This is a genomic window from Streptomyces sp. NPDC030991 (assembly GCF_055571235.1).
Window position 1 is genome coordinate 1 of the sequence record NZ_JBVIFR010000002.1, and the last position, 57,671, is coordinate 57,671.

The following is a 57,671-nucleotide window of genomic DNA, read 5'->3' on the forward strand; positions in this document are numbered from 1 at the left end:
ACAAACGCGACTACATCTTCAACGGCACCCTCACCGTCGCAGCGATCGCCATCTGGCTCCGCGACACCGTCCAAGAGCCATCAGAAACGACCTAGTAGCCCCAGTAGAGCGACGACCTTTGCATGCCGCCCCAACTCGCCCCCCATTGCCGGAACCTTCTCAATGAAGGCCGGCCCGCCCTGCGCATGAGGTGAGAGGTGGGTGCGTGGCGCCATGCAAGAGGGAAAGTCACGCACCCACGGCGGCGGAGCACCACGCAAACGCGAGGATGCCCATGAGCGGGGTGGCGCCACTACAGCGCCTCTCTTGCGGTGCTAGAGCAAGCCGCGCGACGATGCTGCCATGACGATCAATGACGCCTGGTACGGGATCGAGGAGTGGCTACGGAGTCAGGCTCCCGCAACATACGCGTCACTTCCCGAGCCAGCCAGCCACGATGACCTGGCCGCCATCGAGCGACAGTTGGGCATGCCTTGCCCGGACGGGCTTCGAGAGTCGCTCCTGCGACATGATGGGTCAGGAGAGCTGATCCTGCCCATTTTCTACCGATTCGCCACCGCTCGGCAGATCGAGCACGAGTACCGGCAGATGGTGGCAGCCGATGAACGCCGCACACGGCAGCTGAGAGAACAGCACCAGGAACGCCCCCATCAGTTCCCCAACCCCTTGCCGGGTGAACATCTGGTCTGGAACCCGAAGTGGATTCCTGTCTGTTATGACGAGAGCGGCAACCTCTTGTTCATCAGCCAGGTCGAGGATGAGACCCTTGGCAAGATCGGCATGTTCGACGTCGACTCCGGCGGATCCTTCGATGACAACCCGGCATTCCTGACGCTGACTCATCTCATGCAAGCAACCGGCAACGCTCTGCGAGCCGCCCGCTTTGATATGTGGGGCCAGTGGTACCCCTGCACAGACAATGACGGCTTCCTGGAGTGGCAGGAGGCAGACGAGACCTAACCGAGCGTTTGGTGTTGTTTCGCGGCGATAGATTGCGATTTGGCGACCTAGCCTCATTGGGGCAGGTGGGTGCAGCGAGCGAGCAGGCGGTGACGTGCGGCAGAGGACTGTTTCGTCCCGGTGCCTCCTGCCTCCTCCCAACTCGACCCGTCCGCGCATCCTTTACCCACTGGCCAGGCCGCTCGCCGCGCGGTACATCCAAAACATGACCCCGCACACCGGGTATCCCAGCGACCTGTCCGACGACCGCTGGCAGCTGATCGATCCGCTGATGCCGGCCGATCCGGTCCGTGGACGATGATGGGCCACCAACCACCGCCGGATCCTGGAAGCTATCGCGTGGAAGTACCGCACCTGCTCACCCTGGGGCGATCTGCCAGAAGAGCTGGGGCCCTTTCAGACCGCGCACAAGCGCCTGATCAGGTGGGCCGTGGACGGCACATGGGAACGGGTCCTCGCGGCGGTACTTGCAGTGGCGGATGCCGATGACGACGTGGGCTGGACGGTCTCGGTGGACTCCACCGTCTGCCGGGCTCACCAGCATTCGGCCGGAGCCAGGAAAAGGGGGCGCCCGGCCGGTCCGAGCCTGAGGACCACGCGCTCGGACGTTCCCGCGGCGGCTTGAGCACGAAGGTCCACTTGGCCAGCGACAAACGGGCGCGGCCTCTGTCTATCCACGTCACTGCAGGCCAGGCCGGTGATGCGCCAGCCTTCGAGGCGGTCATGGCCGGAATCCGGGTCCCGCGAAGAGGACTCGGTAGGCCAAGAACCCGTCCTGCGGTCGTGCTTGCGGATCGCGCCTACTCTTCCCGCGCGATCCGTGGACACCTCCGTCGGCGTGGCATCCGTGGCGTGGAGCCGCGGCATATTGTCGCCTTCACGTTCACCGACCGGGCGGCCGGAGAGTTGAAGCAGCGCATCGTCTCTCGCGTCCGAGAGGAACTGGGAGATGTCCGTGGATTGGCCGAGCTTTTCGTTGGCACCATGCACGGCTACGCCTTGAGCATGCTGCAGTCCCAGGTGCCGGAAACGTTCAAATGCACTGTCCTCAGCATCGTCGACACGAGGGAGGTGGAGGCGCTGGTCGACCGACACCTGCACGCTCCGTTCGCACCGGAGCCACTCAAGGAACAGCTGCGCAACGCGGCCATCCGCTCCGTCCACCGCTACCTCCGCGAGAACGGCTCTCGACTGGCCCTCACCGAGCACTCCGAGCAACCGGTGGAGGTGCACCTCACGCCGGGGGTGACGGTCAGCGGACGCATCGACCTGATCCGCCGGATCGACACCGGTGAGCAGTCCATCGTGGACTTCAAGTCCAAGGAGCGCGCCCAGGCTGACACTGTCACCCGCGATCATCTACACATCTACGTTGCGGGGTACGAGGAGCTGAGCGCCAAGCGCGCCGACCTCGTCGAGGTCCTGAACCTCGACGAGGGTAGCCGCAGTAGCCGCGAGGAGGTCAACGACACCCTGCTGAAGGAGATCGCCGGCAAGGTCGCCAAGGCCGGAGACCAACTCCGTCACAACGACATGCCCCGCAAGACCTCGTGGTGCAGCTCCTGCGCAGCCTGCGACTTCGCCGCCATCTGCCGGGACCGGCCCAACGCTCACTAGCACTTCTCGACTACATCGGCCCGTTGGGCCGCGGTGTTGTGCGATACCAGCACCACGGCCCAACCTGCACACCTCCGACACGACCTGCGAGGGCGTCTGGAACCCGAACAGGGAGAGGCGTTCTGGAGGTGATCACTTGTCCACCGTGTAGGCGACCTCTTCCCCGGCGGAGATGTGCGGGTCGAGATGCCTACTCCGCCCACGCCGGAGGAGCGTTGGCCGGGTGCCAACATCGAGGCGCACCCGCACATGGAGTGACCGCGTGGACCGCCCCCTGACCTCCGATGACGAGCCGCTACTGAGCGAGCCCGCTGGGGAGAATCTGGGGAGAATTGAGCCCCCTGGGGAGCGTCCGGGGAGAATCGGTTACACAGGGCCACACGAGCGTGAAAGATGCAGAAAGACACATCGGTGCAGGTCAGACCGCCTGAGTGATTCAAAAGCCCTGGTCAGCTGCCTGCGGTAGACGACTTCATGCCGAAGGTGCCCTGGAGGGTCGGCCGGGTGGTGAACAAGAGAGCTCCTAGCGGGTGGCGGTGGGAGAGTGCGGCATCGTACGAGAGGTCGCCGCGGCGGCGTCGGGGGCGGTGCCGTCGTCGGCGACGAGGTGGCAGGAGACCTCGCGGCCGCCTTCCAGGGTGCGCAGCGCGGGCACGTCCGTGCGGCAGCGGTCGACGGCGAGCGGGCAGCGCGTGTGGAAGCGGCAGCCGGGCGGCGGCGCCAGCGGGCTCGGCAGCTCGCCGCTGAGGACGATGCGTTCGCGGGTGCGCTGCGTCACGGGGTCGGGGACGGGCGCGGCCGACAGCAGGGCCTGCGTGTAGGGGTGCTTGGGAGCGGCGAACAGCTGCTTGGTGGGGGCCTGTTCGACGATCTGGCCCAGGTACATCACGGCGATCCGGTCCGCCAGGTACTCGACGGCCGCCAGGTCGTGCGTGATGAACAGGCAGCCGAAGCCGCGGTCGCGCTGGAGGTCGGCGAGCAGGTTCAGGACGGATGCCTGCACGGAGACGTCGAGTGCGGACGTCGGCTCGTCGGCGACGAGGAGGTCGGGGTCCACGGAGAGCGCGCGGGCGATGGAGATGCGCTGCCGCTGGCCGCCGGAGAGCTCGTGCGGATGCCGGTCCGCGTGCTCGGGACGCAGCCCTACTTGCGCGAGAAGTTCGGCGACGCGCGCGTGGGCGGCTTCTTTGCCGCGGACGATGCCGTGCAGCCGCAGCGGCTCGGCGATGATCCGGCCGACCGTCATGCGCGGGTCGAGCGAGGAGGACGGGTCCTGGAAGACCAGGTGGAAGTGTCTGCGCAGCGGGCGCAGGGCGCGCCGCGACATGGTCGTCACGTCGGTGCCGTTGACGCGGACGGTGCCGCCGGTGGGTTCGTCGAGGCGGACGGCGCAGCGCCCGACGGTGGACTTGCCGCTGCCGGACTCGCCGACGAGGCCGACGACCTCGCCCCGGCCGACGGTCAGGGTGACGCCGTCGGCGGCGCGCACGGTGCCGCCCGCCCCGGCGAAGTGCCGCTCCAGGTCGACGAGTTCAAGTACCGAGGTGCTCTTCACAGCGCTCACGACGCGGTCTCCTGGAGGGTGTGCGGGTGCCAGCAGGCGGCGCGGTGCGTGGCATCGGCCCCGGCGTTCGGGTCGACGGCCTTGAAGCCGGGGCGGCTCGCGGTGCAGGTGGCGTCGGCGCGGGCGCAGCGCGGCGCGAACGTGCAGGCGTCGGGCTGTTCGTCGAGGCTCGGCACGAGCCCGGGGATCTCCGGCAGCCGCTCCTTGGCCTGGCCGGGGCGGAGCACGGCGGAGAGCAGTCCGCGCGTGTACGGGTGGCGGGGTGTCGCGAACAGCTCGTCGACGGGGGCCTGTTCGACGGGGCGACCCGCGTACATGACGAGGACCCGGTCGGCGATGTCGGCGACGACACCGAGGTCGTGCGTGATGAGCACGATGGCGGTGCCGAGGCGTTCGCGCAGCGACTGGAGGACTTCGAGGATGCCGGCCTGGACGGTCACGTCGAGGGCGGTGGTGGGCTCGTCGGCGATGAGCGCGGAGGGGTCGCAGGCGACCGCTATGGCGATCATGACGCGCTGGCGCATGCCGCCGGAGAGCTGGTGCGGGTACTCGTCGACGCGCTGGGCGGGTGCCGGGATGCCGACGAGGTCGAGGAGTTCGGCGGCACGCGCGCGTGCGTCCTTCTTGCTCAGCCCCTGGTGGCGGCGGAGCACCTCACCGATCTGCCGGCCGATGGTGAGCACCGGGTTCAGGGAGGTCATCGGCTCCTGGAAGATCATCGCGATGTCCTTGCCGCGGATCTTGCCGTACGCCTTGTCGTCGGCGCCCGCCAGCTCCTGTCCGCCGAGCCGGACGGAGCCGGTGATGTGCGCGGTGGGCGGCAGCAGCCCCATGACGGCCATGGAGGTGACGGACTTGCCGCAGCCGGACTCGCCCACCACGGCGAGGACCTCACCGGCGTGCAGGTCGTAGGAGAGGTGGTCGACGGCGTGGACGGTGCGGGTGTCGGAGCGGAAGGACACCGACAGGTCGCGCACGCGCAGCACGGGTTCAGGACTCATCGGGTGGCTCTTCTCACCGAGGCCCTTGACGTTGCCGACGTTGACGCCGATGCCCTGGTAGCCGAGCGAGGGCGAGTTGAACAGCTGGAGCTTGGTGTCGGTGAGGGCGCTCTTCACGTCGACCGGGGCCATCTGGTCGCCGACCTGGAGGTCGCCGGAGCGCAGATTGGCGAGGCGGACGCTGCCGTCCGGGATCGGCTTGTAGATCACCTTGTCGAGGTGGACCGAGTCGGCGTCGTAGTAGCGGGCGTCCTTGGTGAGGACGACGCGGTCGCCGCCGACGCGTTCGGCGAACTTGAACGGGCCGACGCAGGACGGGTGGTTGGTGAAGTCCTTGCCGTACTTCTTGAGCGCCGTCGGGGACATCACCATGCCGGCGCGGTCGGCGAGCACCGCGGTCAGCGGGACGTACGCCTGTTTGAGGGTGAGCCGCACGCGGTACCGGCCGGTGGCCTCGGCGCCCTTGAGCGGGGCGAGTTCGGTGGCGCGGGCCGAGCCCGGGAGGTCGCGGTGGCGGAGCAGGGAGGTGACGACGGCGGCGGCGTCGAGCCGGGTGCCGTCGCTGAACCGCGCGTCCTCGCGGACGTCGAAGGAGACGGTGCGGCCGTCGTCGGACACCTTCGGCAAAGCGGTGGCGAGCTGGGGCACGACCTTGCCCTCGGCGTCGACGTCGTAGAGCTTCTCGCACATCCCGGCGAAGACGGTGCGGCCGACGAGGGTCTGGGCGAGGGTCGGGTCGAGCTTGTCGGGGTCCGCGTTGAGGGCGACGGTGAGGGTGCCGCCGTCGCGGACGGGACGGTCGTCGGTCATCCGCTCGCCGCCGACCTCGGTGGCCGAGGACTGCAGGGAGCCGCAGCCCGCCGTTGTGGACATCACCAGGGCAACTGCCGCGAGGACAACCGCTGTTCGGCGCACGAGGGCATACCTCCGCCAGGGAGTGGTTCCGCAGGTGCCTGTATGGAGCGGCAGACCACCTGTGGGCGATCAAGGAATACCGCAGAACGTATTTCGCATACAGTCCGCAGGACAAGGGGGTCGTCCGGATGCCGGACGGGATTCGATGAAGATTGAATAACTGAGCGCGACATAGGGGGATGTGCGGGGCAGATCGAACCGGCGCCGGAGCGATGCCGGTCCCGTACCGGAGCGGTGCCGTCCGGAGAGCACACGGATAGCGCACGGATGGCGCACGAGAGCCCGGGCCGAGTACGCCGCCTACAGCGACTCGGCCCGGGCCCCGGGGATCGTTCAGGTGCCGCGCAGAACGGTCAGCTGTCCACCCAGCCGTGCTTGCGGCCGCTCTGCACCAGCTCGCGGCGGACCGCCAGGATCTGCTCGCCGGTCAGGGAGGGCGCGGCACGCAGCAGCAGCTCGGTGACCTCGTTGGTGAACTCGTCGACCCGGAGCACGTCGCACATCACGTCGTCGCCGTCGGCCGCGATCCGGGCGGACGTCGGCGGGGCGGTGCCCTCGGCGAGCCGCACGGACGACGCCTTGGGGCCGCGCTCGCCCTCCTCGATGTCGAACTCGACCTTCAGCCCGGTGCGCAGGTACGACTCCGGGATGAGCAGGTCGTTCACATGCAGGAAGACGTCCTCACCACCGTCGTCCGGCGCGATGAACCCGTAACCACGCGCTCCGTCGAAGCGCACCACACGACCGGCGACCACACCGACCCCCATCCATCCACCACGGCGGACCCGACGTCCGCGTCCTCGGCACCTTGTGCGGATCCTAGAGCCTGTCCCGCACGCCGTGCGCCAGGCGGTGGTGCCGAGTCGTCCGGTGCTGCCGAGGCCGAGCGCGGGCTCGGACACGATCGTGGGGTGACTCGGCGCAGCCCCACGGCGGCGTCGGCGTCGCCCGCGGTGATCCGCATACCGGAGTCGGGGGCGTGATCCTACGTGGCCTCTCGCGCGGCGTCCGGAGCGCGGGCGGCGACAAGGCCCGACTCGTAGGCGAACACGACCAGTTGGGCCCGGTCGCGGGCGCCGAGCTTGGTCATGGCACGGCTGATGTGGGTCTTGGCGGTGAAGGGGCTGATCACCATGTGCGCGGCGATCTCCTCGTTGGTGAGGCCGCGCGCGGCCAGCGCGGTGACCTCGCGCTCGCGCGGGGTGAGGCACTCCAGGCCCGGCGCCGTCGCACGGTCCGGGGGCCGGGCCACGAACGCGCCGATGAGGCGGCGTGTGAGGGACGGCGACAGCAGGGCGTCACCGCGCGCGACGACCGCGATGCCGGTGAGCAGGTCCTCCGGTTCGCTGTCCTTGAGCAGGAACCCGGACGCGCCCGCGCGCAACGCCTCGAAGACGTACTCGTCCAGGCCGTAGTTGGTGAGCATGACGACGCGCACGCCGGCCAGGGCGGGGTCGGCGGCGATGCGCCGGGTCGCCTCGATACCGCTGGTGCCGGGCATCTGCACGTCCATGAGGACCACGTCCGGTACGTGCTCCCGGACGAGGGCGACCCCCTCGTCGCCGCCCGCGGCCTCCCCCACGACCTCGATCCCGTCCTCGGCGTCGAGCAGCGCGCGGAACCCGGCGCGCATCAGCGCCTGGTCGTCGACGAGCGCCACACGGACGAGGGGGGCCGCGGGGTTCACGGGGGTCACGGCGCAGCCCCGGGGACGGCACCCTGGGGCGCTTGCCGGGTGCCGCGCGCACCGCGTGCGGGACGAGCGGCAAGGATCTCGGCGCCGCTCGTGCCGCCCGCTCCGGCCCGCGCTCCCGCGTCCGGCACCCCGCCGAGCGGCAGCCGCGCCCGCACCTCGAAGCCGCCGCCTTCCAGCGGCCCCGCGGACAGGGAGCCGCCCAGGGCGCCGACCCGCTCCCGCATGCCGGTCAGACCCGTACCCTCGGCGACCGGCCGGTCCGGGGACGCCGCACCCGTGTCCGTCACCTGAACCGTCAACTCGGCCTGCCCGTAGACCAGTCGGACCTCCGTCCGTGCCGCGGGGCCCGCGTGCCGTGCCACGTTCGTCAGGGCCTCCTGCACGATCCGGTACGCCGCCCGGTCCAGTGGCTCCGGCAGCGGGCGCTCGCCGCCTGCGACGGTGAGGGCGACGGAGATCCCCGCCGAACGGGCCCGCTCGACCAGCAGCGCGGGGCTGCCGGTGGGCTCGTCCGTGCGCAACACGTCCAGCGTCGAACGGAGTTCGCGCATCGCCTCGCCGCTCGCCTCCTGGATCGCGAGCAGCGCGGCCGGTATCTCCTCGCCGCGCTTGCGCGCGAGGTGGACGGCGACCCCGGCCTGGAGCTTGACGATGGAGATGCTGTGGGTGAGCGAGTCGTGCAACTCCCGCGCGATCCGCAGCCGTTCCTCGCCCGCACGGCGCAGCGCCGCCTCCTCCCGGGTGCGCTCGGCCTCCAGGGCCCGCTGCTCCGTCTGGTGCAGATACGCCTGCCAGTTCTTGTCGGCCAGCCCCGAGACGACCGCGCACAGGAACCAGCCCGCGAGCAGCATGCCCCGGGTGGCCGCGCCGTCCGCGGCGAGCGCGTCCCGCGTGATGTACAGGGCGAGGAAGGCGCCGGCTGTGGCGGCGGCCAGGCCGCGGTGTCCCACGCGGGCCGCCGTGTGCACCGCGACGCACACCGGCAGCGCCGCCCACGGCCCGGGGTGCGCGTGCACAACGTAGGCCGCCACCAGGGCTGTCGTGGTGAGCAGGACCGCTCTGGGTGCCTTGCGGTAGCCCGCCAGGGCCGCCGCGGACGCCGTCATCAGCACGTAGTCGAGCGGCGACGCGCCGTCGTCGCCGAGCGCCGCTGTGAGCACCACGACAGCGCCGGCCACCACCGCGAGCAGCGCGTCGGCCAGGTACGCGCGCCGGTCGGGCGGGGGCGGCGCGCCGCCTGTCCCGCCGGCCACCGCTCCCCCGCCCGCTGTCGTGCCCAAGTCCCCCGTCATGTCTGGAAGGTTAGGCGCCGCCACTGACATCGGCGTCCGCCGTGAGGACTGCTGCGGCGCGGCGGCTACTCCCCCGGGAGTAGACCGAGGTGGGCTCCGCCGTACGACGCCCGGGGCCGGGGCGCAGGGCGAACCTGAACGGGTCCGCGGCACCACACCGCCGCCCTGCCGAACCCCGCCCGGAGGAGTCCGCATGCCCGGCCCGTACCGCTACACGCGACCGCCGTCGCCCAAGTCGGCCACCGGCACCGCCGCCGCCGTCTACGCACAGAGCGCGGCCGACTTCGGCATCACCCACCCCCAGACGCTCGTCGTTCTCGCCTCCGCGCCCGAACTCCTCGCCCCCACCTGGGCGTTGCTGCGCGAGTCGCTGATCGCGGGCAGTGGTTCACGTACCGACCGCGAGCTGGTCGCGGCCGGTGCCTCCCTCGCGAACCGCTGCCCGTTCTGCGTCGACGCGCACGCCGTGCTGCTGCACGCGACCGGTGACCACGCCCTCGGCGAGGCGGTGGCCCGCGGGGAGCCCCCGCGCGACGAGCGGGCGGCCCGGCTCCTGGAGTGGGGCCGCGCCACCCGCGTGCCCGGTTCCCCGGCGCTGGCGCCGCCGCCGTTCGCCCGCGCCGACCTCGCCTCGCACTTCGGTACCGCGCTGACCTTCCACTTCATCAACCGGATCGTCTCCGCGCTCTGCACCGAGAGCCTGCTGCCGGCGGGCGCCCAGCGCCTGAGGGCGGTCCGCTCGCTCGCCGGCCGGAGCGTCTCCCGCGTCGTCCGCGCCCCGCACCGGCCCGGCACCTCGCTCGCCCTCCTCGACTCCACCGGCCCCGGCCCCGCCTGGGCGGCCGGTACCTCCGTCGGGCCCGCCTACGACGCCCTGCGCACCGCCGCCACGACCGGCGCCGGCCTCCTCGACGACGCCGACCTCGGCCTCGTACAGACGACGATCGCGCGGTGGGACGGCTCGCATCCGGTGCCCGGGTGGCCGGAGCTGCCGGACCGCGCCGACCGGCCGGGGGCGCGTCTGGCCCTGCTCGCCGCGCTCGCGCCGTACCGGATCACCGACGCGGACGTGGCGGCGTGGCGCGTGCCGCCGTTCACCGACCACTGCCTGGTCCATCTGATCGCGTACGGGGCGTTCGCCGCCGTCGACCGGATCGAGTCTGCGCTGCCCGTATCGCAACCCCTGGAGATACCGTGATCACCACCAACCTCCGCCAGCAGCAGGCCTGGAACGGTCCGCTCGGCCACCACTGGGCCGCCCACCACCAGCGCTTCGACGCGCTGCTCGGCGAGGCCGACGAGGCGCTGTTCGCGGCCGCCGCCATCGCGCCCGGCGACCGGGTCCTCGACATCGGCTGCGGCGCAGGGGCCACGACCCGCAGGGCGGCGCTGCTCGCCGCTCCGGGTGGCGCGCTCGGCGTCGACATCTCGCTGCCGCTGATCGCGCGGGCCCGCGCCCGGACCGCCGAGGAAGGGGTGCCGGGCGCGGCGTACGAGGTCGGGGACGCGCAGACGCATCCGTTCGCGCGGGGCGGGTACGACATCGCGCTCAGCCGCGGCGGCGTGATGTTCTTCGAGGACCACGTGGCGGCGTTCGCGAACGTGGCGCGCGCTCTGCGCGGGGGCGGGCGGCTCGTCCTCGTCTGCCCGCGCCGCCCGGGCCCGGAGGCGGAGGAGAGCACGGCACTCGCCCGGTTCGCCCGGCGCCTTGCCGAAGACGCCGAGGACGCGCCGCCCCTGCGGCCGGATCCCGACGCACGCGTGGCGGGCGCCGCGATGAACTCCCTGTCCGAGCCGTACCGGATCCACGCCGCGCTGCACCGCACCTTCCGCCGGATCGCCGTGGACCCGGTGGACGTGCACACCCGCTGGGGCGACTCCCCCGCCGACGCCGTCGACTTCCTGCTCTCCCGTGCCCCGGACCGGCGCGTGCCCGCCCGCACGCGCGCGGCCCTGGAGGACTCGCTCCGCCCGTACGCGACCACGAGCGGCGTGCGGACGCGCGCCGGGGTGTGGCTGGTCACCGCCGTACGCCGGGACGACGCCGGCGGGTGATGCCGGTGTGTGATGCGGAGGTGACAGAAGTGGCGGTATCGCCGCACAGCAACTCATGTGAGACTGGCGTCCCGCACCCCCCTGACGCAAGGGACGTACGCCGTGCGTTCTCTCCCTCTCCCGGTCACCCTGGCCGCCCGCCTGCTGCCGGTCGCCGTGCTCGCCTGCGCGGGCTGGGCCTGGTCCACGGGGCCGATGTCCGACTCCACCGACGAGGAGCACAAGGACGCGTCGCCGCGGCCGTCGGCCTCGGCCTCCCACGGACCCAGCGAGAGCGTGGCGGCGAAGACGTACGCGAAACCGCCCGCGCCCTGCACCGCCGTCACGACCCCGGCGGTCACCTCGCTCGTACCGGGCGCGAAGACGGCGGGCAAGGAGCTCGCGGCGACCGACGAATCGGTGCGCCGCGGCTGCTCCTGGAGCGCGCTCAAGGGGTACGACTACCGCTGGCTCGACGTCTCCTTCGAGGTCAAGGACTCCGACGCGCTCGCGAAGCGGGCTTTCGCCGCGGGGCGCGACGCGGACGGCGCGGCGCAGGACATCGGTGACGAGGCGCGGCTGGCCACGCACCTCGCCACCAAGGACAAGCAGCAGACGCGCGAGGCGGTGGTGACGGTCCGCGTGGCCAACACGCTGGTGACCGTCACCTACAACGGCAGCGACTTCGAGTCCAAGGGCGCGCCGTCCGCCGCCACCGTGGGCCAGGGTGCGGCACGGGCGGCGCGGGACGCCGTCACCGCGCTCCGCTCGTCGGGCCGGACTGCGGGATAGCCCGGCCGGACCGCCGTCAACCGCCGATGAACGGCGGCCAGTTGCGGATCTTCTTCTCCCGCGGCGGCGCGTACGTACGCACCTTGGACGTCGTGAGGCCGAGCCGTACGAGCGACTCGGCGACGGTCACGGCGGCCGCGACGCCGTCGACGACCGGGACCCCGGTGCGCTCCTTGACCCGCTCGGTCAGTTCGGCCATGCCGCCACAGCCCAGGCAGATCACTTCGGCCCGGTCGTCCCGGACGGCGCGCGCGGCCTCCTCGACGATGGCCTCGACCGCGGCGTCCGGGTCCCGTTCGAGGTCGAGGACGGCCATGCCACTGGCCCGTACGGAGGCGCACCGGTCGGTGAGTCCGGCCAGTTTGAGCCGGTCCTCGATGAGGGGCACGGCCCGGTCGAGCGTGGTGACGACGGAGTAGCGGTGCCCGAGGTACTGGGCGGTGGAGGCGGCCGCCTCGGTGATGTCGACGACCGGGACGTCGAGGAGTTCCTGAAGTCCCTCGCGCCCGTGCTCGCCGTACCCGGCCTGGATGACGGCGTCGAACGGTTCCGGGTAGGCGCGCACCGTCTCCATCACGGCGATCGCCGCGAGGTAGCTCTCGTAGTTGCCCTCGACGGACTCGGCGCCGAACGCCGGGGTGAGCGCCACGATCTCGGTGCCGGGCGCGGCGACGGCGCGGGCCTGGGCGCCGATGGCCTCGGTCATCGTCCCGGTGGTGTTGACGTTGCAGACGAGTATGCGCATGGCGGTGAGGTGCTGCTTTCTGTGCGGCGCCGCGATGTTCGACCACGGTCGCGGGCAGGGGTGTCGCGGGGGGGTACGGCTCAGGCGGCGTCGACGGCGATCGTCTCGCCGTCCACGTCGCGCGGCGTCCGGCTGCGGTCGGCGAACACCACGTAGAGCAGGGCCGCGAGGCCCGCGCCGATGAACCAGGAGAAGCCGGAGACCGACGTGAAGGCGGGCACGAGGGCGACGACGACGGCCACGGCGGCGGCTGGCCCGAAGGCGCCGACGGCCCGCAGGTGGAACCCGGACCGGTAGTGGTAGTCGCCGTCGGCGGCGTCGGTGTAGAGGGCGGGGACGTTGACGCGGGCCCTGCGCACCAGCCAGTAGTCGGCCATGACGACCCCGAAGGCCGGGCCGAGCAGGGCCCCGAGCCCGCCGAGGAAGTAGTTGACGACGGTCGGGCTGTTGTAGAGGTTCCACGGCAGGATGACGAGGCCGATGACGGCGCTGACCAGGCCGGCGCGGCGGAAGTCGAGCTTGCGGGGGAACAGGTTGACCAGGGCGTAGATGGGGGCGACGAAGTTGGCGAGGAGGTTCACGGCGATGGTCAGCGTGATGAAGGCGAGCGAGGCGAGCACCATCAGCGGCGTGCTGGGGACGGTGGCGACGATGTCCTCGGGGCCGGTGACGACGTGCCCGTCGAGCTTGAACTGTCCGCCGGAGAGCACGACGACGATCCCGGCGAAGAAGAGCATGTTGAGCGGGATGCCGACGAGGTTGCCGACCACGATGGCGCGGCGGCTCTTGGCGGAGCGCGTGAAGTCGCAGAAGTTCAGTACGAACGTGCCGTAGATGACGACCCAGAGAGCAGCGCTCTCGAAGATCTGCCGCCAGGCGTCCAGGCCGGTCGGCGCGTTGCCGGTGGAGACGGCGACGGACAGGTCGGTCCTGGTGAGGATCCAGGCGGCAAGGCCGCACATGGTGAGGAGGATCGCGGGCGCGGCGAACGCCATGTACTTGCGGATCAGCTCCATGCCGTAGCTGACGATCACGACCTGGACCACCCACAGGGTGACGAAGGTGATCCAGCCGAGCGTTGAGAGGCCCAGGACCGAGTTGTGGTCGAGGGAGGCGGCGCCCGGCGCGAGCTTCTTGACGACCGCGCGGAGCACGGACGCCGCGAGGTAGGTCTGGATGCCGAACCAGGCGATGGCGACGGCGCCGCGGATCGCCGCGGGCAGTTGTGCGCCCCGGATGCCGAAGGAGATCCGGCTCATCACGGGGAACGGGACGCCCGTCTTGTGGCCCATGTAGCCGGAGAGCGTGAGCAACCCGAACAGCAGCGCGGAGGCGATCGCGAAGGCGATGAGGATCTGCCAGACGCTCATGCCGAGTGCGAACAGCCCCATGGCGAAGGCGTAGTTGCCGAGGCTGTGCACGTCGTTGCCCCATAGCGTGAACACGTTGTACGCGCCCCAGCGTCGCCCTTCTCTGCGGGTGGGGGCGAGGTCCGGACTGTAGAGACCGGGGCTCGTTCCGGCCGGCCCCGCGGCCGCGGCTGTGGAGGTCTGTTCGTGCACGGCGACCATGACGCGCTCCTCTTTCCCGATGCACCCAACTCACCCGCGAAAAGGGGCATTTGAGTACACGCCTCCGCGGGAGCGACGCTGCGCTCCGACGTCTTTGGTATACCAATACGGCGTGCGCAGGGCATCCGTCAATGGATCGCGCCCCTCGGGCGCCACCGATGTCACAGACCGGCGGGCCGCCTCGTCGTAGGAGATACAGCCACCGGCCACGGCGGCCGGCCGACCCGACGAGGAGCCGCATGTCCGCACCACAGCCCGCACCGCAGCCCGCCCCACGTACGGCGCCAGAGTCCGCGTCACCGACGGCATCCGACCAGGCAGCGACCGCAAAGGCGCAGGTCAACAGGGTGCAGGTCAACAAGGCGGCGTTCGGCCGCCTGCACGACGCGGCGAACACCGGCCACGTGGACACCGTCGCGAAGGCCATCGACGACATCGTCACGGACGACCTGCGGTTCCACGCCCCCGTGCCGATGGGCACTACGGGGGTCCAGGCGCTCAAGCAGGTCTATACCGTGCTTCTCCAGGCATTTCCCGACCTCCGTGTGACGGTCGAGGACATGATCGCCGAGGACGACAAGCTCGTCATCAGGAACACGGTCACCGGGACCCATCTGGGCGACTTCCGGGGCATGCCGCCCACCGGAAAGTCCGTCCGCTACGGCGAGATGTTCGTCTTCCGCTTCGTGGCCGGCCGGGTCGCCGAGATCTGGGGCGTCGTCGACGTCCTGACCCAGCTGCGCCAGCTCGGCGCGGTCCCGGCCGGCCCGGTGTGAGCGACGGCGGGGCGGGGCCGCGCCCGGCCCCGCCCGGTCACACGCGGCGCCTGCCCGCCATCAGTACCAGGTAGGCGCAGAGCGACGCGCCGAGCCCCACGGCCCACCCGTAGTCCGCGAGCGGCTTGAGGAACGGGATGATTCCGTCCGTCGGGAACGGCCCCGCCTTGTCCCCCCGCGCGTCCAGCGTCGAGTAGGAACCGCCCACCGCGAGCAGGCCCCCGATGACGAAGGCGGCGACCGCCCGCCAGTTCCAGCCGCCGGAGTACCAGTACCGGCCCCCGGACACATACAGGTCCGTCAGATGCAGCACCGTCCGGCGGACGATCCAGTAGTCGGCGATGAGGATGCCCGCCACCGTGCCGAGCAGGCCGCCCACCACACCGAGCCACGTGAAGATGTACAGCTCGGGTGTCGACGTCAGCTTCCACGGCATGACCAGCACACCCACGACACCCGTGATGACCGCGCCGGTACGGAAGGTGATGAGCTTCGGGGCGAGGTTCGCGAGGTCGTACGCCGGGGAGACCACGTTCGCCGCGATGTTCACCGAGATCGTCGCCACGAACACCGTGATCAGCGCGAACAGCAGCCCGAAGACGCTGTCCGTCTTGGCGGCCAGCGCGACCGGGTCCCAGATCGCCACCCCGTAGACCTTCTCGGAACCGGCCGTCACCAGCACCGACATGAGGGCGAACAGTGTCATCGTCGTCGGCAGTCCGAGTGCCTGCCCGAGCACCTGCGCCCGCTGCCCCTTGCCGAACCGCGTGAAGTCCGGGATGTTCAGCGAGAGGGTCGACCAGAACCCGATCATGCCCATCAGGCCGGGGAAGAAGACCTTCCAGAAGTCCGCGCCCCAGCCGACCTTGGACGGCTCGTGCAGCAGCGGACCGAAGCCGCCCGCCTTGTTCGCGATCCAGATGAGCAGCACCACCGCGCCGACGAGGACGAACGGCGCCGCCCAGTTCTCGAACCGGCGCAGGGTGTCCATCCCGCGGTAGATGATGGCGAGTTCGAGCACCCAGAACACGACGAAGCACAGCCACAGCGTCCACGGGTAGCCGCCGATCCGCCCGGCGTCGGCCCAGCCCCCGAAGACCTTGTCCAGGAGGACGAAGATGCCCTGGCCGCCGATCCACGTCTGGATGCCGAACCAGCAGCAGGCCACCGCCGCGCGCACCATCGCGGGCAGGTTGGCCCCGCGGACCCCGAACGAGGCGCGGGCCAGGACGGGGAAGGGTATGCCGTACTTCGGGCCCGCGTGCCCCGTGAGCAGCATCGGCAGCAGCACGATCACATTGGCCAGGGCGATGGTCAGGACGGCCTGCTTCCAGTCCATGCCGAGCGCGACCAGGCCCGAGGCCAGTGTCCAGGACGGGATGCAGTGGGCCATGCCGATCCACAGGGCCACGAAGTTGTACGTGGTCCAGCGGCGTTCGGCGAGCGGGACGGGGCGCAGATCCTCGTTGGCGTAGCGGCTGTGCGCCGGGAAGTCGTCGGCCGCCAGGTCGGCCGCGGACGCGGGTGGCGGGGCGGTGTCGGTCATGGGCAGTCCGTTCTGCGGGGAGGACGGGAAACGGGGGCGACCGTGCGGGTGCCATGAACTGCCGTTGCTGGTACGGGCGTTGCGGGACGGCGGTTATGAGCCGAGGGCCGGGATCACGTCCTGGCCGTACCTGTCGATCACCGTCTCCTTCGCGTCGTGCATGGCGTACACCGCGAACTGGTCGACGCCCAGCTCGCGCAGGACGCGCAGCTTCTCGATGTGTGCCGACGCCGGGCCGACGAGGCAGAAGCGGTCCACGATCTCGTCCGGCACGAACGCCGTGTCGGGGTTCCCCGCGCGGCCGTGATGCGCGTAGTCGTACCCCTCGCGCGCCTTGATGTACTCCGTCAGCTCGTCCGGAACCATGCCGGAGTGCGCGCCGTACTTGGAGACCAGGTCCGCGACGTGGTTGCCGACCATGCCGCCGAACCAGCGGCACTCCTCGCGGGCGTGGGCGAGCGCCGCCGGGGAGTCGTCCTCGGTCACGTACGCGGGCGCCGCCACGCAGATCTTCACGTCGGCCGGGTCGCGGCCCGCCGCCACCGCCGCGTCCCGCACCGCCTTCACCATCCACTCCGTCAGGAACGGATCGGCCAGCTGGAGAATGAAGCCGTCGGCCTCCTCCCCGGTCATCCTCAGGGCCTTGGGCCCGTACGCGGCCATCCAGACGGGGAGTTCGGCGCCGCCCTGCACCCACGGGAACCGGACCACCGCGCCGCCGCCGAGGTCCGCCTCGTCGCCCCGGCCGAGCGCCCGGATCACCTTGATCGCCTCGCTGATCCGGGCGAGGGTGTTCGGCTTGCGTCCGGCGACCCGCATGGCCGAGTCGCCGCGCCCTATGCCGCACACGGTGCGGTTGCCGTACATGTCGTTGAGCGTGGCGAAGGTGGACGCCGTGACCTCCCACGTCCGCGTCCCCGGGTTGGTCACCATCGGGCCGACGACCAGCCGCCGCGTCTCGGCGAGGACGCGGCTGTAGATGACGAACGGCTCCTGCCACAGCACGCACGAGTCGAACGTCCAGCCGTGCGTGAACCCGGCCCCCTCCGCCCGCTTCATCAGCTCCACGACCCCGGAGGCCGGCGGGTCGGTCTGCAGGACGAGTCCGAAATCCATGATGGGCCCCTCACTCTCGTACGGCTTCAGTTCAGGTACTGACACGTGCCGCGCGGTGTGTACGCGCCGTGCCCGGCGCGTCCGGTGAACTCCCGCCCGGTGACGACGAGTTCGCCGCGCGACAGGACCGTCTCCACCCGCCCGGTCAGCCGCTTGCCCTCGTACGCCGAGTAGTCGACGTTCATGTGGTGGGTCTCGGCGCTGACGGTCTGTTCGGCGTGCGGGTCGTAGATGACGAGGTCGGCGTCCGCGCCCGGCGCGATGGTGCCCTTCTTCGGGTACAGGCCGAACATCCGGGCCGGCGTCGCGCAGGCGATCTCGATCCAGCGGCGCCGCGTGAGGTGTCCCTCGACGACGGCCTGGTGGAGGAGGTCCATCCGGTTCTCCACGCCCGGCATGCCGTTGGGGATCTTCGAGAAGTCGCCGCGCCCCAGCTCCTTCTGGCCCGTGAAGCAGAACGGGCAGTGGTCCGTGGAGACGACCTGAAGGTCGTCGGTGCGCAGGCCGCGCCAGAGGGCGGCCTGGTGGTCCCTGGGCCTGAGCGGCGTGCTGCACACGTACTTCGCGCCCTCGAAGCCCGGCTCGGCGAGGTTGTCCGTGGACAGGAACAGGTACTGCGGGCACGTCTCGCCGAAGACCGGCAGGCCCTCGTCGCGGGCGCGGGCCAGCTCGGCGACCGCCTCCTGCGCGGAGACGTGCACGACGTACAGGGGCGCCCCCGCGACCTGCGCCAGCTTGATCGCGCGGTGGGTCGCCTCCGCTTCGAGCAGCGCCTTCCTGACCTCCCCGTGGTAGCGGGGGTCGGTCTCGCCGCGAGCGAGTGCCTGCTGCACCAGGACGTCGATGGCGATGCCGTTCTCAGCGTGCATCATGATGAGGCCGCCGTTCTCGGCGGCCCGCTGCATGGCGCGCAGGATCTGTCCGTCGTCGGAGTAGAAGACGCCCGGGTAGGCCATGAACTGCTTGAACGAGGTCACCCCCTCGCCGACCAGCAGGTCCATCTCCTTGAGCGTCTCGTCGTGCACATCGGAGACGATCATGTGGAAGCCGTAGTCGATCGCGCACTTCCCGTCGGCCTTGGCGTGCCAGGCGTCGAGCCCCTCGCGCAGCGTGCGCCCGACGCTCTGGATGGCGAAGTCGACGATCGTCGTCGTGCCGCCCCAGGCCGCCGCGCGGGTGCCGGTCTCGAAGGTGTCGGCGGCGAACGTGCCGCCGAACGGCATCTCCATGTGGGTGTGCGCGTCGACGCCGCCCGGGATGACGTACTTCCCGCTCGCGTCGATGGTGCGCGCGTCCGTCCAGGACGCGGCGGTGTCGCTGTCACTGGCCGCGAGGGCCACGACGCGCCCGCCCTCGACGAGGACGTCGGCGTGCATCTCGTCGGCCGCGGTGACGACGAGACCGCCGCGGACGACGGTACGGACGGCGCTCATGTGCTCCTCCAGGTGCATACGCGGGGGACTACGGGCGGGTCAGCGGCTCGTACGCCTGCGGGGCGCGGTCACGGTAGAACTGCCAGCGGTCGCGGACCTCGCGCAGCTTGGCGATGTCGAGGTCGCGGACGACGAGTTCGGGCGCCTTGTCGTCGGCGACCTCGCCCACGAACCGGCCCTCGGGGTCGACGAAGTACGACGTCCCGTAGAAGTCGTTGTCCCCGTAACTCTCCACGCCGACACGGTTGATGGCGCCCACGAAGTACTCGTTGGCGACCGCGGCGGCCGGCTGTTCCAGCTGCCAGAGGTAGCGCGAGAGGCCCCGGCTGGTGGCGGAGGGGTTGAAGACGATCTGCGCGCCTTCGAGGCCGAGCGCGCGCCAGCCCTCCGGGAAGTGCCGGTCGTAGCAGATGTAGACCCCGATCTTCCCGACGGCGGTGTCGAAGACGGGCCAGCCGGAGTTGCCCGGCCGGAAGTAGAACTTCTCCCAGAACCCCTTCACCTGGGGGATGTGGGTCTTGCGGTACTTGCCGAGGTACCTGCCGTCGGCGTCGATCACGGCGGCCGTGTTGTAGAGGACGCCCGGCTGCTCCTCCTCGTACATCGGCAGGACGAGGACGATGCCGTGCTCGCGGGCGAGGTCCTGGAAGCGGCGCACGATCGGGCCGTCCGGGATCGCCTCGGCGTACTCGTAGAACTTGGGGTCCTGGACCTGGCAGAAGTACGGGCCGTAGAACAGCTCCTGGAAGCAGAGGACTTGGGCGCCCTGGGCGGCGGCGTCACGAACGGCCTGTTCGTGCACCTTGATCATGGATTCCTTCTCACCGGTCCATGCGGTCTGGAAGATCGCGGCGCGGATCACGGGGCTCATCGGGACCTCCGGCTGAGGGGGGTGCACGGTGTGTCCCCGACGATAGGAACCCCGGCCGCCGCCCGCCGAGTCGCACCGTGTCACGTCCCTCGCCGGAGGGCGTTGCACCGTGTCACGCTCCTCGCTGAGCGTCGTGCGCGAGGAGCGCGATGTGCAGGGACGCGGCCTGTTCGAAGTCGTCGAGGGCCACACCGAGCAGTGCCTCGATCGTCTCCAGGCGGCGGTAGAGGGCGGGCCGGCTCATGTGGTGGAGGTGAGCGGTGCGGGACTTGTTGCGCCCGGTGGCGAGGTAGCTGCGCAACACCGGAAGCAACCCGTCGGCGTCGGCGGCGTGCAGCAGCCCGGCCAGCTCCCGCTCCGCGAAGGACTGCACGCGCGGGTCGTCGCGCAGCAGCCGCACCAGACCGCGCAGCCGTACGTCGCCGATGCGGACCACGGACGGCAGGCCGGGCGGCGCTCCGGCGACGGCCTCGGCGACGTGCAACGCCTCCCGCAGCCCCTCGGGCACGTCCTCCCAGCCGGGGCGGGCGGGCCCCGCCGCGACGACGGCCGGAGCCCCCGTCTCGGCGGGCAGCCGGGACGCGAAGCGGGCGGTGAGCGAGTCGGCGTCCTGGTCCCGGGCGAGGCTGAGGAGCACGGCGGTGGCGCCCTCGGCGAGCTCGGCGACCAGGGCGGGCAGTCCCAGCAGGCGCAGGACGCGGTCGATCGGCCCGGGTTCGACGGAGCGGACGACGAGCGGGACGAAGGTGCGGCGGTTCACCGGGAGGCCCGCGGCCCTGGCCCGGGGCAGCAGTTGCCGGGCGGGGACGACGCCGGACACCAGGTCGGAGAGGAGGCACTGGGCGGACTGCTCCTCCCAGCTCGCGGCGGAACCGGCGAGCATGCGGTGCAGTACGAGCGCCTCGGCGGCGCGGTCGGCGAGCAGCCGCCCCGACGCGGCGTCGCCGCGGTATCCGCACAGCACGACGGAGCCCCAGCGCTCGCCGCGTCCGTCGAGGTCCGCCCTGATCCAGCCCTCGCCGTCGATCTCCCCCGGCTGCCGGGCGATCCGGTCCCAGTCGCGCAGGACGTCGTCGACCGCGGGCCGCTCCCCTCCGGTGGCGAGGACCCGGTGCGCGAGGTTGGTGACGACGACCGGGCAGGCGCTGTGCGCGGCGATCTCGTCGAGCAGGTTCCGCAGCGGGGCCCCGGCGGTGATGAGTGCGGTGAGCGCGGTGCGGATGCCTTCGGAGAGGCTGACGGCGGCGAACTTCCTGCGGACGAGCCGGGACTGCACCTCCTCGGTCAACTCGGCGAAGGGGAAGGGGCGGTGGAGCACGACCATCGGCAGCCCGTACCGCTCGGCGGCGCGCCGCATCTCCTCCGGCGGCGCCGGGAAGGCGCGCCCCAGGCCGAGTACGAGGGCCGCCGCCTCGGCCCGGTGCAGGGACTCGATGTACGCGGCCTGGCCGGGGACGTCACCGGCGAGCAGCACCCCGGTGGTGAGGATCATCTCGCCGCCGCTGAGCATGACGCCGACGTCCGCCGCCTCCGCGACGTGGACCCAGCGGACGGGGTTGTCGAGGTGGTCGGCCGCCGCGACCACCTCGGGCTCGCCCGCCGCGATGCGGTCCAGGGCCAGGATCTGACGGATGGACAGGGCGTGGTCGAGGGGGAGCGCGATGGTCATGACCGTCCTCTCCTGAGGGGAGCCCGCGCCCCTACGCGTGCTCCCGCAGCGCCCGCTCCAGGACGACCGCGCCTTCCTCCGCCTCCGCCACCGTCAGCGACAGGGGTGGCGCGATCCGCAGCACGCTCGTGTCGTGGCCGCCGCCCTTGCCGATGAGGAGGCCGTCCGCGCGGCATGCCTCCAGGACCGCGGTGGCGGCGTCCGGCGCCGCTTCGTCGGTGCCGGGCCGGGCCAGTTCCACGCCGATCATCAGGCCCCGGCCGCGGACCTCGCGTACGCCGGGGGTGTGCGCGGCGATCGCCCGCAGCCGTTCGATGAGGAGGCCGCCGACCCGGCGCGCGTTGCCAGGGAGATCGTGTTCCAGCAGGTAGGAGAGGTTGGCGAGGCCGGCGGCCATGGTGATGGGGGAACCGCCGAACGTCGAGATCGAGTTGGCGTCGAGACAGTTCATGACCTCGGCCCGCGCGACGACACCGCCGATCGACATGCCGTTGCCGATGCCCTTGGCGAAGGTCAGGATGTCCGGCGGCCCGGACCGCGCGTGCGCCTGCCAGCCCCAGAAGTGGTCCCCGGTGCGGCCCCAGCCGGTCTGCACCTCGTCCGTGATCCACAGGATGCCGTGCTCCTGGAGGACTTCGCGGAAGCGTGCGTAGAGGCCGTCCGGCGGCGCGGTGAACCCGCCGACGCCCTGGACCGGTTCGGCGATGAGCGCGGCCACGTCGCCGCGCGTCTGGCCGAGCATGTCCCGCAGGTCCGCGACGCAGGCGTCGATGAACGCGGCGTCGGACAGGTGGGCGTAGGGGCCCCGGCTCCGGACGCCGCCGTGCACGTAGAGCGTCCGCAGCGGGGACAGGCTCGTCGGTGACCAACCACGGTTGCCGGTGATGCCGACCGTGGAGAAGGAGCGGCCGTGGTAGCTGTTGCGCATCGCCAGGACCTGGTTCGAGCGGCGGTACGCCGTGGCGAGCAGCAGCGCCGCGTCGTTGGCCTCGGTGCCGGACGTGGTGAAGAAGACCCGGGCGTCCGGGATGCCCGACAACTGGGCGACACGCTCGGCGAGTTCGACCATCGGGCGGTTCAGGTAGAGCGTCGAGGAGTGGATGATCCGGCCGGCCTGTTCGCTGACCGCCTTGGTGACCTCGGGCAGTGCGTGCGCCGTCATCGTGGTGAGGATGCCGCCGAAGAAGTCGAGGTACTTGTTCCCGTCGGCGTCCCAGACGTGGCGGCCCTCGCCGTGGGTGAGTTCGATCGGGTCGGCGTAGTACAGGGCCAGCCAGTCCGGCAGGGTCGCGCGGTGGCGGGTGTACAGGTCGGATGTGATCAAGACTTTCGGGGCCATGGCCGCTCCTTCACCTGATCCTCTACGCCCGTAGAGCAGGTCGTAGAGGGATGAAGGTAAGCCCGCGCGGAAGGCTTGCCAAGACCATCGTCGGCAACCCGCTGGGCCGATTCTGTTTCACACTCGTGCGGGTGACCCACCCGTCTCGTGCGCCGCGCGCGCCGGGCGGGCCGGGGCGCGCTCAGGAGGACGTCGAGACGAGACCCAACTCGTAGGCGAGGATGACGAGTTGGACGCGGTCCCGGGCGTCGAGCTTGGTGAAGAGGCGGGCGACGTGGGATTTGGCGGTGGCCACGCTGATGACCAGTTCCTCGGCGATCTCCTGGTTCGAGCGGCCGAGCCCGACGAGCGTCAGCACCTCGCGCTCGCGCGGCGTGATGGCCTCGGCGGAGCGCGGCGCCCTGGCCGGGGCGGGCCCGGGCCGCGCGACGAAGTCGGCGATGAGGCGGCGGGTGACGCCCGGCGCGATGAGGGCGTCACCTGCGGCGACCACCCGGACCGCCGCGAGGATCTCCTCCAGCCGCATGTCCTTGACGGCGAACCCGCCCGCCCCGGCCCGCAGCGCCCCGTACACGTACTCGTCCTCGTCGAAGGTGGTGAGCACCAGGACGCGGCTGCCGGTGCCGGCGGCCATGATCTGCCGGGTCGCCTCGATGCCGTCCGTGCCGGGCATCCGGATGTCCATCACGACCACGTCGGGCCGCAGTCGCAGGGCCAGCTCGACGGCCTGCGCGCCGTCGCCCGCCTCGCCGACGACCTCCAGGTCGTCCGTGTCCGCGATGAGCACCCTGAGCCCCGAGCGGACCAGCGGCTGGTCGTCGGCGAGCAGCACCCGTACGGTCATCGCGCCGCCTCCGGCAGCGGTATCCGCGCGGCCACCCTGAATCCGCCCCCGGGCCGCGGTCCCGCGCTGAACTCGCCGTGCAGCAGGCTCACCCGCTCCCCCATCCCCGTGATCCCCATGCCGGGCACGGTAGCCGACGCTCCCGTCCCGGCGTCGACGACCTCGACGAACAGTTCGTCGTCCGCGTAGGAGAGAAGGACGCGGCAGGTGTCGGTGCCCGCGTGCCGGACCACGTTGGTCAGGGACTCCTGCACGATCCGGTACGCCGACAGGTCGATGTCGGCCGGGAGCGGGCGCGGCTCGCCCTCGCGGACGATCTCGACGTGCACGCCCGCGTCCCTGGTGGTGCCCTCGGCGAGCCGGCCGAGGTCGGCGAGGCCGGTGGTGGGGGCGAGCGGGGCGGGGCCACCGGGCTCGGCCCTGCGCAGGGCGACCAGGGTCCGGCGCAGGGCCCGCAGGGTCTCGCGACTGGTCGCCTCGATGGCGGCGAGGGCGGCGCGGGCCTCCTTCGGCTGCGTCTCGATGACCCGGCCCGCGACGCCCGACTGGATCGCGATGACACCGATGCTGTGCGAGACCATGTCGTGCAACTCCCGCGCGATGCGCAGCCGTTCGGCGGTCACGGCCTCGGCGACCGCCTGCTCGTACAGCGCCGCGGCGTGCAGCCGCCGCTCCCGGCCGAGCTGGCCGACCATGCAGGCGACGAGCAGTACGAGCACGGCGACGACCGCGAAGCCGATCAGGTTCTCCGGGCGCACGAACACGAGGACGGCGGCGGCCTGCGCGACGACGGCGGCGGCGAGCCCGGTGACCCACTGCCGGCGCGGGCGGCGGGCCACGAGGTACCCGAGCACCACGTCGGCCGAGACGAACGCGGCCACGGTCGTCTGCCGCGAATCGTCGAAGGGGCCGTGCGTGGGTTGCACGGCGACCGCCAGCAGGGTGCCGAGCAGCACCGCGCCGAGGGCGAGCAGCGGCATCCGTCGTACGACACCCGCCAGCAGGACGGCCGACAGGGCCACCCCGAGGGCGCGCACCGACGGCAGCACGGCGGAGGAACCGAACAGCGGCAGGGCGCCCGCCAGGGGGTAGAGGGCGAGCCCGGTCCAGGCGGCGACGCCACGGGCGTTGGAAGGTGCGTTCACACAGGTGAGCGTATGAGGGCGGGGAGGTCCGTGGCATCGGTCCCCGGGATGCATCCCGGGGACCGATGTGCGGCCGCGGGGCCGCGCGGCACGGTGGTCCACGTGATCGAAGTCAGCGAACTCACCAAGCGGTACGGCCGCCGCAGGACGGCCGTCGACACTCTCTCCTTCACCGTGCGCCCCGGCGTCGTCACCGGGTTCCTCGGCCCCAACGGCGCGGGCAAGTCCACCACGCTGCGGGTGATCCTCGGCCTGGACGCGCCGGACGCGGGCGGCACCGCGGTGGGCGGCGTGCCGTTCGCCTCCCGCCCGCGCGGCCTGCGGCACGCCGGCGCGCTGCTCGACGCGCAGCAGGTGCACGGCGGCCGCTCGGCCCATGCCCATCTGGCGGCGCTCGCCCGCTCCAACGGGCTGCCGGGGCGGCGGGTCGCGGACGTACTGGCCGAGGTCGGTCTCGCCGAGGCCGCGCGACGCCGTGTCGGTGGCTTCTCGCTCGGCATGAAACAGCGGCTCGGGGTGGCGGCGGCGCTGCTCGGGGACCCACCGGTGCTGCTGTTCGACGAGCCGTTCAACGGCATGGACCCCGAAGGGGTGCTGTGGCTGCGCGGACTCTTCCGGCGCCTGGCCGCCGAGGGCCGCACGGTCTTCCTGTCCAGCCATCTGATGTCCGAGATGCAGTCCACGGCCGACGAGCTGGTGGTGATCGGCCGGGGCCGGCTCGTCGCGGCCGAACCGTTGCGGGTCTTCGCGGCGCGCGCCGAGCGGGTCGGCGTCGTGGTGGGCACGCCGCGCGCCGCCGAGCTCGCCGGCTATCTGCGGGCGGCCGGCGCCGACGCCGTGCCCGAGGGCGCGGAGCGGCTCCTGGTGACGGGGGCGTCCGCCGCACGGATCGGCGCGCTCGCCCTGGAGCACCGGCTCCCCCTGCATGAACTGACCACCCGTACCGCCTCGTTGGAGGAAGCCTTCATGGAACTGACCGCGGATCGCGTCGACTACCCGGCGGGGGCCGCCCGATGAGCGTCGTCACCCGGGCCCGCTTCCCGGATCTGCTCGCCGCCGAGTGGATCAAGATTCGCTCGCTGCGCTCCACGCCCTGGATCCTGGCGCTCGTCACCCTGACCGTCCTGGTCACCGCGGCGTCGGCGGCGTGGAGTGATTACCAGGACTTCCCCCGGCTCGACGCGGCCGCCCGGCGCGAACACGTCTTCTCGCTGGGCGACGCGTTCCCCGCCGAGGGTTATGTGACGCTGATGCTGGCGGCGGGGAGCGTCGGCGCCATCATCGTCGTCAGCGAGTACGGCAGCGGCCTGATCCGGACGACGACGGCCGCGGTGCCGGCGCGCCGGGCGGTCATGCTGGCCAAGGCGGTGGTGACCGCGCTGCTGTGGACCGGTGTCGGGCTCGTCTGCGCCCTGGGGTCGTTCGCGGTGTCCCAGACGATCCTGAGCGGCCGGGACGTGGCCGCGTCCCTCACGGACCCCGCGTCGCTGCGCGCGGTGGCGGCCTCCGCGCTGCTGGCTCCGGTGTGCGCGGTGACCGGGTTCGGCCTGGGCGTCCTGGTGCGGCACAGTGCGACGGCCGTCGTGGGGACGGTCTTCCTGCTGCTGATGCTGCCGCTCTTCTTCGGCGCGCGGGAGCCGTGGGTGGAGCGGGTGCACCAGCTGATGGTGCAGAGCGCCTGGCAGCGCCTCGTGGCGCTGTACGGCTGGGGTCCCGAGGTGTACGGCGGCGCGACGGTCGCCGGGGCCTGGGCGGTGTTCGCCGCCTGGCCGCTGGTGGCCGTCGCGCTCGCCCTGTTCGTGGTGGGCCGCAGGGACGTGTGAGGTCCCCGCGGACGCCGTGTCACCCGGCGGGGCTGACCACCATCGCCGAGCCGCCGCCGCGCCGCACCGTCTCGGCTGCGGCGAGCCACTTGCCGCCGGGCAGGCGCTGCACACCGGTGGCGGCGCCGATCTCCGGGTTGGCCTTGAAGGAGTGCCCGATGGCCGCCAGCTCCGCCCGGAGCGGGCTGTCGTAGAGGCCGGGTTCGAGCTCGGTCTGCGCGGCGTTGCGCTGGCTGGCGCGGGGCGCCGCGATGGCGTCGACGAGCGGCAGGCCCCGGTCGAGGAAGCCGGTGAGGGTCTGGAGCACGGTGGTGATGATGGTGGCGCCGCCGGGCGAACCGAGCGCGACGACGGGCTTGTTCGCCTTGTCGAGCACGATGGTCGGCGAGATCGAGGAGCGCGGCCGCTTGCCCGGGCCCGGCAGGTTCGGGTCGTGCACGGCCGGGTTCGCGGGGGCGAAGGAGAAGTCGGTCAGTTCGTTGTTGAGCAGGAAGCCGCGGCCCGGCACGGTGATGCCGCTGCCGCCGGTCGACTCGATGGTGAGGGTGTAGGAGACGACGTTGCCCCATTTGTCGGCGGCGGTCAGGTGCGTGGTGTTCTCACCCTCGAACGTCGTCGGCGCCGCCTTGTCACCGGGCTTGCCGCACGTTCCCGGGTGCCTGGGGTCGCCCGGCGCGAGCGGGCTGGTGAGCACGGCGTCGTCCTTGATGAGGCAGCCCCGCGCGTCGGCGAACCGCTGCGACAGCAACTGCTTGGTCGGTACGTCCTCGAAGGCCGGGTCGCCGACCCAGCGGCCCCGGTCGGCGAACGCGATACGGCTCGCCTCGATGAACCGGTGCAGGTAGCGCACGTCGGACGCCTTCGAGAGGTCCGTGTCCTGAAGGATGTTGAGGGCCTCGCCGACGGTCGTGCCCCCGGACGAGGACGGCGCCATGGAGTAGACGCCGAGGCCGCGGTACGAGGTCTTCGTCGGGGCCCGGTACTTGGTGGCGTAGGCCCTCAGGTCCTTCGCCGACAGCTTGCCCGGACGGGCGACGTAGCCCGACGCCGGGTCCACCGGCGGCTTGTTGACGGTCCGCACGACATCGGCGCCGATGTCCCCGCGGTACAGCGCCCCGACGCCCCTGCTGCCCAGTTCGCGGTAGGTGCGCGCCAGGTCGGGGTTCTTGAACGTGGAGCCGACGACCGGCAGCTGCCCGCCCGGCAGGAACAGCTTCGCCGTGTCGGGGAAGTAGCGGAAGCGGGCCTCGTTCGAGGCGGTCTGCGAGCGGAACGTGCCGTCGACGGTGAACCCGGAGCGCGCCAGCTTCTCCGCGGGCCTCAGCACCGTACCGAGCCGCTTGCTGCCCCACGCGTCCAGCGCGGACTGCCACGTGGCCGGGGTGCCGGGGGTCCCGACGCCCAGGCCGCTGGTGACCGCGTCGTTGAAGGCGAGCGGCTTGCCGTTCTCCAGGAACAGATCGGATCCCGCCGTCAGCGGCGCCGTCTCGCGGCCGTCGATGGTGTGCACCTTGCGGGACTGGGCGTCGTAGTAGACGAAGTAGCCGCCTCCGCCGACGCCCGCGGAGTACGGCTCGGTCACGCCGAGCGCCGCGGCGGTGGCCACCGCGGCGTCCACCGCGTTGCCCCCGTTGCGCAGTACCTCGATGCCCGCCGCCGAGGCGTCCGCGTCGACGCTCGCCACGGCGCCGCCGTACCCGACGGCGACCGGCACCTTCTTCACGCCGCCCGCGGAGCCACCGGAGGCCGACGAAGGGGGCGCCGCCGCCCCGACCGCCACCATGGCCACCGCGACCGCGCACAGCGACAGATTCCGCCCGACTGAACGTCTCATCAATACCTCCGGTCAACAGCCGTCCGCGCAGCGTAACTTGACTCTCGGGAAGCCGTCAGGTCCCCCTCGAACACGGTTGCGTCCGTTGGCTAGAGTGCGCCCCCATGACTGACGACGTGCGCAACATCGTCCTCGGCCTGATCGCCGCGGGTATCAGCGCCGGGCTGGGCTGGCTCGCCCGCACCTACGTGTGGAAGCGCAGGCTCCGCCGCAAGCAGGGCTTCTTCGGGCTGCCCGACAACTCCGAGTCGCTGCTCGTGGTGAACCGCGACGCGGGCGGCCCCGAGCTGACGGTGAAGCGCCACGACGTCTTCGCGCTGCTCGAACTGTCCGCGCTCATCAAGGACTGCGGCGCCCACGCGCAGATCGTCGCCCACGACACGGCCCAGCAGGGCTTCGGCGAGCGTACGGAGTTCTGCGTCGGAGGGCCCGCCTCGAACCGGCGGATGGCCGCGCACATGGTGAGCCTGCTGCCCGGCATCCGCGTCAACACCGACCCCGAACCGGGCCCGGACCGCGGCGCCTTCCAGATCGGCTCCGAGCGTTATCGGCTGGAGCCCGGGATCACCGAGTACGTGGTCCTCGCGCGGCTGACCGCGGGCCAGGCCAAGGAGGCGAGGCCGGCGTTCCTCTTCTGCGGCCAGCTCCCCGTCACCAACCAGGCCGCCAGCCGCTATCTCGCCCGCCACCACGAGCGCCTCGCCCGCAAGCACGGCAACACCTCGTTCGTGCTGCTCCTGAAGGTCGTCAACTCCCAGGCCTACGGGCCCGACGTCGTCGAACTGGTATCCGATGTCACCCGGGCCGCCCAGACGCCCCTCCCGGTTCCGGTGGCGCAGCGCACCTCGCACCGCGCCACATAGCCCGGAGAACCAAGGGGAGCGGTGCCCCTGTCGCGTACGAATGCGACAGGGGCCCGCTCGGCCTCGGCAAGCAGGCGCGTCCCGTCCCGCGCGCAGCTGACCTTCCCCGCACTCGTCGTGCGGAGTGATCTCCGGCTGCTGGGCGTGGACTGCCCATGCTCCGCCTACTGCACCCCCGGCAGCAGCGTCCCTGGTTCGGCCGCGGCAACGTCCGCGGCGTCCGTCTTGGGATTGCGCCGCTGGCGCCTGGACACCCATTGGGCGAACCACGACAGCACCATGCACATCCCGATGTAGATCGGCGAGATCACCATCACCACCGGGATGAAGGGCAAATCGTAGTCGAGGTTGGACGCGATCAGCTTCCCGGCGTGGAGGAACTCCTCATAGGTGATCAAATAGCCGAGCGAGGTGTCCTTCAGAGCGACCACCAACTGACTGATGATGGCGGGCAGCATCGCCCGTACGGCCTGCGGCACGAGGACGTGCGTCATGACCTGCGTCTTGCGCATCCCGAGCGCGTACGCCGCCTCGTGCTGCCCGCGCTCCACGGAGTTGATGCCGGAGCGGAACACCTCGGCGAGCACCGAGCCGTTGTAGAGGGTCAGGCCCGCGACGAGCGCGGAGAGCGGCTCCATCTTCAGGGCCACGTAGATGAAGAAGATCATCACGAGGACCGGCATGGCGCGGAAGAACTCGACGAGGAGCGTGGCGAGCCGGCGCACGGGCCGGTGGTCGGAGAGGCGCCCGACCGCGAGGAGCGTGCCGAGCGCGAGCGAGAGCACGGCCGCGAGGGCGAACGCCTTTAGCGTGTTGCCGAGCCCGCGCAGCAGCAGTTCCTGGATGCCCTTGTACTCGAAGGGCATCCACTTCGTGCGCGTGAACTGGTCGGTGTCGAAGAGCAGGTAGAGCAGCCAGCCGACGAGCGCGAGCACGAGCAGGGTGGAGAGCAGCCCGTACAGCCGGTGCCTGCGCTCGGTCCTCGGGCCGGGGATGTCGTAGAGGGCGGTGGCGCTGTGGTCGAGGGCTTTCACCGGGCGACCCCCCAACGCTTCTCGAGGAGGTTGAAGACCGCGCTGATGGCCAGCGTGATGATGAGGTAGCCGACGGCGATCCAGACGAACGTCCAGATGATGTTGTAGCCGAGTTCGCTGAGCGTCTTGTACGTGCCGAGCAGCTCGACGACGCTGAACGCGCCCGCGATCGCCGAGTTCTTGGCGAGCGCGATGAGCGTGGAGCCGACCGGCGGGATCACGGACCGGAAGGCCTGCGGCAGGATCACCGTGGTCAGGGTCTGGCCGAACGTCATGCCGAGGCTGCGGGCCGCCTCGCCCTGTCCCCTCGGCACGGTGTTGATGCCGGAGCGCAGCGCCTCGCAGATGAACGCCGAGGTGTAGCAGCCGAGCGCGAGCACCGCGAAGACGGTGAAGGGCAGGACGAGCCCGAAGCGTGGCAGGCCGAGCAGCACCGCGAAGAACAGCAGGGTGAGCGGGGTGTTGCGCAGGATGGTGACCCAGGCGGTGCCGAGGGCGCGGAAGGAGCCGACGGGCGCGACGCGGAAGGACGCCATGACGAAGCCGAGCACGAGGGCGAGGATCGAGGCGTAGACGGTGAGTTCGACGGTACCGAGGAAGCCCTTCCAGTACGTCGAGACATTGTCGGTCAGGACATTCACGTGACGCTCCTCAGCTCGCCGGATAGCGGTCGATGGGCGGCGGCTTCGGCGCGGGCGTGCCGGAGAGGCCGAGCGTGGCCTCGAAGGCCCGCTTCCAGTCCCCGTTCTTCTGGCGGGCCTGCAGGGCGTCGTTCATGGCGGAGCGCAGCGCGTTGTCGCTCTTCGGGAGGCCGATGCCGTAGGGCTCCTCGGAGAACGGCTTGCCGGCGAGCTTCAGTTCGTCGGGGGCCTTGGCGGCGAAGCCGAGCAGGATCGCGTCGTCGGTGGTGACGGCGTCGACCTGGTAGGTCAGCAGGTTGTCGACGCAGATCGAGTACGTGTCGTAGGCGACGAGTTCGGCCTTCGGGTGGTCGGCCTGGATGCGCTGGTACGGGGTCGATCCCGCGGCCGAGCAGACGCGCTTGCCGTCCAGGTCCCGCGGCCCGTCGATGTCGTCCTCGTCGGTGCGGACGAGCAGGGACTGGCCCGCCATGTAGTAGGGCCCGGCGAAGCCGACGAGCTTCTTGCGGTTGTCGTTGATGGTGTACGTGCCGACGTAGTAGTCGATCTGGCCGTTCTGCAGGGCCGTCTCACGGTTGGCGGAGGCGATCGTCTTGAAGGTGATCTTCTTCGGGTCGAGGCCGAGGGAGGCCGAGATCATTTTGGCGATCTCGATGTCGAATCCGGAGTAGACGCCGTTCGCCGGGTTCTTCTCGCCGAGGTAGGGCTGGTCCTCCTTGGCGCCGACGACGAAGTGCCCGCGCTGCCTCGCCTTCGTCCACGTACGGGAGGCGGGCAGCGAGAACCCTCGCGCGACCGCGTACCGGGGGAGTTCGTCGCCCGACGGGCCCTTGGTGGGCGGGCTGCCTTCCTTGCCGCAGGCGGTGGCGGCGAGGGCCGTCACGGCCAGGGCGGCGACCAGGTGTAGCGCCTTGCGCATCATGCGTGCTGCACCTCCCCGTCAGTGCTTGAGGATCTTGGAGAGGAAGTCCCGGGCGCGCTCGCTCTCGGGGTGGGTGAAGAAGTCCTCGGGGGCGCGGTCCTCGACGACCCTGCCGTCGGCCATGAAGACGACGCGGTCCGCGGCGGTGCGGGCGAAGCCCATCTCATGGGTGACGACGACCATCGTCATGCCCTCGCGGGCCAGTTGCTGCATGACCTCCAGGACCTCGTTGATCATTTCGGGGTCGAGGGCCGAGGTCGGCTCGTCGAAGAGCAGGGCCTTGGGGTCCATGGCCAGGGCGCGGGCGATGGCCACGCGCTGCTGCTGGCCGCCGGACATCTGCGCGGGGAACTTGTCCGCGTGCGCGGCGAGTCCGACCCGGTCGAGCAGTTCGCGGGAGCGCTTGTCGGCCTCGTCCTTCCTGCGCTTCCTGACCTTCACCTGGGCGAGGGAGACGTTCTGCAGGACCGTCTTGTGCGCGAAGAGGTTGAAGGACTGGAAGACCATGCCCACTTCGGCGCGGAGCTGGGCGAGCGCCCGGCCCTCCTCGGGCAGCGGCTTTCCGTCGAGGCGGATGGAGCCGGACTGGATGGTCTCCAGGCGGTTGATCGTCCGGCAGAGCGTCGACTTCCCCGACCCCGAGGGGCCGATGACCACCACCACCTCCCCCTTGCCGACGGTGAGATCGATGTCCTGGAGGACATGCAGCTCCCCGTAGTACTTGTTCACGTCGCGCAGCTCGATCAACGGATCGACGGCCATGGCAGTACCTGCCCACTCTCAGCTGTGTCGGTCCGCGCAAACTATCCACGCCGATATGGGACTTAACAGACGACACGCACTTATGGGCATTAACCGTATTTGCGGCTCTCCTGCCTTCCGGCCGCTGGGTTACGACTCGGCGGCCTCCGCGTAGAACTGGGACAACTCCGGTGCCCCGCTCGCCGCCCAGGCGTGGCCGGCCTCCACCACGTCGATCTCACGGCCGGACGCCAGGCGCACCACCGGCTGCCCGTCGGGCCAGATCACCCAGGCGGCGCCCGGCACCCGGTGCACCAGGACGGTGCCGAGGTACAGGCCGGCGTCGTTGCCGAGCCAGTGCAGCGCCTCCTCGTCCTCCCGCCAGCGGGGTACGAGCTGGTCGAGCGCCGCCAACGACCCCACCGAGTCGTCGAGTTCGACCCCGGACTGCTCCGCCTGGGTGCGCAACAGCTCGCACTCGGCGAGGAGTTCGGCGACACCGTCGGCGTCGGCACCGTCCGGCGAGAAGACGGCCACGGCCGCCGCACCGTGCCTCTTGCGCCAATTGCCCACGAAAGGGATCTTCATATCACCCAGCCTCGCATCCGGTCCCGTCCTCGCACCACAGGCGCGCTGGCCTACGTTACGGGCGAGTTCACGCCTCCGTCGGCCGCACCTCGTTGACGCGTCACCACCCCCTCCCTACCTTCATGGCGCACCTGTCACGCCAGCCGCAGCACGGAGGGAGCCGGTCTTGCGCCGACGCATCTGGGGAACCGCCGTCCTACTGGCCGTCTGCGCGGGGCTCTCCCCCGTCACGACAGCCGGGGCGACCACCCCGCACAGACCCGGGCCGCTCCCCCTGGAGCGGCTCTTCGACAACCGGGCCGTCAGTGACGACCGTTCGCCCGACGAGGCGAACTTCGACGGCGCGGGCGGCTCACTGTCCGCGCAGGACCTCACCGCGGCGGGCTGGACACCCGGACGCCGCCTGGAGGTCGAGCGGGCCCGGCTGACCTGGCCGGACACCGCGGGGTCCGGGCCCGACAACGTACGGGCGAACGGGCAGCGGGTCCGGGTGACCGGCCGGGGCGACGCGCTGGCGTTCCTCGTCGCCGGGACCGGCGGGGACGCGCGGGGCGCGGGCGTCGTGCGCTACGCGGACGGCTCCCGGTCCGCGTACACGCTCGCCGCCCCCGACTGGCGCACCGGGCCGCTCGCCACGAAGTCGGTCGCGCTGGCGCACCGCAACACGCCGGACGGCCGGCTCACCGAGAAGACGCGACTGTACGTGGTGACGGTTCCGGTGCGGGCGGGCCACCGGATCGCGTCCGTGGAGCTGCCGCGCCCCTCGGGCGGCGCCGCGCTGCACGTGTTCGCGCTCTCCGTGCGCGCCGCCACCGCGGGGTGGACGGGGACGTGGGCGGCGTCCCCGGCCGGATATCCGACGGTGGGGCCGTGGGCCGACCGGACGGTGCGGCTCGTCGTGCACACCAGCGCGGGCGGGCCCCGGGCGCGGATCCGTCTCGACAACACGTTCGCCTCGACGCCGGTACGGGTCGGGAGCGCGTCGGTGGCGGTGCAGGAGGCCGGGGCGAGTGCGCGCGGGAAGCCGGTGGCGCTGACGTTCCGGGGCGCGCGGGGGGCCCTGCTCCCGGCCGGCGCCCAGGCGGTCAGCGATCCGGTGGGCTTCCGCGTGCCCGCCGACGCCAACCTCCTGGTCAGCTTCCATCTGCCGGAGCCGGTGGCCGCGGCGCCCGTGCACAGCCAGGCCGTCCAGACCTCGTACGTGAGCGAGCCGGGGGACCACGCCGTGGAGGCGGCGGGCTCGGCGTACACGTCGACGATCTCGTACTGGCCGCTGCTCACCGGGGTCGATGTCAGCGGCGGGCCGGGCTCGGTGGTGGCGCTCGGCGACTCCATCACCGATGGGGTGCGGTCCACGCCGAACGCGAACCGGCGGTGGCCGAACGTGCTGGCCACCCGGCTCCTCGCCCAGTCGGACGTGGCGCGGTACGGCGTGCTCGACGAGGGGATCTCGGCGAACCGGGTCGTCGCCGACCGGTACCCGGGGGACGGGATCTCCACGGACACCGGCGGGGTCAGCGCCCTGCACCGGCTCGACCGGGACGTGTTCGCGCAGACCTCGGTGCGGACCGTCGTGGTGTTCCAGGGCGTCAACGACGTGCGGTGGGGGGCGAGCGCCGGGCAGGTCGAGGCCGGGCTGCGGGAGATCGTGGACCGGGCGCACGCGCGGGGGCTGAAGGTGATCGGGGCGACGATCACTCCGTGCGAGGGCGAGATCCTGTGCACGGCCGCGGCCGACGCCGAGCGGATGGCCGTCAACGCGTATGTGCGCGGGCCCGGTTCCGGATTCGACGGGGTGTTCGACTTCGACGCGGTGCTGCGGGACCCGGAGCGGCCGTCGCGGATGCGGGCGGAGTTCGACAGCGGCGACCATCTGCATCCGGGGGACGCGGGCCTGCGCGCCCTGGCCGACTCCGTCGACCTGGAGGTCCTCGCGCCGTAGTCCGTGGCGGCCCGGCGGGGGCTGATCACTCGGCCCCCGCCGGTCCGCCGGCCGCGCTACACGTCGAGATCCACCACCACGGGGGCGTGGTCCGAGGCGCCCTTGCCCTTGCGCTCCTCGCGGTCGACGTACGCGTCCTTCACCGCTCCGGCGAACGCGGTGTTCCCGTAGACCAGGTCGATGCGCATTCCCCGGTTCTTGGGGAAGCCGAGCTGGCGGTAGTCCCAGTACGTGAACGGGCGGTCGTACTTCAGGGGGCGCGGGACGACATCGGAGAGGCCCGCCTCGCGGAGGGCGGCGAGGGCGGCCCTCTCCCCCGGGGTGACGTGTGTGGCGCCCTCGAAGAGGGAGATGTCCCAGACGTCGTCGTCCGTCGGCGCCACGTTGTAGTCGCCCATGACCGCGAAGGGGCGGGAGCCGACCGCGTCGCCCGCCACGGCCGCCTTCAGCGCCTCGAACCATTGGAGCTTGTACGCGTAGTGCGGGTGGTCCACCTCGCGGCCGTTCGGCACGTAGACCGACCAGACGCGGACCGGGCCGCAGGTCGCGGAGACGGCGCGGGGCTCCTCGACGCCCTCGTAGCCCGGGTCGCCCGGCAGGCCCCTGACGACGTCCTCAAGACCGACGCGGGAGAGCACCGCCACCCCGTTCCACCTGCCGTTGGCGTTCACCGCCGACTCGTAGCCCAGCTCCCGCAGCTCGTCCGTGGGGAACTGCTCCGCCGAGCACTTGGTCTCCTGGACGCACAGCACGTCCGTGCCGCTGGACTCCAGCCAGGCGAGGAGGCGCGGGAGGCGCGCGGTGATCGAGTTCACGTTCCACGTAGCAATGCGCATGTCCCACAACCTACCGGGCGGGTCCGACAACGGGCCTGCGCGACGGCCGGATATAGACAGGCAACCTTGCAAGTTTTCCTGTCAGACAGGTAGCCTGTCCATCATGAGCATCAGCAGCCCCCTCGGCGAGCGTCCCGCCCTCGTCCTCATCGACCTCCAGAACGGCATCCTCGGCCTTCCCACCGTGCACCCCTCCGGCGACGTGCTGAAGAACGGCGCCCGGCTCGCCGACGCCTTCCGTGCCAAGGGCCTGCCGGTCGTCCGCGTCCGTGTGACCTGGTCGCCCGACGGCGGCGACCTGCCGGTGAGCCGGTCCGAGGCGCCCGGGCCCACCCAGGCGCCGCCGGCCGAGTTCGCCGAGTTCCCGGCCGAGCTGGGCCCGCTGGGCGACGACATCGTGATCACCAAGCGGCACTGGGGCGCGTTCACCGGCACCGAGCTGGACCTCCAGCTGCGCCGGCGCGGTGTCACGCAGATCGTGCTCGGCGGCATCTCGACGTCGATCGGCGTCGAGTCGACCGCGCGCTCCGCCTTCGAGCTCAGCTACCACCAGGTGATCGTCTCGGACGCGACGACCGACACGGACGCCGCGTCCCACGAGCACGCCTTCGGCAAGATCTTCCCGCGGATCGCCGAGATCGGGACGACGGACGAGGTGCTCGCCCTCCTCGGCCGGTAGGCCCTGGGCCGGGCCCTCAGAGCTGGGCCGAGCCGCCCGGCGACAGCCGCAGGTGCTCCGCGCCGCCGAGCCCGCCGATCTGCCGGTCGTAGATCGGCCGGGCCAGATCGGTCAGGAGCGCGTCGTGGATGTCGTAGGCGCGGCGCGGCTTCACCTCGCGCACGTAGTCGATGACCTCGGAGATCTTGCTCCACGGCGCCATGACGGGCAGCATCAGCGTCTCGACCGGGTGGTCGGGGACGGTGAGGGCGTCGCCCGGGTGGAAGAGCGTGCCGCCGTCGACGAGGTAGCCGACGTTGGTGATGCGCGGGATGTCCGGGTGGATGACGGCGTGCAGTTCGCCGTGGACCTGGACGTCGAACCCGGCCGCGGTGAACGTGTCCCCGTGGCCGACCGTGTGGACGCGGCCCGGGAACGCCGCGGTCAGCCGCTCCGCCACGGACCCCAGAGTCCAGATCCGCGCGCCGGGGTTGTCCTCCATCCCGGCGCGCAGCCGTGCCTCGTCGAAGTGGTCGGGGTGCTCGTGGGTCACGAGGATCGCGTCGGCGCCGAGGGCCGCGTCCTCCTCGGAGAACCCGCCCGGATCGATGACCAGGGTCTGCCCGTCCTTCTCCAGGCGGACGCAGGAGTGGAACTTCTTCGTGAGCTTCATGGGTCCCATCCTGCTCCGCGGGGGCGGCGTCCGGGCAACCGGAGCCGGGTGCCCCCACTGCCCGGCTGAGGATCACTCCGGCGGGGTGGTCTCCTCGCGGATGACCTGCTGGGCCACCTTGAAGGCGGAATTGGCCGCGGGGACGCCGCAGTAGACAGCCGTCTGGAGCAGGATCTCCTTGATCTCGTCGGCCGTCAGCCCGTTGCGCAGGGCCGCGCGCGTGTGGGCGGCCAGCTCGTCGAAGTGTCCGCCCGCCACCAGGGCCGTCAGCGTCACGCTGGAGCGCATACGGCGGTCCAGGCCGGGGCGGTTCCAGATCTCGCCCCAGGCGTAGCGCGTGATGAGCTCCTGGAAGTCGCCGGAGAAGTCGTCGGCGCCGGCCAGGGCCCGGTCCACGTGGGCGTCGCCGAGGACCTCGCGGCGCACCTTCAGGCCCGCGTCGTGCGCGTCGGGCCTGACGGCCGCCTCGGGCTGCGCGGCGGCGGAGATCTCGGCGACGGGGGCGACCGGCGGGGGCGGCGGCGCGATGACCGGCTTGACGGGCGTGGCGGCGATGGCGTGCTGGCCGGTCTCGTAGCCGGGCAGCCAGGCCGAGGAGAAGTGGCGTACGAGGAGGTCGGTGACGGCCGCGGGCTGCTCGACCGGGGCCAGGTGGGAGGCGCCGGGGACCACCGCGAGGCGGGCGTCGGGGATGCCGGCGACGAGGGTGCGGGCCTGCGCCGGGCCGGTGACCTGGTCCTCCGAGCCGACCAGGACAAGGGTGGGGACGCCGATGGCGCCCAGTTCCGCGCGGATGTCGAAGGCGGCGAGCGCCTCGCAGGCGGCGATGTAGCAGCCGGGGTCCGTCGTGCGGACCATCTGGACGGCCCAGTCCGTGATCGCGGGCTGCGCGGCGGCGAACCCGGACGTGAACCAGCGCTCCGGCGAGGTACGCGCGATGGGGTCCAGGCCGTTGCTGCGGACGATGACGCCGCGCTGGCGGAACTCGTCGGCCGTGCCGAACCGCGGTGACGCCGCGATCAGGGCGAGGGAGGCGACGCGCTGCGGATGGCGCAGGGCCAGCTCGGCGCCGATCGCGCCGCCGAGCGAACACCCCGCGTACCCGAAGCGCTGCACGCCCGCCTCGTCGAGGGTGGCGAGGAGCCGGTCCGCGAGTTCGGCGACGGAACCGACCGGGTGGGCGGGGGCGCCGCCGTGGCCGGGGAGGTCGAAGCGGAACACCCGCCACTGCTTGGCCAGCTCGGGTATCTGCCGGTCCCACATGTGCCATGTCGTACCCAGTGAGGGACCCAAGATCAGGACAGGGGCGTCGGCCGGCCCGTCGAAGCGGTACTGCAAGGTGTTCTTCGGTGTCTCACTCACGCCCAGAACGGTCTCACATCTCACAAATTCACACGTGCCTGGGTTGGCACCCCACGCAAGCCGTCCCACGTTGTGATGGTTTCGCGAAGATCCACCGTGCCGGGCCCTGTGGGGGCCAGGACCCCCCTGCGCGGCTCGTCGCGGCGGTCGCCGCGGATACGGCGTGCTCACCGTTCCGGGCCAGATCGGACGGGGTAGGGATGGGGGGATGGGGGGTGATGTCGGATGCGCGTGCTGCGTCGTCCCCGGCTGGCGGAGCCCAAGGTCTCGGTCTCCGAACTGGAGCTGTTCGGTGGGCCGTTGCGTTACGACTCCGGGTGGAGCAAGCACGAGTACGCCCGCCTGGACCTCACCTTGTGGGGGGCCTTGAAGTCACTGCCGGGGCTGGTCCGGCGGACGATGGCGCTGGCGTGGCGCACCGACCGGCGTTCGCTGGTCACCGTCGGCGTCACCGAGATCGGTCAGGGCGTGGCCACCGCGGTGAAGCTGCTCGCCGTGAACGCCGCCCTGCACGCGGTCGTCGACGCCGGCACGGACGTGCGCGGCCTGCGGAACGCGTTGCCCGCCGCGGTGCTGATGGCCCTGGTGCTGTGCGTCAACGCCGTCCTCGCTTCCCTGTCCACCGCGGCGGCGGGGAGTCTGGAGCCGAAGGTGGAGCGGGCCGCGTCCGAGCAGTATCTGGCCGCCTGCCGTCGTGTCGAGATGGCGGCGATCGAGGACGGCGCGTTCCGTGAGCTGATCGACCGGGCGCAGTACGGGGCCACCGAGGCCCGGCACATGATCGGCTCCACGGTCGCCGCGATCAACAGCGTGCTGTCGCTGATCGCGTCCGGCGGTGTGCTGTTCGTGCTGAACCCGGTGCTGCTGCCGATGCTGGTCCTGATCGTGGCGCCGCGCGGCTGGGGCGTGATGCGCGTGGCCCAGCAGCGCTACTTCTCGACCATGACCTGGATCGAGCACCTGCGCGGCAGCCGTGTGCTGTCCAGCCTCCTCACCTCGACCACCGCGGCGCTGGAGGTACGGGTCCACGGCGTGGGCGCGTTCCTGCTGCACCACTTCCAGGTCATGTCGCACACCTCCGAGAGCGAGCAGGAGCGCCTCGCGAAGGACAAGGCCCGCACCGAACTGGCCGCGTCCGCGTTGCAGGGCCTCGGCTATCTGCTGACGTTCACGCTGATGATCGCCCTGTGCCTCACCGGGCACATGAGCGTCGCCGTCTTCGGTACCGCCACCCTGGCCATCAACTCCGGCTCCGCCGGGATCGGCGCCCTGGTGAGCACGATGAGCCAGCTCCACGAGCAGTCCCTGTACGTGCACGACCTCACCGAGTTCCTGGTGAAGGCCGAGGAGCGGGCCATTCCGGAAGGCGGTCTTCCGCTGCCCGAGCGGCCCCGGTCGATCCGTCTGGAGAAGGTCGGCTTCCGCTACCCCGGCCGCGACGAACCCGCGGTGCGGGACGTCTCGTTCCAGATCGACCTCGGCAGCGTGATCGCCCTGGTGGGGCCGAACGGTTCGGGCAAGTCGACGCTGGTCCGGCTGTTGTCCGGGCTGCACCTGCCCGGCGACGGACGTATCCACTGGGACGACGTCGATGTCGCCGAGGCCGACCGGCACCAGCTCTTCGGCCACGTCAGCCTGCTCACCCAGACCTTCGAGCGCTGGCCCTTCACCGCGGCGGCGAACATCCGGGTCGGCCAGCCCGAACGCGCGGCCACCGAGGAGGAGCTGCGTGTCTCCGCCGTGTACGCCGGCGCGGAGCACGACATCACGGCGCTGCCCCACGGGATGCAGACGCTGCTGGGCAAGCAGTTCAGGGGCGGCAGTGATCTCAGCGGCGGGCAGTGGCAGAAGATCGGGCTGGCCCGCGCGCACTTCCGGGACGCCTGCATGATCATCGTGGACGAGCCGACGTCCGCCCTCGACCCGGACGCCGAACAGCGGGCCTTCGACCAGATCCTGGGTCTCGCCGGGCCCGACCGCATCATCGTCCTGGTCACGCACCGGATGGCCGCGGTCCGCCACGTCGACCGCATCTTCGTCATGGACGAGGGACGGTTGGTCGAACAGGGCAGTCACGCCGAGCTGTTCGCCGCCGAACCCGCCAGCCGGTACGCGCGGATGTACCGGCTCCAGGCGGAGCAGTACGACCACGAGCCCGCCCGGACGCTTCCCGGGCCGGCCCGGTCGATGCAGCCCGGCCAGTCGGGCCGGCCGTCCATCGCCGATCCGAACTGACCTCCCGTGTGCGGTGACTGATGTGCCGTCAGGGCAGGCCGTCCCGGGCTGCTCCGTTGGGAGTTGCTCGTGCTGCCGCTGATGGCGACGGCTCTCGTTGCCGGGCGCCCGTCTCGCCGGGACCCGGCCGTCGCCTCAGACGACGGTGACCGCGTGCCGCACCACCGCGTCGAACAGGTAGCCCTGGGTGTTGAACACCGTCGTCTCCGGCTGCGTACGGCCCGTCGTGTCCGTGGCCCGGGCCAGGAGCTCCGTCGGGCCCGTGGCCGTGGGGTGCCAACGCGTGGACCAGCGGACCCAGTCGGCGCGCCGCGGGGTGTCGTGGAGCTGGGCACGCTGCCAGGTACGGCCCGCGTCCGTGCTGACGTCGACGCGGGCGACAGTGCCGGCGCCCGACCAGGAGCGGCCCGTCAGGCGGTGGCCGGAATGCGCGGAGAAGGCGGCGTTCCAGGGGAGTTCGAAGGCGGACTTCAGGGTCTGCCGGGTGAGCGGGGCGCTGCCCCCGGCCGGGTACGCGTCGCCGAACAGGCGGTAGAAAGTCGTGTTCCAGGGTGAGAGGAGCGGCTCCCGGGACACCTCTATGTCCCCCACCCACTTGATCGACGCGATGCCGACCCAGGAGGGGACGACGACGCGGACCGGGGCGCCGTGGTCCGGCGGGAGGGGCTCGCCGTTCATCTCGTAGGCGAGGATCACGTCGTCGAGCGCCTTCGACACGGGCAGCGGCCGGCGCACCCGGCCCAGGTTCGTGCCGTCCGCCGTGACGTAGTCCGCGTCGAGGCCGCGCGGCAGGACGTCGACCGCGTCCGGCCGGATGCCGGCCAGGCGCAGGACGTCGGCGAGCCGGGCGCCGCGCCAGCGGGCCGAGCCGATCGCGCCCAGGGTCCAGGCGGTGCCCTCGGCGGCCCGGCCCTGCTGTTCGGCATAGAAACTGCGGCCGTTGCCCGCGCACTCGATGAAGGAGGAACGGGTCACGGCGGGCAGGTGCTTGAGATCCGCGAGGGTGAACGTCCGCCCCTCCCCCGCGAGACCACTGCCCCAGACCTTCAACTCCCACGCGGTCGCGTCGATGCGGGGTGTCGAGGTGTGGTTGCGTACGAAGAAGTGCGAGACGGGGGTGGAGTGACCGGTGCCCGCGAGGGACGCGAAGTTCGCCTCCGCGTTGGTGCCGCGCACCGTGAACCGCTCCGCGGGCAGCGGCTTGACGATGCCGGGCGCGGCCGTGGCCGCGGCGCGGGCCGGGGCCGGGAGCACGGTCGGCAGGCCCGACGCGACCCCGGCGGCCGCGAGCAGTTTCAGCAGGTCCCGGCGGTCCACGCCGTCGGCGCGGGCCCGGCCCGTCAGCCACTGGCGCAACCGGCGCCGGTCGTGGGCGGCCTCGTCGAGCGCCGTGTCGTGTGCCTCGTTCGGTGTCGTCACGCGGCGAGTGTAGGAAGCTCCCGGCGTCCAGGCCCAGAGCAACTCCCGTACCGCAACGCGCTGTTCACAACAGCACGCACCCCAGGGCCTACTGGATGCTGTCGCCGCGGTTGTTGATGGTCACGTACGTACCGATGCGCTTGAAGTCGTTGAGCACGCCGAACATGGACTTGTTCGACGGCAGCAGGGGCTGGAGCGCCCGGAGCTCAGCGCTCGTCGCCAGGTGGTCGCGGAGCTGCTCCTTGTAGGCGTTGTAGACCGTCGCCGTGTTGCCGGGCTCCTTCACGGCGTTCAGACGGTGGTCGTTGGTGACGGCGATGGAGGCGAGGTCCATCAGATAGCTGTCGAAGAGGTCGGTGACGTCCTTGAGCGAGTTGCTCCCCTCACCGGTACGCACGCCTTCGGTGATCTCCCGGGCCATCCCCACCACGATGTCGCGGTAGATCCGGTGGCGCGTACTGCTGGAGTAGGCGGCCATGATGTGGTCGGCGGCGCCGGCGCCCGCGGTGCTCATCACGCGGTCCGTCCGCCCGCCGCTCAGCCCGGGCACCGCCAGCGGGAAGTCCCGGAACATCGCCTCCTCGTCGACGATGCCGGCCCGGCCGGAGGCCAGGGGGTGCAACCCGATCTCGTGAGCGAGCATGCCCACGATGTGTCCGACGCCGTACTTCTCGAAGTAGTAGCTGGCCAGGCTGATCTCGACGCCGTCCGCACCCCTGTCGATCACGTCGGCGGGGGTCTCCGTCGTGCGCAGGCACAGGGTGATGCGGCAGCGGCGGCGGTCGATGTACTGCCTGATGGTGTCGTTCTCCCGCAGCACCTCGACGATGCGGACGGCCTTGTCGCGGTACGTCTCGCTCGTGTGCTTCAGGTTGGTGAACTCGAAGTTCCCCGAGGTGAAGGGGGTGGGGGCGGGGGTGGCGGGTCCGGCCGCGGCGGGCGGCGCGGGCGGATCCACGGCCGGGGCCGTTGCCGGGTCAACGGACGGGTCCACGGCCGGGGCCTGGCTCGTACCCGTGTCCGTGTCCGTGCCCGTGCTCATCGTGGCGTGGGCTCCGGAGAGCGTGCTCAGCCCGTGCGCTTCCTCCTCCTCGGGTGCAGGAGTACGCGGGAGCGGGAGCGGCGGTACGGGGGTGCCGTCCTCCGGGAGGGGGCGGCTCGGGTGGGGGGTGGTGAGCGGGGGCGGGGTGGTTGGGGTCGGGGTGGCCGGGGAGGCCGGGGCCGAGGTGGCTGGCGGTGGGGCGAGGGTTGCCGGGGTCGGGGTGGTCGGGGCGGGAGCGGCAGGAGCAGGGGCGGTCGAGGCGGGAGCGGCCGGAGCAGAGGTGGCCGGAGCAGGAGTGGCCGGAACAGGAGTGGCCGAGGCGGGAGCGGCCGGAACAGGAGTGGCCGGAGCAGGAGTGGCCGAGGCGGGAGCGGCCGGAACAGGAGTGGCCGGAGCAGGGGTGGTCGGGGCGGGAGCGACCGGAGCAGGAGCAGCCGGAGCCGGGGTGGTCGTCGGGAGTGCGGTGGTGGTCGGGGCCGGGGTGCCCGGTGGGAGGGCGGCGTGAAAGAAGCCGTCGGCGGCGAAGAGGACCGGATGGGTGACCGGGTCGACGGCGGCCGGGTCTCCGCGGTGCGGGAGGAAGACCTGGTCGCGACCCGTCCCCGTGACCACGGTGACGGGGGTGCCGAGGACCCGCGCGGCGAGCGCGGGCAGCAGGTCGGCGCCGCCATGGTCGCCGGCCAGGCGGTCCGGCCGCGTCGGGTCGCCGGACAGACTCCCGGGCGGCGCGGATTCGCCGGCCGGACGGTCCGGCCGCGACGGTTCACCGGCCGGACGCGGCTCGCTCGCGAACGGGCGGGACAGGGCGGCGACGGCCAGCGCCACGCGCTGCCGGGGCGTCGGCCAGAAGGTCACCGGAAGACGACCGAAGGCGTCGAACTCGGCACGCTGCGCGGGCGTCAACGTCACCCCCGCGAAGTCGAGTTCGCCCTGGGTGAAGGTGTCCTCGGCGTCCAGGGCGAGGGCGTCGAGCAGATCCTCGTTGCCGTCCTGGCCCAGCGCCGCGGCGAGGCGGTCGCGTGCGGCGCCGATGGCCTCGGCGGTGACCACCGGGTCGCCGGGCGTGTCCGCGAACCGGCCGGCGAGAACGGTGCCGAGCAGATGGGGCAGCCCCTCCCGGGTGTCGGCGGCGGCGAGCAGCGCGTGGAAGAACGAGGCGCCGTCGTGCGGCACGTCGTACACCTCGCGGACCGTGGCGCCGTCCGGCGAGGTGAGGATGCGCGGCGCGGGACCCGTGCCGGAGTCGGTGCCGGTGTCGCCGCTCCCGGTGCCGGTGCCGACACCGTCGGTGATCTTGTACGGTTCCGGTGCCTCGGAGCGCCAGTCCGGCTCGGTGTACTTCTCCGGCGGATCCGGCACCGTGACCGGGGCCGAGGCCGAGCCCTGGTGATGGTTGGTCAGGCGGGAGGCTGCCAGGTGCAGGCGGTGGTGGTCCGCGGCGGCGGCGTCGGTGCGCTGCTCCCACAGGCGGACCTCGTCGCGGGCGGCCTGCCAGGCGATGACGGCGGGGGACGGCTCCGGGACGGTCGGGGTCGACTCGGGGGCAACCGGGGTCGGCCCGGGGACAGGAAGGGCGGGCGTGTCGGCCTGCGGCCCGGTGGTGGTGGTCGGGGACGGGGCGGGCGTCAGGGGTGGCCGGTCGTCGCCGAGTGCGGCCCGCTCCGTCCCGTCGAGGGCGAGCCACATCTCGCGGGCCCGGGCGCGGGCGTCGTAATAGCTCTTCTCGGCGGTGGCGAGGTCGGCCGCCGCCTTGGCCATGTCGTCCCAGGCCGTACGGGTTCCCTCGGGGAACGTGGTGTCGTCGAGGAGGCCGTAGTCGCGGGCGATGTCCTCGCGCAGCCAGACCAGCGCGGTGGTCTCCGCCTCGACGGCACGCGGGCCGCGCACGGGCTTGCCGAGCGCCTGGAGCGGGCGGCTGTCGCCGACCTGGTGGTCCACCTCCGACACCGCGAGCCAGCTGACGGGCAGCGCGAAGAGCATGCTGCGGTCGGTGACCACCTTGATGTGGGTGCCGAGGGTGGTGTCCACGGCGGCCCGGGCCGCCGTGGAGTCGTTCGCGCCGCCGATCGGGACCGCGACACCCTGGCTGGTCAGGCCCGCGTTGCTGGTGCCCGCGAGGGGCGATGTGCCAATGGCGCCCTCGACGTTGTCGACGTTGCCGGCGTCCAGCGCGTCGGAGGTCTTCCAGCGCCGCATGGCCTCCATCCGCGGCTTGTTCTCCACGGCGAGCAGTTGGGCGCCGCCGCGGTGCAGCTTCGCGTAGAGACGGGATTCGGCGGTGTGGGACTGGCCGAAGAGGCGGGTGGAGGACTGGAGCGGCAGCGGCGCCCCGTCGGCGCCGAGCGCCTCACGGAAGCCGGAGGTGAGGCCGCCCTGTGAGGTGGCGTCCTGCTGAGCCTGGGCGGGGATGGTGCCGAGGCCGGTGAGTGGGGTGCGGTGGGCCATGCGGACGCGTTCGACGAGGGTCGGCCCGGTGTGCCGCTTACCGGAGTCGCTGTCGCCGAGGCCGTCGGCGCGGGCGGTGGCGAGGGTCAGGGCGTCCCGGACGTTGGCCGCGCCGCGGATGTCGACGGCGAGGATGCCGGAGCCGATCCGGTCGTCGAAGGGCAGGATGTCCGAGCCGTGCGGCCCGTCGCCGGGTGCCGGACCGGTGGAAGGGGCTGGGGAGGAGGCGCCAGCGGTCGGGGGGACGGAGGTCGCGGGGGCGGAGGTTGCGGAGGTTGGAGGGACGGAGGTCGCGGGGGCGGAGGTTGCGGAGGTTGGAGGGACGGAGGTCTCGGGGACGGCGGTCGCGGGGGCGGAGGTTGCGGAGGTTGGAGGGCCGGAGGTCTCGGGGACGGCGGTCGCGGGGGCGGAGGTTGCGGAGGTTGGAGGGCCGGAGGTCTCGGGGACGGCGGTCGCGGTGACAGCGGTCGAGTTGGCAGAAGTCGCGGTGCCAGAAGTCTCGGTGACAGGGGGCGAAGCGGCAGAAGTCCCGGCGGCGGAGGTCGCGGCGGCATAAGTCGCGGTGGCGGAGGTCGCCGCGGTGCGCCATGCGGCGATGCCGGCCGGGCGGGCCTGATCGGGGGTCAGTACTCGTACCGCTCGCTCCGGTTCCGGTACGTCCTGTTCGGTGAGCGCGCCGTCGGCGCCGTCGCCGTCCGGGGTGAGCAGCCCGGTCGGCACGATCTCGTTGAGGGTGCCGACCGCGGCGACGGCCCTCGGGGCGAGCCGGGCGCCGTCCGCGTCGGTCATGGTGACGCTCAGCGTGTAGTGGGTGACGATCTCGACGTGGGTCTGGGTGGTGGCGATGTTCGGCATCTCCAGGCTGCCCGCGGCCTGGGCACGGGTACTCGACTGCTGCTGCGCCGCGGTGCCCTGGAGCGAGGGGTTGACGGTGAGCAGGCCGTCGCTCGCGCGTTCGCCGACGCCGAGCGTGACGTCACCGCCGCGGTCCTGGACGGTGCCCTCCACGCCGTCGCGGGCGGTGGTGCGGTAGTCCTCCAGTTCGTAACCGGTGCGCAGCCGCTCCACGGTGGTGGTGACCGGCGTCAGCTTGAACCGGACCTGCGCGGGGCTGCCGCCCGTCGGCAGGTGGTGCGGGCTCGACCAGGCACGGTGGCGGACCGGCAGGGTCATACCGTCGGTCGTCAGTTCGTGCAGGTGGGCGCGGAGGAAGTCGGGCGAGAGCCGTTGGAGTACCTGTTCCCGGTCGTGCGAGGGGACGCCGATCTTCTCCATGCGGCGCATCAGCTGGTGCGCCGCATGGCTCGCGTCGAGCTGCCCGCTGGGGTGGCCGGGGAAGCGCCGGCCACGCAGGAAGGGAGGCACACGGTAGCCGCCGCCGAGGTTGCTCGGGGTGGCGGTGCCCAGGCCGTCCGGCGCAAGACCGGCCTCGATGGCGTCCTGCATCGGCAGATGGAGCATCACCGCGTCGCGGATGTGCTGGAACGCGGCGGCGGCGCGGCGCGGTGCGAGGCCGCGCCCGAGGCTCTCGGAGAGCCGGCCGGCCGCGGAGCTGATCCGGGTGGCGGCGCGCGTGCCCACCGTACCCATCGCGGCCGTCCAGCGGTCCCGTACCGCGACGGTCTCGGTGGCGTCGGCCACCACCAGGTACATCCGTCCCGCGAAGGACAGGGTGGTGTTGTGTCCGCGGGTGAGGGTCTGCGAGACGCTGCGGCCCTTGCCCCACGCGTACTGGAGGGCGGTCGCGTAGGAGCCGCTCACCGCCTGCTGGCCCGGGGCCTGCTGGAGCGGCATCTCGCTGCCCTGGAGGCCCACGGTGAAGCGGGACGCGGTGGAGCGGCCGCCGGCGATCCGGTGCTCGTGGCCGATGGTGGCTTCCAGGCTGGCCGGCTTCGGGTCGCTCTTGACCCGTACGTCGCTCAGTTCGCCGCGGATCGCTGCCTTCAGGTAGTGGGTCCGCAGGGGGCTCGCGCCGTTCAGTCCGGTGATCCTGGAGCCGAACGGGCCCAAGTACTGGCCGAGTTGACCGGCGATGCCGAGGTTCGCCACGGCCCGGTGCAACGCGCCGCGCGCCGGGGCGCCGGGCGCGCTGACGTGCCAGGAGGTGCCCGAGGCGCGGTCGGCGGTCTCCTGCATGAGCCGCTGGCGCAGCTCGCCGCCTTCCGTGCTGAGTACTACGTGCGGGGCGCTCAACAGCTTGCGGGTGAGCTGCCTGTCGGACGAGTCGGCACGGGGCAACGGGCGCGTGCCGTCGAGGAGTTGATCCGCCTCGGCTGCCGGGAGCCGTTGGGGGGCGCGGGTGGGAGTGGGGGTGGAGGCGGGGGTGGGGGTGGGCGCCGGAGCAGGGGTTGGTTGGGGCGTGGGCGCAGGTGTCGTCGCGCCGGTGGGCGACGGGTCAACGGGAGGCGTGCCGGTGGGCGACGGGTCGGTGGCGGGTTGGACCGCAGTGGACTGGACAGTGGCGGGCTGGACAGTGGTGGCCCGGTCCGCGGGGGCCGGGGGGTCCGCGGGGGCGTGGTGGTCGGAGCCGTGCGCCGCGGGCACGGCCAGTTCCACCCGTCCCACGGTCTCGTCGCCCCGGCTGAACAGGGGCCGCTCCTCGATCTTGCTGACGAAGACGCCCGCGCCGAGGAGGCCCACCGAGGCGAGCCGGGTCCAGCCGCGCGGGCGGCGGTGCCCCTCGAAGCCCGCGCGCAACTCCACCTGGTAGCTGTAGAGGTCGGCGCCGTTCTGGAACGTCAGGTGGTCGTGGGTGACGGCGTCCGTGGTCCGGGTCGTCCTCTGCCCGGCCCCGGCGTAACGGGCGCCGAGCGCCACACTGCCGATCTGGCGCGGCGAACCGACGGTCGCCACCTTTTCGTGGTCGCGCGGGGAGATGCCCACCTCGACGCCGCCGGACACGCCGATGGACGCCTGCTGCCCCTGACCGGAGACCTCGGTGCCGATCACCCCGTTGCGCAGCGAACGTTCGCTCATGGTCGTCTCGAACCGCCGGTCGGTCAGCCGTGCCCGCAGGATCAGGGTGTGGTGGCCGCGGCGCACCTTGCCGTCCTCGGTGAGGGTCACGGGCACGCCGGTGGTGGTCAGGCTCTCCAGGCTCTGCGCCAGGCTGGGGCGGCTCAGCGCCTCGCGCACCTGCCGGTCGTTGTGCAGCGCGGTCCGCATCCGCCCGTCGTTGTACCAGAGCTTGGCCAGCCGCGGGTGACGCAGCATCAGCGGCGGGACGAACAACGACGGGTACGAGCGGTGCAGAGTGTCCAGGACCGTGTCGGCGAACACCCGCATGGGGTCGCCCTGGTGGCGGTCGGGTGCGGGGGCCTGGACCTGGCCCGGGTCCTGGTCCTGATCCGGTACGAGGTTATGGCTCTGGTACCGGCCGGGTACGGCGTCCAGTTCCTGGCCGGGTACGGGGGTCGGCGGGCGGTCCGGACGGAAGCCCTCGGCGCGGACCTGGCCGCCCAGGTGCACGGGGTCTTCGCGGGTGAGGTACCACGGCACGGGCGGCTCGGCGTCCGGGTCGGGGCCCGCCTGGCCGGGCGTCCGCGCGTCCCAGCCCGCGAGCCGGCGCGCGTCCTGGGTGGCGATCCAGTCCAGGCTGACCACACGCAACGGGCGTGCTGCGGAGGGCGGTTCGCCTGCCGCCCGCACCATCAGGGTGCGCTCCACCCGGTACAGCGCGACCGGGTGGTTGCGGACACGGCCGGTGGTCTTGCGGGCCGTGTCGGCGCCGAAGTAGTGGCCGCGCCCGGAGCTGAGATCCGTACGGACGAGCGGGCCGCCCTGCACGCGTACGTCCACCTGCGAGCCGACGAACGTGTGGTTCGGCCCGGAGGTGACCTGGACGCCCACGCGGGTGTCGCGGACGTGGCCGCGCTGGTTCTGGTACGTGGTCTGCGTGAGATCGCGCAGCTCCGCCTTGACCGACTCGGTCACCAGCGTGGCCCGGTGCGGCACCGACCGCTCCACCACCAGGTGCCCCAGCGGGTGCTGTCCGCTGCCCCGGGTCAGCTCGGGGCCGCTGACCGGTGAGGAGAGCCGCCCGAACAGGCCGAGCAGGCGTCCGGGACGGACGAACGAGACCAGCGTGCGGTGGGCCGAACTGCCCGGCCGCGCCCCGGAGATGGCGAGCGCCAGGTCCTCCGGCGGGTCCGTCAGATGCAGCCCTGTGGTGTCGGTGACGCGCGGCTGGACGCCGTCCGGGAACGTCAGGGTCTGCGGCGCGCGCCGCAGACCCTTGTAGGGGACGGTGAGGTCGTCCGGCAGGCGCCAGCTCAGCCCGTCCCGCACCGCGAACTCGGCGGTGTGCGCGGGGGTGCGTAGCCAGCGGGGTGACGTGCCGGGCCGGTTGTTCGTGCCGCTGGTGCCCGTACGGCCGGCGCCCGTACGGCTGGTGTCCGTACCGCTGGGCTGCGTACCGCTGGTGTCCGTACCGCTGGGCTGCGTACTTCTGCTATCCGTGATGGCCCTGCCCGTGGTGCCGGTTCGCGGCGCCTCGGTGACGCGGTCCACGCGCACCCGGTAGTACACGTCGTCTAGGTGCAGGTGGGAACCGTCGACGGCACGGTACTCGGACTGGTTGTACGCCTGGGTGCCCTGGGTGTAGTCGGTCCTGCGGGTCCAGCCCAGCGAGACGCCGATCTTCAGCAGCCATTCGAGCGGCGGGCCCATGCTCAGCGCGCCCGCGACGCGGCGCCCGACACCGACGCTGCGGCCGCCGCCCGTACCGGCCTGGCCGCGCCGCATGGTGTCGACGCGGACCGTGCCACCGTCCACGTCGGAGAGGCGTTCCCACCGGTGGTACGGGATGGCCTCGACGGTCATCTCGTGGCCGACGCCCGACTTCTCGCGGCCGACGAAGCGGGCGCCGCGCGGGGCGGTGAAGGCGCCGGGCTGTTCGGTCAGCAGGCGCAGCAGCTCCGCCTCGTCGAACTGGCCGCGCAGCTTGGGCGGCAGCTTCCCGAGGATCTCACCAGCCACGTCGTCGGGTGAGCGCAGGGTGAGCGTGCCGAGGCCGGTGAACAGGCCGCTGACCGGGGCCGTCGGCCGGGTGCCGTCGGCGTGCCCGTCCGGGCCCGGGGCGCCGGGATCGGAGTCCGGGCCGAGCAGGACGGCGGGCAGCCGGCTGCCGTCGTCGAAGGTGACGGTGCCCGGCGCCGGACCGGGCGGGCGAGCGTCCTGCCCGGTGAGCAGCCGCCCAGGACGGTGCCGGTCCAGCTGCGTCTCCAGCGGTACGGGGTCGCCCAGTTCGGGTGCGTCGGAGGCGGCCGGTTTCGGGTTCGCCGGGTCCGGGACGGCCGGTTCCAGGACAGCCGGTTCCGGGGTCGGGTCGGGGGTTGCCGTCGCGGCCGGGGCGGGGGTTGTTGTCGCGGCCGGGGCGGGGGTTGTTGTCGCGGCCGGGTCGACGGTCGTCGTGGCCGGGTCCGAGGCCGGGGAGCCCGCTTCGGGGTTCGTCGCGGCTGGGTCGGAGACGACCGGGGAGGGAGCGGGCGGTGTCGTGGCCGGATCGGAGACCGTCGGGGCCGGGGCCGGGGCCAGGGTGAGTGGGGCGGTGGCGGGGATCAGGGCGTCGTAGTGGTCGACGCCGTTGTAGGCCAGGTGCAGGGTGCCCGAGCCGCCGCCCGGGTGGAGGGCGGTGACGTACGTGCTGCCCGGCGCGTGCGTGTCGGGCTGGACGAGCCGCAGGTCGAGATCGAGGGTGTGCGCCAGCGCCTGCGGAAGCAGGTCGGCGAAGGGGGACGACCACAGTCCGGGATGTCCGGCGGCCGCGGCGAGCAACCCTTCCGTGCCGAGGCGCCGCGCGTCGGCCGGGGTGGGCGCCACCTCGGCGAGGTGCGGGTAGCCGCTGTCCCGCAGGATGCGCTGCCACCGCTCGGCGTCGCCGTCGGTGACGACCTCCTGCGCGACCCGGTTCCAGTACGAGGTGGTGTCACGCTGCTCGTCCGGGTCGCGCACCCCGGCGAGAGCGGTCATCCGCAGGTCGTCCACCACGGCGAGTACCGGGTCAGGCGTGGCTTCCGCCGCGGCGGCGGCCAGTTCGGAGCCGGTGACGCGCTCGCGCAGCAGGCCGCGCAGCCCGGCGACGTTCCGCGCGGCCCACGCGGGAGGTATGTCCTGGCCGCGCGCGCTGTCGAGCAGCGCGCGGAAGAAGCAGTTGCCGTTGCCGGGGGTGTCCAGGCGCCGCAGCGCTCTGCCGTCCGCGTGCACGGTGTCCGTCGCCGCCGGGGCTTTGCTGAGCAGGGTCAGATCCTCGGCCGGGCTCTGCGACCGGATCGGCGTGGGTGCCAAGTCGGGTCTGCGGCGCGCGAGTTCGGCGGTGTCCTCGGGGCTGAGCGCCAGTTCGGACAGCGGCAGCGGGGTGTCGGAGAGCGACCAGGTGATCCGCGCGGACGGGGCGTACCCGAGACCTCGTACGTCCTCCTCCGAGACCAGGGCGGTCGGCGGGAGCACGGGCGACGGGGGCAGCAGGACGTTCAGCGTGGCGTCGGGGTCGCCGGTGGCACGCAACTCGGCGGCGGCGCGCAGGAATGCGGTGTACTGCTCGACGGTGGGGTCGGCCGCGGGCCCGGTACGGGCCGCGCCGCCACTCCGGTCGCCGACCATGCGGCGCAGCAGGTCCGGGGTCATACGGCCGTCGCCGTAACGGGCCGCCGTGTCCGGATCGAGCCAGCGCAGGCCGTCGACGTACGCGAGTCCGGCCAACAGGTCCCGGTTCTCCGGGCGCTGTTCGGCGTCGGGGCCGAACGCGTCGCGCAGCGTGCGGATCTGCTGGAGGGTGCGGGCGCGGGCGAAGACGTCGGCCGGTCCCGGGCCCGCGTGCAGTCCTGCGTCGCGCGCCGCACGGTCCAGGTCGGCGCCGCCGGGCTCGGGGGTGAACAGCCGCCAGCGGCCCGGCCCGTCGGGGCCCTCGGTGAGCACGGCGCGGACGACGCCGTCCCGGTCCTCGGCCGTACCGGCCTCGGTGGTGGGGGCGTAGACCTGCCGTCCGGTGCGGTTCGCCACGTGCTGGGCCACGGGCAGCCCCGCCACCAGCGGCTGCCGCCCGGTCTCGCACGAGAAGAGCACCAGGGGCCGGTCCTGGTCTCCGTCCCGCGCCCAGGAGTTGAGCACTTCACCGAGTTGTACGCCGCTGATCTCCACTGTGGGGTGCGTCTCGTCGTCGGTCCCGAGCGTGACGGTACGGGGTGTGCCGTGTCCCGCGAAGTAGTCGGCGCCCCGCGTGGTGCCGGAGCCGGGGAGGGGAGCCGGCGGGCCGGTGAAGACGGTGCGGGTGGCGGGCGGTTCCGCCGCTGTCCCCTGAGTCACTGCCGACGGCACCTCGGGGGCGGACGTGGTCCGCACACCGCGGAACGTGTCCTGGCCGAGCAGTGCGCGACGCCCCGCGCCGTGCGCCGTGCCGTCCTCGGCCGGGCTCTGCGAGATCGTCAACGTCTGTACGGCGCGCCCCGGTCGAGGCGGCACGGTCCCGGGCGACGTCCAGCGCCGCAGCTGCGCGACGGGCACCGTGTGCCCGTCCAGGGTGGTGACGACCGGCTCGCCCCCGGGGCCCCTTCCGGGACTCTTTCCGGCACCCGTGGCACCATCCCGCTCCACGGGCCGTACGACGATCCGTCCCGATGCCGGCGGGGTCACCGCGGGCGGCGATGCGGTGAGGTGGTCCGACGGGGTCGGCCGGGGCGGAGGCGGGGTGCCGCCGCGTCCGGCGGCGGGGCCACCCGGGCCGGTGCCGCTGCCGCGGCCCGACTCCAGGTGCAGATTGGTGGCCGTCTCCGGTCCGGGGTCGGAGGGGGCGACAGTTCCGGGCGCGGGAGACGGGGCGCCGGTCGTGCGGTCCGGGGTGGTGACGAGCGCGTCGTCTCCCTCGGTACGCACGGGGTGCGGGGTTCCCGGCGTTTCCAGGGTGCGCGGGGCGGCGGGAGCGGGTCCCGGGTCGAGATCCGTACCGAGGGCGTCGGCGAGCGGCAGCAACACGTCGGCGCCGTGGAAGGTGGCGTCCGCCGTGCTTACGGTTTTCGGGATGTTCGCCGGGCCGGTGGTGGCGGTGGCCGTGGCGGTGGCGGTGGCGGTGGTGCCAGGAGTGCCAGTGGTGGTGCCGGTGGTGGTGTTCGGTGTCGTGGCGGGTGACGGGCCGCCGTTCGGCGGTGGCGTCGACGGTGGCCCGGCGAGGGGGCGGACCTGGACCGGGGCGCCCGGTCCCTCACGGGTCAACTCCACTGCGGCGCGCACCGGTTGACCCGAGCCGCCCGGGGCGGCGACCGGCGGGCCGAGCACGACGGCCCGGTCGGTCCCGGCACGGTCCAGCAACGCGGTCGCCTCTGGTGTCCCCTCCCCCGGTGGCGGCACCTCCGAGACGACGACCGTCAGCGGCGCCGCGACCACCGGAACAGGGCCGTTCTGCACATCGCCGGTCGGGGCTGTGGTGTTTTCGAGCAGACTCGAAGTACCGTCCGGTGCAACGGAATTGACGCTGCCGGGCGAGTCCACAGCTTGCGCGGAACCATCCGGCACGCCCCTGGCGCCGTCCCTTGAAACCGTGCCGTCCGACGCCCCGGCACTCTGCGACGCCGTCGATGTACCTGCCGCCGGAGCAGCCCCGGGCCCGGTGCCTCCGCCGGGTCCGGCCGAGGCACCGGGCGCGGCAGATGTACCGGGGGCGGCAGACGTACCGGGGGCCGCCGATATGCCGGGTCCAGTCGACGCCCCGGGTCCGGCGGACGTGCCGGGGGCCGCCGACGCCCCGGGTCCGGCGGGAGTTCCGGGGGCCGCCGACATGCCGGGTCCAGCAGGAGTTCCGGGAGCCGTCGCCAACCCGGGTCCAGCAGGAGTTCCGGGTCCGGCGGACGTGCCGGGGCCCGCCGACATCTCGGGTCCGGCCGAGGCATCGGGTCCGGCAGATGTACCCGACCCGCCGGAAAGTACGGGCTCCGCCGAAATGCCGGGACCGGTGGATGCGTCGGGTGCGTTGGGTGCGTCGGGTGTCACCGAAGTGCCGGGGTCGGCCGAAGAACCGGGGTCCGCCGTCACGCCAGGGCCTGACGAAGACCCCGGCCCCGCCGCCGCGCCAGGCGCCGCCGCCGCATCAGACCCCAACGAAGAACCGGCGTCGACCGAAGAACTGGGACCCGCCTGCGCACCAGGCCCCGACGAAGACCCCGGCCCCGCCAACGCGTCAGGCCCAACCGAGTCCCCCGGCCCCGCCGACGTGTCAGGCGCCACCGATGAGGCAGGTCCCGCCACATTCCCAGGCTCCGTCGCAGGCGCAGGGCCCGTCGACGTGTCAGAGCCTGACGAAGGCGCAGCTTCCGCCGACGTGTTGGAGCCGGGCGAAGGCGCGGGTGCCGTCGACGTGTTGGAGCTGGGTGAAGGCGCGAGGCCCGTCGACGTGCCCGTCCCCATCGGCGTATCGGACCCGTGAGAAGTTCCAAGGCCGCCCGGCGTACCGGGGTCGGGGGTGCCGACAGGGGCGCCGCCCGTTCGGCCGAGGGCCTCCGCCGTGGGGGCGCTCCCGCCTGTCACGGTTGCCGCACCGCTCGGGGCGTCCACCGTGACCGGCGTGCCGAAGCCGTCCAGGAGGCGGCGGACCCCGTCCGTGTCGAGCTGCACGGCATGGCTGTCCCCGGCGGTCATCACCCGGATCTCGGGCAGGTCCGACAACGCGCCGTGCAGGCCGCCGCGGACGCCGATCTCGGTGCTGCCGGGCGGCTGGGAGCGTAGGTCGGCGAGGTCGCTCAGCGCCTGGTCCCGAGCGTCGGCGGAGCCGGTGTGGACCTGCCGCCACAGTTCGTTCTCGGCCTCGACCCCGGCCCCGGACGACGGCCCGGCCGAATACGACGGCAGGTCCTGTGAGTCGTACGACGGCAGGTCCAGGGACGACGTATACGGCGGCGGGTTCAGGGACGACGTGTACGGCGGTGAGTTCTGCGCGGCGGGCGGCACCGAGGAGCCTCCGTCGCGCACCGCGCCGCCTCCACCGGCCCGGCCGGCACCGGCGTCGATACCGGTACCCGGAGAACCCGGCGCGGCGCCCGAGTCCCCGGCGCCCGCGGTGTCACCGAGGCCGCCGGAGACGGTGGGCGGCTGGTCGCGCAGGTTGTCGATGAGGTTGCGCAGTTCGGCGCCGCTGTTCAGGGCGGCTCCCGTGAGCGTTCCTTCGACCTGGCTGCTGACGCCCGCGCCGACGAACGTGGACCAACTGGTGGACCAGTCGTTGTCGAAGGCACCCTTGATCAGGATCTCCGCGAGCGCTTCACCCGCTCCGGCGGCGATGAAGTCGGTGGCCCCCTTGATCCCGTAGTGCCCGGCCACCGCGCCCGGCCGGTCGCCGAAGCTGCGCAGGATCCGGTTGTTCCGCCAGAGGTTGGGGTTGTTCGTGAACGAGAACGGGTTGTCGCGCGCGGGGCTCGGAGCCGGGGTCGGACTCGGCGTCGGTGTCGGGGTCGGGCTCGGCGTCGGCGGCGGCGTCGGCGTCGGCGTCGGCGTCGGACTAGGAGTCGGGCTCGGGCTCGGCGTCGGACTAGGAGTTGGCGTCGGGCTCGGGCCAGGTGTCGGCGTCGGCGTCGGCGTCGGGCTCTTGGGACCGGGCCCCGGGCTGTTGGTCGTGAGGTCCGGGCCCGGAGTGTTGCGCAGGTCAGGGGGGTTGTCCCGGAAGTCGAGGTCCGGGCCGTTCTTGAAGAAGTTGTTGTCGTAACTGTTGACGATGTTCTTCGCGAAACCGTCGAAGATGCTGGTGAGACCGCCCGCGGCGGCGCCGAACGCGCCGTCCTTGAGGATCTGGCCCCAGTCGAAGCCGTCGGGCCGTCGGCCGTCGGGGGCGAAGTTCATCATCGCGAGGCGCACGGCGAACGTGGTGAACGCCTCGGCGAGCGCCTCCGTCAGCGAGGGCGCAAGGTGCAGCCGTTGCAGCAGGTGGCTGAGCGTAGTGAGGATCATGAACCTGCTGCGCAGTTTGGCCAGCATGATCTGGCTGGCCGAGGCGCCGCCGGTGAAGAAGGACAGCGCCAGATAGATGGCGATCTCGATGAGCAGCCGGATGATCTCGGCGATGACCTGCCACTTGGACTCCATGATGTCCATGGAGGTCTTGCGCCGGCCCTCGGCGATCTTCTCCAGCTGGTCGGCGAAGTCGCTCAGGTAGTTCTTGCCACCGTTGCCGGTGAGCGTGCTCATCGCCTCGGCGTACGACTTGGCCAGGTCGTCCGGCATGGACCCGGCGATGTCGTGGACCGACTTGTCGATCAGCGCGGAGATCCTGTCCAGCTTCCGGCCCAGCCCGGAGTAGGGCTGACGGCTGTCGAAGGCCAGATCCTCGTCGGCGGTGAGGAGCTTCTCCCCCGTGAGGATGAAGATCATCGCGTTGACCTCGGGCGATGCCTTGATGCTCACCGGGGGCCGCCCTCAGAGGCGCGCGAGCACGCCCGGCGGGCCGCCCCCGGCATGGTGCGGGAGCGGCCTGCGGTGCATGGGTCAGTGGCGGCCATGCGCGCCGGTGTCACCGTCACCGGTCAGTCCGTTCGTCTCCACGCGGTTGTCGACCTGCTCGATCTTCTCGAGGTTGTGGTCCCTGGTGCTCTCCATCAGCCGGACCTGGCTGACCGTGGCGTCCGTGATGCCGACCAGCGCGTCGCGGATGGCGAGCATGGTGTCCTTGGCGGTCTGCCGCTCCTTCTGCTCCTGCGGCTTGGCCTTCTCGG

39 protein-coding genes and 1 pseudogene (1 of these 40 running past the window's edge) are annotated in these 57,671 nt (G+C 72.2%); 13 read left to right on the forward strand and 27 right to left on the reverse strand.

The genetic code is table 11. The features are described from left to right. Positions 1 to 342 precede the first annotated feature (342 nt). The 3 genes and pseudogenes from ACZ45E_RS03710 to ACZ45E_RS03720 all read left to right on the forward strand — a co-directional run bounded on the left by ACZ45E_RS03710 (position 343) and on the right by ACZ45E_RS03720 (position 2,577). The gene (locus ACZ45E_RS03710) at positions 343 to 960 is read left to right on the forward strand and encodes an SMI1/KNR4 family protein (protein ID WP_468216078.1); all 618 of its coding nucleotides are present in this window, start codon (positions 343 to 345) and stop codon (positions 958 to 960) included. A 205-nt stretch (positions 961 to 1,165) separates the two neighbouring features. Further along, positions 1,166 to 1,851 (forward strand): annotated as a pseudogene (locus ACZ45E_RS03715) (IS5 family transposase); the annotation flags it as partial. A gap of 15 nt (positions 1,852 to 1,866) precedes the next feature. Further along, positions 1,867 to 2,577 carry a PD-(D/E)XK nuclease family protein gene (locus ACZ45E_RS03720; RefSeq protein ID WP_468217113.1) on the forward strand — a complete coding sequence of 237 codons (711 nt, stop codon included), beginning with the start codon at positions 1,867 to 1,869 and terminating at the stop codon, positions 2,575 to 2,577. 523 nt (positions 2,578 to 3,100) lie between these two features. On the opposite strand, the gene ACZ45E_RS03725 is transcribed toward ACZ45E_RS03720, so the two are convergent. The 5 genes from ACZ45E_RS03725 to ACZ45E_RS03745 form a co-directional block, all read right to left on the reverse strand. Further along, the gene (locus ACZ45E_RS03725; RefSeq protein ID WP_468216080.1) at positions 3,101 to 4,141 is read right to left on the reverse strand and encodes an ABC transporter ATP-binding protein; all 1,041 of its coding nucleotides are present in this window, start codon (positions 4,139 to 4,141) and stop codon (positions 3,101 to 3,103) included. After that, positions 4,138 to 6,057 carry an oligopeptide/dipeptide ABC transporter ATP-binding protein gene (locus ACZ45E_RS03730; protein WP_468216083.1) on the reverse strand — a complete coding sequence of 640 codons (1,920 nt, stop codon included), beginning with the start codon at positions 6,055 to 6,057 and terminating at the stop codon, positions 4,138 to 4,140. The genes ACZ45E_RS03725 and ACZ45E_RS03730 overlap by 4 nt, the downstream gene beginning before the upstream one ends. A gap of 353 nt (positions 6,058 to 6,410) precedes the next feature. Next, complete coding sequence (locus tag ACZ45E_RS03735; RefSeq protein WP_468216084.1) at positions 6,411 to 6,824, reverse strand: cold-shock protein; 414 nt, start codon at positions 6,822 to 6,824, stop codon at positions 6,411 to 6,413. A 218-nt stretch (positions 6,825 to 7,042) separates the two neighbouring features. Next, positions 7,043 to 7,753 carry a response regulator gene (locus ACZ45E_RS03740; protein WP_468216087.1) on the reverse strand — a complete coding sequence of 237 codons (711 nt, stop codon included), beginning with the start codon at positions 7,751 to 7,753 and terminating at the stop codon, positions 7,043 to 7,045. Further along, entirely contained in the window at positions 7,750 to 9,045 is a 1,296-nt protein-coding gene (locus ACZ45E_RS03745; protein WP_468216089.1) for a sensor histidine kinase, read from the reverse strand. Before ACZ45E_RS03745 ends, ACZ45E_RS03740 begins: the two co-directional genes overlap by 4 nt. A gap of 193 nt (positions 9,046 to 9,238) precedes the next feature. Here ACZ45E_RS03745 and ACZ45E_RS03750 point away from each other — a divergent pair, with 193 nt between their 5' ends. The 3 genes from ACZ45E_RS03750 to ACZ45E_RS03760 all read left to right on the forward strand — a co-directional run bounded on the left by ACZ45E_RS03750 (position 9,239) and on the right by ACZ45E_RS03760 (position 11,871). Next, positions 9,239 to 10,243 carry a carboxymuconolactone decarboxylase family protein gene (locus tag ACZ45E_RS03750; RefSeq protein WP_468216092.1) on the forward strand — a complete coding sequence of 335 codons (1,005 nt, stop codon included), beginning with the start codon at positions 9,239 to 9,241 and terminating at the stop codon, positions 10,241 to 10,243. Continuing rightward, positions 10,240 to 11,100 carry a class I SAM-dependent methyltransferase gene (locus tag ACZ45E_RS03755; protein WP_468216094.1) on the forward strand — a complete coding sequence of 287 codons (861 nt, stop codon included), beginning with the start codon at positions 10,240 to 10,242 and terminating at the stop codon, positions 11,098 to 11,100. The genes ACZ45E_RS03750 and ACZ45E_RS03755 overlap by 4 nt, the downstream gene beginning before the upstream one ends. 102 nt (positions 11,101 to 11,202) lie before the next feature. Continuing rightward, positions 11,203 to 11,871, forward strand: a complete 669-nt coding sequence (locus ACZ45E_RS03760) for a hypothetical protein (RefSeq protein ID WP_468216097.1) — start codon at positions 11,203 to 11,205, stop codon at positions 11,869 to 11,871. A 16-nt stretch (positions 11,872 to 11,887) separates the two neighbouring features. Here ACZ45E_RS03760 and ACZ45E_RS03765 read toward each other — a convergent pair whose 3' ends face one another. After that, positions 11,888 to 12,616, reverse strand: coding sequence for an aspartate/glutamate racemase family protein (locus ACZ45E_RS03765; RefSeq protein WP_468216100.1), 729 nt, complete (start codon positions 12,614 to 12,616; stop codon positions 11,888 to 11,890). 80 nt (positions 12,617 to 12,696) lie between these two features. Continuing rightward, positions 12,697 to 14,187 carry an NCS1 family nucleobase:cation symporter-1 gene (locus ACZ45E_RS03770; protein WP_468216102.1) on the reverse strand — a complete coding sequence of 497 codons (1,491 nt, stop codon included), beginning with the start codon at positions 14,185 to 14,187 and terminating at the stop codon, positions 12,697 to 12,699. Between the two features lie 239 nt (positions 14,188 to 14,426). Between ACZ45E_RS03770 and ACZ45E_RS03775 the strand changes: the two genes are divergently transcribed. Beyond that, on the forward strand, positions 14,427 to 14,963 hold the full coding sequence (locus ACZ45E_RS03775) for an ester cyclase (RefSeq protein WP_468216104.1): 537 nt from the start codon (positions 14,427 to 14,429) through the stop codon (positions 14,961 to 14,963). A 37-nt stretch (positions 14,964 to 15,000) separates the two neighbouring features. Here the strand turns inward: ACZ45E_RS03775 and ACZ45E_RS03780 are convergent, their stop codons facing one another. The 8 genes from ACZ45E_RS03780 to ACZ45E_RS03815 form a co-directional block, all read right to left on the reverse strand. Continuing rightward, a complete protein-coding gene (locus ACZ45E_RS03780) occupies positions 15,001 to 16,509 on the reverse strand; it encodes an NCS1 family nucleobase:cation symporter-1 (protein ID WP_468216105.1) in 1,509 nt (502 codons plus the stop codon). 93 nt (positions 16,510 to 16,602) lie between these two features. Next, complete coding sequence (locus ACZ45E_RS03785) at positions 16,603 to 17,625, reverse strand: TIGR03842 family LLM class F420-dependent oxidoreductase (protein WP_468216107.1); 1,023 nt, start codon at positions 17,623 to 17,625, stop codon at positions 16,603 to 16,605. 26 nt (positions 17,626 to 17,651) lie between these two features. Continuing rightward, positions 17,652 to 19,058, reverse strand: coding sequence for a dihydropyrimidinase (gene hydA / locus ACZ45E_RS03790; protein WP_468216109.1), 1,407 nt, complete (start codon positions 19,056 to 19,058; stop codon positions 17,652 to 17,654). Between the two features lie 28 nt (positions 19,059 to 19,086). Continuing rightward, the gene (locus ACZ45E_RS03795) at positions 19,087 to 19,929 is read right to left on the reverse strand and encodes a nitrilase-related carbon-nitrogen hydrolase (RefSeq protein WP_468216111.1); all 843 of its coding nucleotides are present in this window, start codon (positions 19,927 to 19,929) and stop codon (positions 19,087 to 19,089) included. Positions 19,930 to 20,041: 112 nt separating this feature from the next. After that, on the reverse strand, positions 20,042 to 21,598 hold the full coding sequence (locus ACZ45E_RS03800; RefSeq protein WP_468216114.1) for a PucR family transcriptional regulator: 1,557 nt from the start codon (positions 21,596 to 21,598) through the stop codon (positions 20,042 to 20,044). A 31-nt stretch (positions 21,599 to 21,629) separates the two neighbouring features. Then, positions 21,630 to 22,937 carry an aspartate aminotransferase family protein gene (locus ACZ45E_RS03805; RefSeq protein ID WP_468216117.1) on the reverse strand — a complete coding sequence of 436 codons (1,308 nt, stop codon included), beginning with the start codon at positions 22,935 to 22,937 and terminating at the stop codon, positions 21,630 to 21,632. 181 nt (positions 22,938 to 23,118) lie between these two features. Then, a complete protein-coding gene (locus ACZ45E_RS03810; protein ID WP_468216119.1) occupies positions 23,119 to 23,781 on the reverse strand; it encodes a response regulator in 663 nt (220 codons plus the stop codon). Then, the gene (locus tag ACZ45E_RS03815) at positions 23,778 to 24,926 is read right to left on the reverse strand and encodes a sensor histidine kinase (RefSeq protein WP_468216122.1); all 1,149 of its coding nucleotides are present in this window, start codon (positions 24,924 to 24,926) and stop codon (positions 23,778 to 23,780) included. Before ACZ45E_RS03815 ends, ACZ45E_RS03810 begins: the two co-directional genes overlap by 4 nt. 102 nt (positions 24,927 to 25,028) lie before the next feature. Between ACZ45E_RS03815 and ACZ45E_RS03820 the strand changes: the two genes are divergently transcribed. Together ACZ45E_RS03820 and ACZ45E_RS03825 are read left to right on the forward strand one after the other, a co-directional pair. After that, positions 25,029 to 25,943 (forward strand): ATP-binding cassette domain-containing protein, encoded by a 915-nt coding sequence (locus tag ACZ45E_RS03820; protein WP_468216124.1) that lies wholly within the window; start codon positions 25,029 to 25,031, stop codon positions 25,941 to 25,943. Next, positions 25,940 to 26,749, forward strand: a complete 810-nt coding sequence (locus ACZ45E_RS03825; protein WP_468216126.1) for an ABC transporter permease — start codon at positions 25,940 to 25,942, stop codon at positions 26,747 to 26,749. The genes ACZ45E_RS03820 and ACZ45E_RS03825 overlap by 4 nt, the downstream gene beginning before the upstream one ends. A gap of 19 nt (positions 26,750 to 26,768) precedes the next feature. On the opposite strand, the gene ggt is transcribed toward ACZ45E_RS03825, so the two are convergent. Then, positions 26,769 to 28,583: a gamma-glutamyltransferase gene (ggt, locus tag ACZ45E_RS03830; protein WP_468216128.1), complete on the reverse strand. Its 1,815-nt coding sequence runs from the start codon at positions 28,581 to 28,583 to the stop codon at positions 26,769 to 26,771. Positions 28,584 to 28,687: 104 nt separating this feature from the next. Here ggt and ACZ45E_RS03835 point away from each other — a divergent pair, with 104 nt between their 5' ends. After that, entirely contained in the window at positions 28,688 to 29,446 is a 759-nt protein-coding gene (locus ACZ45E_RS03835) for a hypothetical protein (RefSeq protein ID WP_468216130.1), read from the forward strand. Between the two features lie 164 nt (positions 29,447 to 29,610). Here ACZ45E_RS03835 and ACZ45E_RS03840 read toward each other — a convergent pair whose 3' ends face one another. The 5 genes from ACZ45E_RS03840 to ACZ45E_RS03860 form a co-directional block, all read right to left on the reverse strand. Next, entirely contained in the window at positions 29,611 to 30,480 is an 870-nt protein-coding gene (locus tag ACZ45E_RS03840) for an amino acid ABC transporter permease (RefSeq protein ID WP_468216132.1), read from the reverse strand. After that, on the reverse strand, positions 30,477 to 31,121 hold the full coding sequence (locus ACZ45E_RS03845) for an amino acid ABC transporter permease (protein ID WP_468216134.1): 645 nt from the start codon (positions 31,119 to 31,121) through the stop codon (positions 30,477 to 30,479). The genes ACZ45E_RS03840 and ACZ45E_RS03845 overlap by 4 nt, the downstream gene beginning before the upstream one ends. 10 nt (positions 31,122 to 31,131) lie before the next feature. After that, positions 31,132 to 32,043 carry a glutamate ABC transporter substrate-binding protein gene (locus ACZ45E_RS03850; protein WP_468216137.1) on the reverse strand — a complete coding sequence of 304 codons (912 nt, stop codon included), beginning with the start codon at positions 32,041 to 32,043 and terminating at the stop codon, positions 31,132 to 31,134. 18 nt (positions 32,044 to 32,061) lie between these two features. Further along, positions 32,062 to 32,805: an amino acid ABC transporter ATP-binding protein gene (locus ACZ45E_RS03855; RefSeq protein WP_468216139.1), complete on the reverse strand. Its 744-nt coding sequence runs from the start codon at positions 32,803 to 32,805 to the stop codon at positions 32,062 to 32,064. A 129-nt stretch (positions 32,806 to 32,934) separates the two neighbouring features. Next, positions 32,935 to 33,372: a DUF6278 family protein gene (locus ACZ45E_RS03860; RefSeq protein WP_468216142.1), complete on the reverse strand. Its 438-nt coding sequence runs from the start codon at positions 33,370 to 33,372 to the stop codon at positions 32,935 to 32,937. Positions 33,373 to 33,538: 166 nt separating this feature from the next. Between ACZ45E_RS03860 and ACZ45E_RS03865 the strand changes: the two genes are divergently transcribed. After that, complete coding sequence (locus tag ACZ45E_RS03865) at positions 33,539 to 35,314, forward strand: SGNH/GDSL hydrolase family protein (protein WP_468216144.1); 1,776 nt, start codon at positions 33,539 to 33,541, stop codon at positions 35,312 to 35,314. A 56-nt stretch (positions 35,315 to 35,370) separates the two neighbouring features. Here ACZ45E_RS03865 and ACZ45E_RS03870 read toward each other — a convergent pair whose 3' ends face one another. Next, on the reverse strand, positions 35,371 to 36,150 hold the full coding sequence (locus tag ACZ45E_RS03870; RefSeq protein ID WP_468216147.1) for an exodeoxyribonuclease III: 780 nt from the start codon (positions 36,148 to 36,150) through the stop codon (positions 35,371 to 35,373). Between the two features lie 103 nt (positions 36,151 to 36,253). Here ACZ45E_RS03870 and ACZ45E_RS03875 point away from each other — a divergent pair, with 103 nt between their 5' ends. Next, positions 36,254 to 36,829: an isochorismatase family protein gene (locus tag ACZ45E_RS03875; RefSeq protein WP_468216150.1), complete on the forward strand. Its 576-nt coding sequence runs from the start codon at positions 36,254 to 36,256 to the stop codon at positions 36,827 to 36,829. A 16-nt stretch (positions 36,830 to 36,845) separates the two neighbouring features. On the opposite strand, the gene ACZ45E_RS03880 is transcribed toward ACZ45E_RS03875, so the two are convergent. Further along, a complete protein-coding gene (locus tag ACZ45E_RS03880) occupies positions 36,846 to 37,481 on the reverse strand; it encodes an MBL fold metallo-hydrolase (protein ID WP_468216153.1) in 636 nt (211 codons plus the stop codon). 72 nt (positions 37,482 to 37,553) lie between these two features. Next, on the reverse strand, positions 37,554 to 38,843 hold the full coding sequence (gene pcaDC, locus ACZ45E_RS03885) for a bifunctional 3-oxoadipate enol-lactonase/4-carboxymuconolactone decarboxylase PcaDC (protein WP_468216156.1): 1,290 nt from the start codon (positions 38,841 to 38,843) through the stop codon (positions 37,554 to 37,556). A 225-nt stretch (positions 38,844 to 39,068) separates the two neighbouring features. Here pcaDC and ACZ45E_RS03890 point away from each other — a divergent pair, with 225 nt between their 5' ends. Next, complete coding sequence (locus tag ACZ45E_RS03890; RefSeq protein ID WP_468216158.1) at positions 39,069 to 41,078, forward strand: ABC transporter ATP-binding protein; 2,010 nt, start codon at positions 39,069 to 39,071, stop codon at positions 41,076 to 41,078. 135 nt (positions 41,079 to 41,213) lie between these two features. Here ACZ45E_RS03890 and ACZ45E_RS03895 read toward each other — a convergent pair whose 3' ends face one another. The 3 genes from ACZ45E_RS03895 to ACZ45E_RS03905 all read right to left on the reverse strand — a co-directional run. After that, positions 41,214 to 42,497, reverse strand: coding sequence for a sulfite oxidase (locus ACZ45E_RS03895; RefSeq protein ID WP_468216161.1), 1,284 nt, complete (start codon positions 42,495 to 42,497; stop codon positions 41,214 to 41,216). Between the two features lie 88 nt (positions 42,498 to 42,585). Further along, the gene (locus tag ACZ45E_RS03900) at positions 42,586 to 57,363 is read right to left on the reverse strand and encodes a WXG100-like domain-containing protein (RefSeq protein ID WP_468216162.1); all 14,778 of its coding nucleotides are present in this window, start codon (positions 57,361 to 57,363) and stop codon (positions 42,586 to 42,588) included. Between the two features lie 81 nt (positions 57,364 to 57,444). Next, a protein-coding gene (locus tag ACZ45E_RS03905; protein ID WP_468216164.1) for a hypothetical protein crosses the window boundary here: on the reverse strand, positions 57,445 to 57,671 show its 3' portion. 151 nt of this gene lie beyond the right edge of the window; 227 of the gene's 378 nt are visible here — the last part of the coding sequence; the start codon falls outside the window, past its right edge; its stop codon occupies positions 57,445 to 57,447.

Coding starts and splice junctions, on each gene's coding strand:
- ACZ45E_RS03710 (WP_468216078.1), top strand. CDS start 343: ATGACGATCAATGACGCCTGGTACGGGATCGAGGAGTGGCTACGGAGT.
- ACZ45E_RS03735 (WP_468216084.1), bottom strand. CDS start 6,824: ATGGGGGTCGGTGTGGTCGCCGGTCGTGTGGTGCGCTTCGACGGAGCG.
- ACZ45E_RS03745 (WP_468216089.1), bottom strand. CDS start 9,045: ATGACGGGGGACTTGGGCACGACAGCGGGCGGGGGAGCGGTGGCCGGC.
- ACZ45E_RS03750 (WP_468216092.1), top strand. CDS start 9,239: ATGCCCGGCCCGTACCGCTACACGCGACCGCCGTCGCCCAAGTCGGCC.
- ACZ45E_RS03765 (WP_468216100.1), bottom strand. CDS start 12,616: ATGCGCATACTCGTCTGCAACGTCAACACCACCGGGACGATGACCGAG.
- ACZ45E_RS03770 (WP_468216102.1), bottom strand. CDS start 14,187: ATGGTCGCCGTGCACGAACAGACCTCCACAGCCGCGGCCGCGGGGCCG.
- ACZ45E_RS03775 (WP_468216104.1), top strand. CDS start 14,427: ATGTCCGCACCACAGCCCGCACCGCAGCCCGCCCCACGTACGGCGCCA.
- ACZ45E_RS03780 (WP_468216105.1), bottom strand. CDS start 16,509: ATGACCGACACCGCCCCGCCACCCGCGTCCGCGGCCGACCTGGCGGCC.
- ACZ45E_RS03785 (WP_468216107.1), bottom strand. CDS start 17,625: ATGGATTTCGGACTCGTCCTGCAGACCGACCCGCCGGCCTCCGGGGTC.
- hydA (WP_468216109.1), bottom strand. CDS start 19,058: ATGAGCGCCGTCCGTACCGTCGTCCGCGGCGGTCTCGTCGTCACCGCG.
- ACZ45E_RS03795 (WP_468216111.1), bottom strand. CDS start 19,929: ATGAGCCCCGTGATCCGCGCCGCGATCTTCCAGACCGCATGGACCGGT.
- ACZ45E_RS03800 (WP_468216114.1), bottom strand. CDS start 21,598: ATGACCATCGCGCTCCCCCTCGACCACGCCCTGTCCATCCGTCAGATC.
- ACZ45E_RS03805 (WP_468216117.1), bottom strand. CDS start 22,937: ATGGCCCCGAAAGTCTTGATCACATCCGACCTGTACACCCGCCACCGC.
- ACZ45E_RS03810 (WP_468216119.1), bottom strand. CDS start 23,781: ATGACCGTACGGGTGCTGCTCGCCGACGACCAGCCGCTGGTCCGCTCG.
- ACZ45E_RS03825 (WP_468216126.1), top strand. CDS start 25,940: ATGAGCGTCGTCACCCGGGCCCGCTTCCCGGATCTGCTCGCCGCCGAG.
- ggt (WP_468216128.1), bottom strand. CDS start 28,583: ATGAGACGTTCAGTCGGGCGGAATCTGTCGCTGTGCGCGGTCGCGGTG.
- ACZ45E_RS03835 (WP_468216130.1), top strand. CDS start 28,688: ATGACTGACGACGTGCGCAACATCGTCCTCGGCCTGATCGCCGCGGGT.
- ACZ45E_RS03850 (WP_468216137.1), bottom strand. CDS start 32,043: ATGATGCGCAAGGCGCTACACCTGGTCGCCGCCCTGGCCGTGACGGCC.
- ACZ45E_RS03855 (WP_468216139.1), bottom strand. CDS start 32,805: ATGGCCGTCGATCCGTTGATCGAGCTGCGCGACGTGAACAAGTACTAC.
- ACZ45E_RS03860 (WP_468216142.1), bottom strand. CDS start 33,372: ATGAAGATCCCTTTCGTGGGCAATTGGCGCAAGAGGCACGGTGCGGCG.
- ACZ45E_RS03870 (WP_468216147.1), bottom strand. CDS start 36,150: ATGCGCATTGCTACGTGGAACGTGAACTCGATCACCGCGCGCCTCCCG.
- ACZ45E_RS03875 (WP_468216150.1), top strand. CDS start 36,254: ATGAGCATCAGCAGCCCCCTCGGCGAGCGTCCCGCCCTCGTCCTCATC.
- ACZ45E_RS03880 (WP_468216153.1), bottom strand. CDS start 37,481: ATGAAGCTCACGAAGAAGTTCCACTCCTGCGTCCGCCTGGAGAAGGAC.
- ACZ45E_RS03890 (WP_468216158.1), top strand. CDS start 39,069: ATGCGCGTGCTGCGTCGTCCCCGGCTGGCGGAGCCCAAGGTCTCGGTC.